Here is a 57213-nt window from a genome sequence, read left to right on the forward strand (position 1 = left end):
GGCCGCGCGGGGAGAGGGTGGCGTGGCCGCGGAAGCCGCTGACGCTGGTCACCATCGACATGAAGCCGCCGTAGGTGTTGAGGACGTTGATCGTCAGTTTGCCGAGGGCGATGACGAAGTAGAGCAGTGAGGTGATCAGGGCCGCGCCGCCGCCGAGGCCGACGACGTACGAGACCTCGTGGCCGACGAAGGCGTCACCGGCCGCGGCGGCCGCGAGGGCGCCGAAGGTCATGGACCACTGGGAGCCGAGGACGGTGCCCGCGAGGGTCCAGGAGAAGGTGGCCCGCGCGGAGGTGGTGCGCGGCAGGTAGCGGGAGTAGTCGGCGACGTACGGGCCGAAGGCGAGCTGCCAGGAGGCGGAGAGCGACACCGCGAGGAGGAAGAGCGGGAAGTCGAAGCTCCGGTCGTGGAGGAGGGCGGCCAGGTCGGCGCGGTCCAGCAGCCGGATGCCCAGGTAGACGAAGGCCAGGGCGCAGACCACGCCCGCGATCCGGCCCAGGGTGTGGATCAGGCGGTAGCCGACGGCGGCGGCCACGGCGGTGAGCAGGGCGAACAGGACGATGCCGGTCGTGTCGCCGAGGTGGGTGAGTTCACCGACGGCCTGGCCCGCCAGCACGCTGCCGCTGGCGAAGAAGCCCACGTACATGACGATGACCAGCAGCAGCGGGACGATCGCGCCACGGACCCCGAACTGGGCCCGGGAAGAGATCATCTGGGGGAGGCCGAGCCGTGGCCCCTGGGCGGAGTGGAGCGCCATGACGGCTCCCCCCAGGACGTTGCCGACCAGCAGGGCGATGACCGACCAGAAGGCGCCCACGCCGAAGACGACGGCCAGGGCGCCGGTCACGACGGCGGTGATCTGGAGGTTCGCGCCGAGCCACAGCGTGAACTGGCTGAAGGCGGTGCCATGGCGTTCCGCGTCGGGGACGACGTCGATCGAGCGCTGCTCGACCAGGGATGTGGGCATACCGCCCTACTTCTTGGTGAGGCCGTGGTCGGCTGCCCAGTCGGCGGCGACCTCGTCGGGGTCCTTCTTCTCCTTGTCGACCAGCTTGTTGAGCTTGGCCAGTTCGTGGGTGGTGAGCGCGACGCCGAGTTTGGCCAGCGCCTTGCGGACCTTGGTGTCGGCCTTGGCGCCGCGGATGACGGGGACGATGTGCTGGGCGGGGATGAGGGCCTTGGGGTCGGCGAGGATGACCCAGTCGTTGGCCTCGATGTCGGGGTCGGTGGAGAAGAGGTTGGCGACGTCGACGTCGCCCTTCTTCAGGGCGCCCTTGACCAGCGGGCCGGAGGCGTCGAGGGCCTTGAACTCCTTGAAGGTGACGCCGTAGCGGTTCTTGAGGCCGACCAGGCCGACGACCCGGTTCTTGTCCTCCGCGGGGCCGCCGAAGACCAGCTTGCCGTTCTGCTTCTTCAGGTCGGAGAAGCTGCGCAGGCCGTGCTTCTCGGCGGTTTCGCGGGTGACGCAGAAGACGTCCTTGTCCTCGGCGGCCGCGTACGAGAGGGCTTCGAGGCCGCTGGGGAGGGCGACGGTGAGGGCGTTCTGGAGGTCGCCCGCCTGGGTCTGGGGGGCCTTGTCGTCGAAGTGGAGGAGCAGGTTGCCCTGGTATTCGGGCAGCAGGTCGATGTCGCCTTGCTGGAGGGCGGGGATGACGATTTCGCGGGAGCCGAGGTTGGGGCGGACGCTCGTCTTGATGCCCGCGCCGCCCAGGGCCTCGGCGTAGAGGTAGCCGAGGAGCTGGTTCTCGGTGAAGTTGGCGGTGCCGATGACGAGTCCGCCCGCGCTGCTGCCGCCGCCCTGGCCGCCTCCGGCGCCGTCGCCCTTCAGGGAGGTGATGCCGCCGCTGCACGCGGCGAGGGTGGGCACGGAGGCGCCGGCGAGCAGGCCGCCGAGCAGTTTCCTGCGGTTCATGGGTTCTCCGTAAACAAGTCGGTCAGTGCGCTTGCGAGGGGGCGGGGCGGTTGCGGAAGAGCAGGCGTTGTACGGCGGCCAGGGCCAGGTCCAGGGCGATCGCCAGGATGGCGACCAGCACCGCTCCGCCCAGGACCTGCACCAGGTCGCGCTGGGCCAGCCCGTCGAAGACGTAGCGGCCGAGGCCGCCGAAGCTGACGTACGCGGCGATGGTGGCGGTGGCCACGACCTGGGTGCAGGCCAGCCGCAGCCCGGTCATGATCAGGGGGAGGGCGAGGGGGAGTTCGACCTGGAAGAGGACCTGGTGCCAGCGCATGCCCTGGCCGCGTGCCGCGTCCCTGACCTCGGGGTCGACGGCGGCCATGCCCGCGTAGGTGTTGGTGACGATGACCGGGACCGCGAGGGCGACCAGCGAGACGTAGACGGGCCACATGCTCAGGCCGCTGGCCAGGAAGACCAGGGTGACCAGGCCGACGGTGGGCAGCGCGCGGCCGAAGCCGGAGAGGTTGATGGCGAGGAACGCGCCGCGCCCGGTGTGGCCGATGAGCAGCCCGACGGGGAGGGCGAGGAGGGCGGCCACGAGGGTGGCGAGGGCCGAGTACTGGAGGTGTTCCAGGAGGCGGGTCGCGATGCCGTCGGGCCCGGACCACTGGGCGCCGCTGGTCAGCCAGCGGCCGAGGTTCTGGAGCAGTTCGATCATGTCAGGCACGCCTCCTCAGCCAGGGGGTGCACAGCCACTGGATGGCGACCAGGACGGCGTCCGCGACCAGTGCGAGCAGCAGGGACAGGACGACTCCGGCGACGACCGGGGTGGGGTAGTTGCGCTGGAAGCCGTCGGTGAACAGCTGGCCGAGGCCGCCGTATCCGATGTAGCTGGCGACGCTGACGAGGGAGATCGCCATCACGGTGGAGACCCGTACGCCCGCCATGATCACCGGGAACGCGAGTGGCAGCTCGACGGTGAGCAGGGTGCGCAGCGGGCGCGCGCCCATGGCGGTGGACGCCTCGCGCGCCTTGGCGGGGACGCTGTCCAGGCCCTCGACGGTGTTCCGGAGCAGCACGGTCAGGGTGTAGATCGTGAGGCCGGTGATCGCGGTGGTGCGGGTGAGGCCGGTGATCGGCAGCAGCAGCACGAAGATCGCGATGGAGGGGATGGTGAAGAGGACGTTCGACAGGCCCAGGAGGACGCCGCGCAGCGGCCGTACGCGATGCGCGATGACCGCCAGCGGCACCGCTATCAGCAGGCCGAAGAGGACGGCTGGAACGGCGGTGGAGAGGTGGTCGAGGGTGAGCGTGGTGAGGTCGTCCCGGTGGTCGGGGAACCAGCCCCAGTCGACGGTCATGCGGTCACGCTCGCGTCGGCATCTGGAGCCTGGGAGGCGTTCGTACGCCCCGCCTCGGCGTGGCGGCGGCCCGCGTGCTCGTGGATCCGGTCGCGCCCGGTGACCCCGGTCAGCACGCCGTCCGCGTCCACCCGGGCGACCAGCCCGGCGGGGGAGGCCAGCGACTCGTCGAGGGCGGAGAGCAGCGAGTCGGTGTCGCGCAGGGGGCGCACCGGCAGCAGTGGGGCCTCGTCGCCGTCCGGGCCCTCGGTGTCGCGCCAGCCCAGCGGCTCGCCGCGGCCGGAGGTGACCAGCCGCCAGCGGCCCTTGTCGTCGGCGGGCTCTTGGGGGAGACCGGCGAGGGTGGACAGCGAGAGCAGCTTCAGCCCGCGCTCGGCGCCGAGGAAGCCCGCCACGAAGTCGTCGGCGGGGGAGGCCAGCAGCTCGGCCGGGGGCGCGCACTGGACCAGGTGGCCGCCGGTGCGGAAGATCGCTATCCGGTCGCCGAGACGGACCGCCTCGTCGATGTCGTGGGTGACGAAGACGACCGTCTTGCGCAGCTCGCTCTGGAGCCGCAGCAGCTCGTTCTGGAGCTGGGTGCGGACGACCGGGTCGACCGCGCCGAACGGCTCGTCCATCAGCAGCACCGGCGGATCGGCGGCCAGCGCCCTGGCCACCCCGACGCGCTGCTGCTGACCGCCGGAGAGCTGGTGCGGATAGCGCTTGCCGGAACCGGCGGGCAGCCCGACCAGCTCCAGCAGCTCGGCGGCGCGCGCCCGCGCCTTGCGACGGCCCCAGCCCAGCAGCAGCGGGACGGTCGCGATGTTGTCGAGGATCGTGCGGTGCGGGAAGAGTCCCGCCTGTTGGATCACATAGCCGATGCCGCGCCGCAGCTCGGCGGCGTCGGCCTCGAGGATGTCACGCCCGCCGACGCTCACCGTGCCGCTGCTCGGCTCGACCATGCGGTTGACCATCCGAAGGGTGGTGGTCTTGCCGCAGCCGGAGGAACCCACCAGGACGGTGATGTCCCCCTCGGGGAGTTCGAGACTGAGATCGTCGACGGCGGTGGTGCCGTTCGGGTAGTGCTTGCTGACGTGCTTGAAGCTGATCATCCGCTTCCCCTTGCCCTGTCTGCATATAGTCATGCACAGTCATAGTCGAGTGAATAGAAGTCAATAGGTGTGCGTTAATCGCCGGTTACTTCTGCTCGCAATATGGGACGAAAGCGCTTGGCGGCTAGCCCGAAAAGGGTGGGTACGGAAGGGGTTGCCCTGGATGGTGTCTCACATGCTGGATTCGACGGCGTTCGGCGCGGCGGCCGCCGCGGCGCGCGCCGCGGCGAGCGGCCCCGGTCCCGCCGCACCGCGCATCACGCTCGACGGCCACAGCCTGCGCGTCGCCGACGTCGTACGTCTGGCCGACCGCAGAAACCTACCCGCCGCCCCCGACCCCGCCGCCCTCGCCCTCACCGAACGCGCCTGGGAGACCGCGGACCGGCTCTCCGCCACCGGGCGGGTCTACGGCCGCTCCACCGGCGTCGGCGCCAACCGCACCGAGGACGTCGGCCCCGACGACGACCACGGCCTGCGGCTGCTGCGCAGCCACGCCGGTGCCATCGGCGCCCCGCTGCCCGGCCGCGAGGTCCGCGCCATGATGGCCGTCCGCGCCAACCAGGTGCTCGCGGGCGGCGCCGGGCTGCGCCCCTCCGTCGTCACCTCCCTCGTCCGGGCACTGGACGCCGGTGTCCACCCCGTGGTCAACGAGTTCGGCGCGGTCGGCACCGGCGACCTCGCCGCGCTCGCCCAGGCCGGGCTCGCCCTCGTCGGCGAACACCCCTGGGACCTCACCGACGCCGCCCCCGGCGGCCGCGCCCCCGACCCCATCACCCTCGACAGCAACGACGCCCTCGCGCTCATCAGCAGCAACGCCCTCACCCTCGGCCAGTCCGCGCTCGCCCTCGCCGACCTGCGGCGCCTGCTGTCCGCCTCGCTCGCCGTCGCCGCGCTCTCGCTGATCGCGGTCGGCGGCTCGTACGAGGCGTACGCCGAACCCGTCCAGCTCGCCCGCCCCCACCCCGGCTCCATCCGCGCCGCCGCCCGCATACGCGCCCTCATCGGCGCCCCGGCCCGGCCCACCCCGCCGCTCGGCCGCATCCAGGACCCGTACGGCTTCCGCTGTCTGCCGCAGATCCACGGCCCGGCGCTGGACGCCGCCGACGCGCTGGAGCGGGTGCTGAACGTCGACATCAACGCCGCCGCCGAGAACCCGCTGATCAGCTCCGAGGACGAGGCCGCGTACCACCACGGCAACTTCTACGCCGCGCACGCCGCCCTCGCCCTCGACCACTTCCGGCTCGCCGCCCTCCAGACCGCCCGGCTGTCCACCGCCCGGCTCGCCGCGCTCAGCGAACCCGACTTCACCCGGCTGCGCCCCTTCCTCGGCGACCCCGCGCCCGCCAGCTCCGGCGTGATGATCCTGGAGTACGCGGCGGGCGCGGCCCTCGGCGAGATGCGGGCCGTCTCCCACCCCGCCTCCCTCGGCCACGCCGTGCTCTCGCGCGGCGTCGAGGAACAGGCCAGCTTCGCCTCGCTCGGCGCCCGCCAGACGCTGCGGGTGGCCGACCACTACCGGCAGGTGCTGGCCTGCGAACTGGTCGCGGCGGTCCGCGCGCTGCGGCAGCGCGGCATGGAACCGGAGCCCGGGGTACCGGCGGCGGCCGCGTATGCGCTGGCGGCGGAAGTTCTCGATCCGCGGATGGAGGACCGGCCGTTGACGGAGGATGTGGCCGACGCGGTGGGTCTGCTGGACCCGCTGGCCGAGGTGTGCGAGGGCGTCGAGCCTGCCGAGTCTGCTGAGGCTCGTCGTGGTGCTGATTGTGCTGATGGAGCTGATGGTGCTGAGGGCCGGGAGGGCTGAGAACTGATGGGTACGGACAACGGGGTGGCGGATGTGGCCGGTGCGTCAGCGGATGTGACGGGTGCGGGGAGCGCGGGGAGCGCCGCGCGCCTCCAGGCCCTGTTCGAGGGCCACCGCCTCACCCCCACCCAGCGCCGCATCGCGCACTGCATGGTGCGGCGGGCGGCCGACGCGCCGTTCCTCTCCAGCGTCGAACTCGCCGAACTCGCCGGGGTCAGCCAGCCCTCCGTGACCCGCTTCGCGGTCGCGCTCGGCTTCGACGGCTACCCCGCGCTGCGCAAGCACCTGCGCGACGTCGCCCCCGCCGCCGACGAACGGGCCGCCGGGGACGGGGCGTACAACGAGTACCAGCAGGCCGTGCAGTCCGAGATCGACAACCTGCGCCACCTCGCCATCCTGCTCGCCGACCCCGAACCGGTGCTGCGGGCCGGGCGGCTGCTCGCCGCGTCCCGCCCGCTGCCGGTCCTCGGCCTGCGCGCCGCCTCCGCGCAGGCCAGGGGCTTCACCTACTTCGCGCGCAAGGTCCACCCCGACGTCCGGCTGCTGGACGAGGGCGGCACGATGCTCGCCGACCGCATCGACGCGGCCCACCGCGCGGGCGCCACCGCCCTGCTGTGCTTCGCGCTGCCGCGCCATCCGCGGGAGGTGGTGGAGGGCCTGGAGTACGCACGGGAAACCGGCCTCACCGTCGTCGCCGTCGCCGACAGCGCCTTCGCCCCGGTCGCCCGCCACAGCGATCTGCTGCTGCCCGCGGCCGTCGGCACCGGGCTGGCCTTCGACACCGCCTGCGCGCCGATGCTGCTGGGGCGGGTGCTGCTGGAGGCCATGTGCGACGCGCTGCCGGATGCGCAGGCGCGGCTGGAGGAGTTCGACGCGCGGGCGGCCGCGCGCGGGCTGTTCGTAGAGTAGCCCCGTCTCGTGGGATGGCCCCGTTCCGTCTCACCGAATTCTCAGCCATCCTCACTACAGTCCGCGTTCGATGGCCTGAGACGTCGAGGAGGTCGGCAGATGGGACGCGGGGCGTATGCGCTGATACGGGTCGCCGTGGTCGTACGGGCGCCCGCCGGATGGCTGTGGTGGTTGGGCATCCTGGCCGCGGGCATCGGGACGCTGCTCCCCGGCCTCACCGGCCGCCGCATCGGCCTGCTGGCCGGGGCGGCGCTCTTCCTGCTCGCGGCCGCGGCGGTCTTCGTCGTACGGCGCGGCCGGTATCTGACCCTCGCCCAGGAGGCCACCCGCGCGGGCACGTCGGTGTTCCTCCAGGACCGCGCGGTGACCCTGCGGACCCGCCGCCGCGCCCTGCGGTGGTGGCTGCTCCTGGCCTTCCTGGCCACCGTCGGCTCGTCCTTCGCCGTCCCCGCGGCGGGCGGCCTGCTGCTCGCGGGCCTCGGCGCGGGGCTGTGGGCGAAGGCGCTGTGGCTGGGCCGCTGGGAGCGGGCGCACGACGCGCTGCTGTGGGTCCGTACGGACTGGGTCCCCCACGGTCGCCCGGCGGGCAGTGATGTCCGCGGCTACCAGACGACGGGCCCCGCGGCGGGCGACGCGGGGCCGGGCGGCGCCAAGCGGTGACCCCTGGCGGGGTGCGGGTGCGGGTGCGGGTGCGGGGTCCGGGTGCGGGGTCCGGGTGCGCGGGCGGTGCGGTGGTGGGTGCCGGGGTGGGGCCTGCGGGGCAGGGCCCTGGACCGTCTCTTTACGGCGCCGCTGACGTGGGGCGTTTCGTGAACGTTGGGCGATCGGCGCCACACATACACGTGGTGTCCAGGACCCCGCCCCTGCGACCCCGCCCCTCCCGTCGTCGGCGGCCACCCGCCGATGGCCGACGCCCACGGCGGGTCTGGGCGGGGGCGGGCTGAGCCCCCGCCCCTCACGCCGGTGGCCCTCACAAGCCCGTCAGGCCCTCCGCTTCGGCGCCTCCGCTTTCCGCCACGATCTCCGCCACCGTCTGGGGCTTTCGCACCTCCGCGAAGCGGATCCCGTCGCCGTCGGGTGCGAAGCCGTATACGCCCGGGCGCGGCAGGCTGTTGTAGGCGAAGTGGTTCGAGAAGTAGTACGCCCCCGTGTCCAGCAGGCCCACCAGATCGCCCGCCGCCAGCTCCGGGAGGGCCCGGTTCTCGGCCACCAGGTCGCCCGCGAAGCAGCACGGGCCCGCGATGTCCTGGGTGACCGGGCCGTCGGGGCCGGTGGGCTTGGGGCGGCCGTCCGCGTCGTACGGGGCGATCCGCAGGGGCCAGGAGGTGGGGGCGAAGACCGTACGGGTGGCCAGCTGCGCGCCCGCGTGCGTCACGGCGATCGGGCGGCCACCGGCCGACTTCGCGTACTCGACGCGCGCCAGCACCACGCCCGACTTGGCGAGGAGCGACCGCCCGAACTCGGTGACCAGGCCGTACCGCCCGTCCAGGAGCCCCGGCACGGTGGTCTTGAGCAGTTGTGTGTACTCCCGGTAGCTGGGCGTGATCTCGTCGGACGTGAAGTTCACCGGGAGGCCGCCGCCGATGTCGAGGGTGTCGATCTGGCGGCGGCCGATGGCCTCGTTGATCTCCTCGGCGAGTTCGTACGCGGCCTGGACGCCCGCCGCCATCAGGTCCAGCGGGCACCCCTGCGAGCCGACGTGGGCATGCAGCCGGGTCAGCCAGGGGCGGTCGGCGAAGGCGCGTACGACCCAGTCGCGCGCCCCTACGTCGCGCAGCGCGAACCCGAACTTGGAGGTCGCCGTGGCGGTGCTGAGCGCGTCGATGCTGCCGCCGCCCACCTGCGGGTTGACCCGCAGGCCCAGCGGGGAACGGGGGGTGGTCCCGGCCACGAGCGCGTCGAGGCGGGCCAGCTCCTGCGGGTTGTCGGCGTTGAGGGCGATGCCCAGGTCGAGGGCCTCGCGCAGTTCGGCGGGGGTCTTGGCGGGCGAGTCGAGGACGATGCGGTCGGCGCCCGCCCCGGCGGCCCGGGCGAGAGCCAGCTCGCCGGGGCTGGCCACCTCGCAGCCCAGCCCCTCGTCGGTCAGCAGCCGCAGGACGGGGACGAGCGAGGCGGCCTTCACCGCGAAGGCGTGGAGAACGGGCGTACCGGGCGCCACCACCTCGTCGAAGGCCGCCCGCAGCTCGGCCGCGGCGGCGCGGACGCCGGTGACGTCGAGCAGCCCGACGACGGGCTGCTCGGGGCTGATCAGCCCCTGCTCGACGGCGGCACGCACGGCCCGCTCACGCCGCTCGGCGGCACTGGCCGGAACCGAAGCCGGATTCGCAGTCATGTCCTCAGCCAACCACCCCAGCCGGGCCCCGGGCCAGGTCGATGGGGGTGGGGTCAGCGGAACCGTCTCGCGGAGTACGACGTACTCGAACACGATGGGCTCGCCATCGATCTGGACGCTGTACCGGACGCCGAGGTCGGGTCATCTGGCGGCTGCCGGTCGTCGTCGATCGCGCCGCCTGCGTCCAGGGCTGAGTCGGCCAGGAAGCCGACCACCTGGAGAGGTCGGGCGGCATGTCGAGCATCGTCTCTGCCGGGATCTCCTCCGTTCAGACCGTCCAGCCGCGGCGTGGTCGGTCGCTCACCGAGCGGTTCCCTTCGAGCCGGTCGGCGAGGTCGTCCACGGAGAGCAGGCGGCGCCCGGCAGCGGCGTTGGCCCTGCTGTCTTCGGCGCCCGGGGCGCGGTCGAGCATCGCCGTCTTCCACCAGCGGCGCATGACGCCCGGGACGTCGTCTTCCTCGGCTGCCAGGACCTCGCTGTAGAAGAGGGCGCGCTGCGCGCCGCTCAGTGCGTCGCCGATGGCGTTGATGGTGTGTGGGATCGCGGCGATCCTGCGCTCATTCCGGCGCGTGGCTTGACGCACGGAGAGCAGCGTACGCGGAAACGTGACCCGGGTTGGATTCCCTGCCGGGAATCGGTGACGGGGCGAACAGGTGTACTGCCCCGCGGCCTCGATCACAGCTCTACCAGCACCGCGCCCAGGTGGCGGCCCTCCAGCAACTCGACCAGGGCGCGCGGGGCTTGGGTGATGCCGGTCAGGCGGGTGTGCGGGTAGGTGATGGCGCCTTCGCGCAGCGCGCGGCCGAATTCGCGCAGGTACGTCGGAGCCGCGTCCGCGTGGTCGTAGGCGCTGATACCGCGGAGGGTGACGCCGCGGGCGATGACGGCGAGGGTGCTGATCGGGGTGGCGGCGAGGGCGTCGTCGGACAGCTGGGCGGCGAGCGCGCCGACGAGGGCGAAGCGGGCCCTGCGGCGGGCCAGGGCGAGGGCGGCGCGCAGTTGGTCGCCGCCGACGGTGTCGAACAGGACGTCGATGCCGTCCGGGGCCGCCGCGCGCAGCTGCTCCTCGATGGGGCCCGCGCCGCGGATCACGGCGGCGTCGTAGCCCAGCTCCTCGACGAGCCGGTCGGCCTTGTCGCGGGAGCCGGTGGAGCCGATGACCCGCGCGGCGCCGTGGAGCCGCGCGAACTGCCCGGCCAGGGTGCCGACGCCGCCCGCCGCGCCGGTGACGAACACCGTGTCGCCGCGCCGCACCCCGGCGCCCCGCACCACGCCCAGCCAGGCGGTGAAGCCCTGGGAGAGGTGCGCGGCGGGGTCGGGCAGGGCGTCGGGGTCGAGCGGCGGCGCCTCGGCCGCGTCGAGGACGGCGTACTCGCGCCAGCCGGAGTGGTGGCGTACGAGGGCGCCGCAGGTCAGGCCGGTGTCCGGCGGGGCGCTGAGCACCTCGCCGATGGCGGGGCCCCGTATGACGTCGCCGACCCGGTGGCGCAGCTGCGGCAGGCCGAGGGCGCCGGGGTCGGCCGAGGCGAGCGGGCGCATGGCGGCGGCGACGCTCATCAGCCGGTTCCGCACCAGCACCTGGCCGCGGCCGGGGGTCGGGAGCGGGGCGTGGACGACCGCGAAGTGGTCGGTGGTGAGCGGCCCTTCGGGCCGGGCGGCGAGACGTACTTCGCGATGGGTACGGGGCAGGGGCACGGCAGGACGCTAAGTCCTGGCGCCCGCGCCCCGCGCACGCCTCTCCGGGGAACCACCCGTGTGTATGCGCCGCCACCCCTATTGACTAGCTATATTCATCAAAGCCATGATGTGAATAACTCGATCCAGACGATGGCAGGGAGGCACGGCCCATGTCAGGACCGCGACCCGTACGGGCCCCGCGAGGTACGGACCTGAGTGCCCGGGGGTGGCAGCAGGAAGCCGCCCTGCGGATGCTCCAGAACAACCTGGACCCGGAGGTCGCCGAGCACCCCGACAAGCTCGTCGTCTACGGCGGCACCGGCAAGGCGGCGCGCGACTGGCGTTCGTTCGACGCCATGGTCCGTACGCTGCGCACGCTGAAGCAGGACGAGACGATGCTCGTCCAGTCGGGTCGTCCGGTCGGCGTCATGCAGACCCACGAGTGGGCGCCCCGCGTCCTGATCGCCAACTCCAACCTGGTCGGCGACTGGGCGAACTGGGAGGAGTTCCGCCGCCTGGAGGCGCTGGGCCTGACCATGTACGGCCAGATGACCGCGGGCTCGTGGATCTACATCGGCACGCAGGGCATCCTCCAGGGCACGTACGAGACGTTCGCGGCCGTCGCCGAGAAGAAGTTCAACGGCACCCTGGCCGGGACGATCACCCTCACCGCCGGTCTCGGCGGCATGGGCGGCGCCCAGCCGCTCGCGGTCACCATGAACGACGGCGTCGCGATCTGCATCGACTGCGACCCGCGCGCCATCGAGCGCCGCATCGAGCACCGCTACCTGGACGTACGAGCCGACAGCCTCGACCACGCCCTCCAGCTCGCGACCGAGGCGCGCGACGCCCGCCGCCCCCTGTCCATCGGCGTGCTGGGGAACGCGGCCGAGCTGGTCCCGCAGCTGCTCGCGATGGACGCGCCGATCGACATCGTCACCGACCAGACCAGCGCCCACGACCCGCTGTCGTACCTGCCGATCGGCGTGGACTTCGACGAGATGGCGTCGTACGCCGCCGAGAAGCCCGCCGACTTCACCCAGCGGGCGCGCGAGGCGATGGCCCGGCACGTGGAGGCCATGGTCGGCTTCATGGACGCGGGCGCCGAGGTCTTCGACTACGGCAACTCGATCCGCGGCGAGGCCAAGCTCGCGGGCTTCGAGCGCGCCTTCGCCTTCCCCGGCTTCGTCCCCGCGTACATCCGGCCGCTGTTCTGCGAGGGCAAGGGCCCGTTCCGCTGGGCGGCGCTGTCCGGCGACCCGAAGGACATCGCGGCCACGGACAAGGCGATCCTCGACCTCTTCCCGGAGAACGAGTCCCTGGCCCGTTGGATCAAGATGGCGGGGGAGCGGGTCCACTTCCAGGGGCTGCCCGCCCGCATCTGCTGGCTCGGCTACGGCGAGCGCGACAAGGCGGGTGAGCGGTTCAACGAGATGGTGGCCGACGGGACGCTCGCCGCGCCGCTGGCCATCGGCCGCGACCACCTGGACTGCGGCTCGGTGGCCTCCCCGTACCGCGAGACCGAGGCCATGCTGGACGGCTCGGACGCGATCGCCGACTGGCCGCTGCTGAACGCCATGGTCAACGTCGCCTCGGGCGCCTCCTGGGTCTCGATCCACCACGGCGGCGGGGTCGGCATGGGCCGCTCGATCCACGCGGGCCAGGTGACGGTGGCCGACGGTACGCCGCTGGCGGCCGAGAAGATCCGCCGCGTCCTGACGAACGACCCGGGCATGGGCGTGATCCGCCACGTAGACGCAGGCTACGACCGCGCGGACGAGGTGGCGGAGACACGAGACGTCCGCGTACCGATGAGGGAATCCGAGTAATGGTTGTGGGCAATCGTTCCTTCCCCGGCTACCGCCGGGAGGTGCCCCCTGGACGGAACGGGTGGGCACAACCCACCCACCGGCCCGCACCCGCGCACGAAACGGAGGCTTAGACCGCAGTGGGCGCACCCCCCGCAACCGGCTCGTCGTTCCACGAGATGTGGCGCGACCTGGCCCCGATCGGCCGCAACAAAACGACCAACGGCTACCGCCGCTACGCCTGGACCGCCGCGGACACCGACTGCCGCGCCTGGTTCCAGGCACAAGCAGAGACCCGCGGCCTCACCTACGAGCTGGACCGCAACGGCAACCAGTGGGCCTGGCTCGGCGACCCGACGGCCGGAGACGCCGTCGTCACCGGCTCCCACCTGGACTCCGTCCCCGACGGCGGCGCCTTCGACGGCCCGCTGGGCGTCGTCTCGTCCTTCGCGGCCCTGGACGAGCTGCGGGCCCGCGGCGCCCACCCCACCAAGCCCCTCGCGATCGTCAACTTCGGCGACGAGGAGGGCGCCCGCTTCGGCCTGGCCTGCGTAGGGTCCCGGCTCGCGGCGGGGCAGCTCGCCCCGGAGCAGGCGCACGCCCTCCGGGACGGGGACGGCGTCACGCTGCCGCAGGCCATGGAGCGCGCCGGGTACGACCCGGAGGCCATCGGCCCGGACCCGGAGCGGCTGGCCCGTATCGGCGCCTTCGTGGAGCTGCACATCGAGCAGGGCCGGGCCCTGGACGGCACGGAAAACCCCGTGGGCGTCGCCTCCGCGATCTGGCCGCACGGCCGCTGGCGGTTCGACTTCCACGGCGAGGCGAACCACGCCGGGACGACCCGGCTGGACGACCGCCGCGACCCGATGCTGACGTACGCCAATACCGTCCTCGCGGCCCGCAAGAAGGCCCGTCTCGCGGGAGCGCTGGCGACCTTCGGCAAGGTCGGCGTCGAGCCGAACGGGGTGAACGCGATCGCCGGCCTGGTGCGCGGCTGGCTGGACTCGCGGGCCCCCGACGAGGAGACCCTGGCCGCCGTCGTCGGCGAGATCGAGCGCGCGGCGGTCGAGCGCGGGCAGCGCGACGGGGTGGACGTCCGGGTCACCCGGGAGTCCTTCACACCCGTCGTGGAATTCGCCCACGACCTGCGTGACCAGCTGTCCGGCCTGCTCGGCGGCGTCCCGGTGCTCCCCACCGGCGCCGGGCACGACGCGGGCATTTTGTCCGCGTCGGTTCCGACCGCCATGCTGTTTGTAAGGAACCCCACCGGCGTCTCGCACTCACCCGCGGAGACGGCGGGCGAGGATGACTGCCTCGCCGGTGTGGCCGCGCTCGCGCAGGTACTGGAGGGGTTGGCGTGTCACTGACGGCACAGACCTACTGGGCGGAGTACGCCTGGCTGGACGGTCAGGTGGTGCCGGACGTGGTCATCGCGGTGGCCAGGGACGGGCGGATCAAGGCCGTGCGGCCCGGGAGTCCCGCACAGCATCCGGCCGGTTCCGTCACCCTGCGCGGGCTGACCGTCCCCGGCCTGGCCAACGCCCACAGCCACGCCTTCCACCGGGCCCTGCGCGGCATCGTCCAGTCCGGCGCCTCGGCGAACCCGTCGGACGGCGGGGCGCCGGACTCCTTCTGGACCTGGCGCACGCTGATGTACGAGGTGGCCGACCGGCTCACCCCGGACAGCTACTTCGACTTGGCCCGCGCGGTGTACGCCGAGATGGCCATGGCGGGCATCACCTGTGTCGGCGAGTTCCACTATCTCCACCACGCGCCCGGCGGCAGCCGCTACGGCAACCCCAACGCCATGGGGGAGGCCCTGATCGCGGCCGCGGCCGAGGCCGGTATCCGCATCACCCTCCTCGACACCTGCTATCTGTCCTCCGGTTTCGGCGCGGAGCCCGATCAGCACCAGCTCCGCTTCTCGGACGGCACCGCGGTCGCCTGGGCCGAGCGGGTCTCCGCGCTCAAGGGCGACGGGAACACCCGCATCGGCGCCGCCGTCCACTCGGTGCGGGCCGTCCCCGTCGATCAGCTCGCGACCGTCTCCGGCTGGGCCGAGGGGCAGGCGGCGCCCCTCCATGTGCACCTGTCCGAGCAGACCGCCGAGAACGACGCCTGCGTGGAGGCGCACGGCTTCACCCCCACCCAGCTGCTCGCCGACCACGGGGTGCTGGGCCCGCGCACGACCGCCGTGCACGCGACCCACCTCACCCCCGGCGACATCCGGCTGCTGGGCCACTCGGCCACCGGCGTGTGCATGTGCCCGACCACCGAGCGGGACCTCGCCGACGGCATCGGCCCGGCCGCCCAGCTGAGCCAGGCGGGCTCACCGCTGTCCCTGGGCAGCGACAGCCACGCCGTGATCGACCTCCTCGAAGAGGCCCGCGCGATGGAGCTGGACGAGCGGCTGCACACCCGCACCCGCGGCCACTGGACCGCCGCCCAGCTGCTGCGCGCCGCCACCGCCGACGGTCACGCGGCGCTCGGCTGGGGGGCGGACACGGGCCGGATCGAGGTGGGCGCGCTCGCCGACCTCACCACGATCGCGCTGGACTCGGTCCGCACGGCGGGGCCGCCACCCCGGCTGGGCGCCGAGACGGCGATATTCGCGGCGACCAACGCGGACGTCCGGCACACCGTGGTCGGCGGCCGCCATGTCGTACGGGACGGGGCCCACCAGCTCGTCCCGCGCGTCCCCGAAGCACTGGCCGCAGCCATCGCGGCCCTGCGCGGCTGACCAGGCCGACGAGGCCGACCACGCCGAGCAGGTTGACCAGGCCGACCAGGCCGAGCCGGCTGATCAAGGAGAACACCCCCACCATGACCACCGCCACGGACACGGTCGCGACGCCCACCACGACCGCCCTCGTCCACATTTCCAGCCTCGTCACCAACGACCCCTCCCTCGGCGAAGGCCCCCTCGGTCTGATCCAGGACGCGGCGGTCGTCATCGACGGTGACCGCATCGCCTGGGTCGGTGAAACAAGCAAAGCACCCACCACTGACAACCGGGTCGACGCGGCGGGCCGGGCCGCCATCCCGGGCTTCGTCGACTCCCACTCCCACCTGGTCTTCGCGGGCGACCGCACCGAGGAGTTCAACGCCCGGATGTCCGGCCGGGCCTACAGCGCGGGCGGCATCCGCACCACCGTGGCCGCCACCCGCGCCGCCTCGAACAACGTGCTCAACGCCAACGTCGCCCGCTACGTGGTGGAGGCCCTGCACCAGGGCACCACCACCCTGGAGATCAAGTCCGGCTACGGCCTCACGTCGGAGGACGAGGCCCGCGCCCTGTCCATCGCCGCCGCCCACACCGACGAGGTGACCTTCCTCGGCGCGCACATCGTCGCCCCCGAGTTCGCCGACGACCCCGCCGCGTACGTCGACCTCGTCACCGGGCCGATGCTCGACATGTGCGCCCCGCACGCCCGCTGGGTCGACGTCTTCTGCGAGCGGGGCGCCTTCGACGGCGACCAGGCCCGTGCCGTCCTCACCGCGGGGAAGGAGCGCGGGCTCATCCCGCGCGTCCACGCCAACCAGCTCTCGTACGGCCCGGGCGTGCAGCTCGCCGTCGAGCTGGACGCGGCCTCCGCGGACCACTGCACGCATCTCACGGATGCCGATGTGGACGCCCTGGCGCAGGGCGACACGGTCGCCACGCTGCTGCCCGGGGCGGAGTTCTCGACCCGCTCGACGTATCCGGACGCGCGCCGGCTGCTGGACGCGGGCGCCACGGTCGCGCTGTCGCCGGACTGCAACCCCGGCTCGTCCTTCACCAGTTCGATGCCGTTCTGCATCGCCCTGGCCGTAAGGGACATGGGGATGACCCCGGACGAGGCGGTCTGGGCGGCCACCGCGGGCGGGGCGCGGGCGCTGCGCCGCGACGACGTGGGACGGATCGCCCCCGGCGCCCGGGCCGACCTCGCGCTGCTGGACGCGCCCTCCCACGTCCACCTCGCCTACCGCCCCGGCGTACCCCTGGTCTCGGCGGTCTGGCGCGCGGGCACCCTCGTCTGAGGCCGGGCGAAGAAAACCGGAGAAGGCACGCACGAGGGCACGAATAAGGACCCGTCCCGGCAAGCGGGGGCGGGCCCTTACCCGTCTGCGGAAGCGTTACTCCTCGACCATCAGTCCCTTGCGGAGCCGACGGAGGGTGCGCGACAGCAGCCTGGAGACGTGCATCTGAGAGATGCCCAGTTCCTCGCCGATCTCCGACTGCGTCATGTTGGCGACGAAGCGCAGGGAGAGGATCTGCTTGTCCCGGGCGGGCAGATCGGCGATGAGCGGCTTCAGGGACTCGACGTACTCGATGCCTTCGAGCCCGTGGTCCTCGTAACCTATGCGGTCCGCCAGGGCGCCCTCGGAGTCGTCCTCCTCCGGCTGGGCGTCCAGCGAGCTGGCGGTGTACGCGTTGCTCGCGGCCATGCCCTCGACGACCTCGGCGGTGGTGATGTCCAGGCGCTCGGCCAGCTCGTGCACGGTCGGCGCGCGGTCGAGCCGCTGGGCCAGTTCGTCACCGGCCTTGGCCAGGTCCAGCCGCAGCTCCTGGAGCCGCCTGGGCACGCGCACGGACCAACTCGTGTCCCGGAAGAAGCGCTTGATCTCGCCGACGATGGTCGGCATCGCGAAGGTGGGGAACTCGACGCCCCGGCCCGGCTCGAACCGGTCGATGGCCTTGATGAGGCCGATGGTGCCGACCTGGACGATGTCCTCCATCGGCTCGCTGCGCGAGCGGAAGCGGGCGGCGGCGAACTTGACCAGTGCCAGGTTCAGCTCGACCAGGGTGTTCCGGACGTAGGCGTACTCGTGGGTGCCTTCTTCGAGTACTTCGATGCGCTCGAAGAGCGTCTTCGAGAGGGCCCTCGCGTCGACCGGACTCACCGTCTCAAACGACGGGATCTCCGGCAGATCGGACAATTCGGTCAGTTCGTCGAAGGAATATCCGGCGAGCGCCTGGGCATCCGCATCAGGGACGAACTGTTCGGGTACGTGAGTCGACGAGACGGTGGCCCTGGTACTCCAAGACGGGTCGGTACGCGAGTCGTCGAGCTGGGGTGACATAGTCTCCTCCGTCGTTCTCGGCATATGGCTGCCGATGCCATGACGTGCTGCTCCGGTGAGCGGCGCCTCCAAAGCCGGGCCGTGTTCGGGTGTGTCCCTACTACGCCTACCCGTATTCGCTGGTGCGTGGCAAGTCCACGTTGTCCATATTTGCCGAACTATGCGAAATGTTCGGCTACCGGAGGACCGGTCAAAGGCGTAAGGTTCATTGCGCGCAATCGAAAGCAACGAGACGCCAGAAGAGGTGCGCACATGGACCGCGGGATGGTCGGCAGCGCCAGCAAGGGCCGACTCCAGGTCGAGGTTCGGCACCACGGGGCGAGCGCGGTCGTGACACCGACGGGGGAGTTGGACCACCACACCGCCGAGGTGCTGCGAGAGCCGCTGGAGCAGTGCGTGGAGGGGGGTCGCGTGCGGCTGGTCGTGGACTGCTCGCATCTGGAGTTCTGTGACTCCACCGGGCTCAACGTGCTGCTCGGCGCCCGCCTGAAGGCCGAGGCCGAAGGCGGGGCGGTCCACCTTGCCGGGATGCAGCCGGTCGTTGCCCGCGTGTTCGAGATCACGGGCGCGGAGGCCGTCTTTACGGTCCACGAATCGCTTGACGCAGCGCTGGTCGAGTGATCTCCGCCACTCCTGTTTCCGGTGTGTCGGCTGTGTGTCATCGAGGCGTTGTCCGCGTCACACGAGCCGTACCGGAGAAGTGGGTGTTCTCACGCTTTGGCCGGGCAGGAGACAGGCTGAAACTGTTGAAGAGATCAGGTATCCCTTGTCCCTGAATCGGTGAATCGGTGAGGTGAAGCGCTGATGAGCACCACCCGGCCGTACCCGCCGGGCGACCGCGGCCCGGATCCGGACGGCCCTGCCGCTTCGGCTGCCCCACCGGCCACTCCACCCCCCGGGCGGATCCGTCAGCTCCGCAGGCTCCATCTGATCGGGGCCAGCGGCGCCGTGCCGCGCGCCCGGGACTTCACGCGCGAGGCGCTGCGTGACTGGGGCTGGCTTCCGGCCGCGACCGCCGACCAGCGGGCCGCCGCGGAGGATGTGCTGCTCGTCGTCTCCGAGCTGGTCACCAACGCCTGCCTGCACGCCGACGGCCCCGAGGAACTGCGGGTCAGCTGCAACGCGAAGGTGCTCCGTCTCGAAGTGGTGGACCTCGGCACCGGTACGCCCGCCCCGCGCACCCCGCACCGCGCCGGTCGGCCGGGTGGCCACGGCATGTTCATCGTGCAGCGGCTGTGCCTCGACTGGGGGGTCGTGCGGAACGCGGAGGGATCCGGCAAGACCGTCTGGGCCGAGCTGGCCGCGCCCGCCTGAAGAGCACGGCCCCGGCCCCACTCCATCCGGGTGCTTAAGCCCTCTTAGGGGTGCCTCGCTGATCATGCCGGGCTCCTCCCGGCCGTGGTGCCGCGCCCCGTTCATCCCTGTCACGCCGATTCGGCGTGCTCTTTGTCTTCCCTCGACAAGGTCCCCGGCGTACTGTCGGCGCCCGATCTGATGTGCCGTCAGTTACATTCGGCTGCGGCGCTTGACGAGAGGGGATCTCAGGTGTCCCAACCACAACGCCGTGCGGCCGGCCGCGGTGGTGCCCTCACGTTGGCCGCGGCCGTGGCCGGTTCTGCGGTACTGCTCACCGCTCCGGCCGCCCACGCGGCCACGGTGGACGTCAACTACCAGTGCAAGACGCCGATCGGCGACAAAAGCGCCGTATCGCCCATCGACATCAAGGGCGTTCCGAGCGGCAGCGCCTACAAGCTGACCATGTCCTTCGAGAAGGGCGTCTCCTCCAGCCCCGTGGAACTGGGCAAGGGGGCCATGCATCCGAGCGCGCTCATCAAGCTGGGCGGCGCGGAGACCGGCACGGTGTCGGTGTCGGGCCCCGCCAACGACAAGGCCATTCCCGCCAATACGCCCATCAAGATCAGCACGCTGACGGGCACGTACACCCCCAAGAAGAGCGGCAAGGTCACCTTCACCGCCTCGACGCTGACCATCAAGGCGCTGGGTACGACCACGACCTGTACGCCGGGCAACAGCCCCAAGCCCTCGCTGACCCTGGACGTCACGGCCGCGGGTGGATCCGGCGGCTCCGATTCCACCGGGGGGACGAGCGGCAACGGCGGTACGGGAAGCACGGGCGGTACGGGGAGCACTGGCGGCACCGGCAGTACCGGTGGGACGGGCAGCACGGGCGGTACGGGCAGCACCGGCGGTGGCCAGCTGCCGCAGACCGGACCCACCGACTCCGCCATCGCGCTCGGCACCCTCGGCGGCACAGTGCTCCTCTCCGGGGCGGCCGGGGCGCTCTGGCTGACCCGCCGCCGGCGGACCACGCGCTAGCGAGGCGGCCATGCCGTCCCGTACCGGCGCCGCGTTACGCGCGGCCGCCGCCCTTTTTAAGGCTCGGTTCGCCTCCGGGGCGCCTCAGCCGGTGTCGACGGTCGACCGTGCTCGGCCCTTCGTTCCTCAGGGCCTCCGCGCGCTCTCCCTTTCGACACCGGCGCGCCCCTTCGGCTCACTCGCCGCGGTAGCCGCTGCGACGGTGCTGCTGGGCGGGTCCCCGGCGCCCGCCGCTGCCGCCGGGCCCGGCTGGTCGGCGGCGCCCGCACCCGGCGCGGGCAGCGCACCGGACGCCGCCGACCGGCCGTACTTCTACCTGGAGGGGCGGCCCGGCACCGTGCTCCAGGACAAGCTCTCGGTCACCAACAAGGACCAGCGCCCCCGCACCCTCCGGCTCCGGAGCGAGGGGGCCCAAGGGGCATGGATCGCGTTCGCCGACCGCACGGTGAAGGTTCCGGCCCGTACCCGCGCCGATGTCCCCTTCACCGTCACCGTGGCGCCCGACGCGGCGCCCGGCGACCGCTCCGGTGCGCTCGTCGTCACCGGCGGCGGCCACCGGACCGGCGTACGGATGCACCTGCGGATCAGCGGGGCCACGCTGTCCGCGCTCTCCGTCGAGGACGTACGGGTCGTACGGACCGGGGGCGGCGGCGGGGCGGCCATCCGCTACGCCGTCGTCAACCGCGGCAACACCGCGCTGACGCCACGGCTCGCCGTACGCGCCGACGGCCTCTTCGGCGCGGTGCTGCGCCGGGACGCCCGCACCCTCCCCGTCCAGGTGCCGCCGGGCAAGCGGGTGCGGCTCACCGAGCGCTGGCGGGACGCCCCCGCCCTCGACGCGGTGGACGTGAGGCTCACCGTCACCGCGGGCGGCGGGGCGCACGCGGCGGCCTCCGCCACGTACACCGCAGCCCCCGGGTGGCTGCCCGCCGCCGCGGCGGCCGCGGCGCTGGGCGTGGCGGGCGGTGGCGGCACGTGGCTGTTCCGCAGACGCAAACGGAGCCGGATGAGCCGCACGGAGTCAGGAGCGAGCCCGTGAACGCCGGTACGCACCACCGTCGGTACGCCGGGCTGCTGGCCGCCCTGCTCACCGCGCTCGCCCTCGTCGTACCGCCCCCGGGGCCCGCCGTCGCGGCCGACGACGGTCCGGCCGTGACGGTGTCCCGGGCGCAGGCGGGCACGGGCGGCACGATCACCGTGAGCGGCAGCGGCTGGCGGCCGCGCGCCCTGCTCACCCTGCTCATCTGCGGTCAGAACATGATCGGCGGCACCAACTCCTGCGCCAACGCCGAGGGCAGGGCGGTCACCACCGGAGCGGACGGAACGTTCCACCGGAAGCTGCCGGTCACCGAACCGCCCAAGCCGTGCCCGTGCGTCGTCCATGTCGCGACGGTCACCGGCGAAGCCGCCGCCGCGGACGTGGCGTTCAAGGTCGCCGGGCATCCCGTCGCGCCCCTGCCCGAGCAGCGCACCGGCGGTGAGCGGCTCAGCGTGCTCTCCGCGCGGCTCGACGGCTCCAGCGGGCTGCTGACCTGGTTCGGCGCGCCGCCGCAGCGACGGCTCGTCGTGACGGTCGGCAATCTCGGCTCGACCGCCGCCCGCGATCCGGTCTTCCAAGTGGGCACCTCGCACGGCGTCTTCGCCCCCGACTGGGAGGAGCAGCAGTGGCGGGGCACCCTTGCGCCGGGGAAGAAGGCGCAGGTCAAGCTGCCCGTCGAGCTGTCGGCGGGCGCGCACGGCGACTATCAGGTGTCGCTCAAGTACGGGCGCAAGGTGCTCGTCGAACAGCCGTGGGGCGTGGGGCGGCCCTGGGGCGTCACCCTCTTCTGGATCCTGCTGTGCGTCGTCGTCCCGGCGACGGTCTTCCGTATCGGCATGGCCGTCGTGGACAAGGTACGGCCGCGCACACCCCCGACCGCCCCCGTCACTACCGTGCGGGGCGGCACCGCGCTGCCCTGGTTCACCCCGGACACCCTGCCGGGGGCACCGACGCACCACCTTTCCGCACCGTCCGAGGAGAACCGACCGAACCCGAAGGGAACGACGTGAGGACGCAACGAAGAGTGAGTGCGGCAGCCGTCGCACTGCTGCTCGGCGGTGCGGGCGTGCTGCTCGGCGCGAGCACCGCATACGGCGCCGAGGTCTCGTACGAGACCGAATGCCTGCCGCCGCCCATCTCCGGACTGCCCCCCGTGCAGGGCACCACGACCGTGGACGTGCAGGCCCCGGCGACGGCCAAGGTCGGCGACGAGGTCGAGGTGGTGTGGAAGACGGTCCAGGCCGCCTCCAAGAACCCGCCGATCCTCGACCTGGAGGAGAACACCGTCAAGCCCACCGGCACGCTCACGGTCGGCGGCGCGCAGACCGGTGAACTGGCCATGGAGGGACCGCGGGAGAACCCGGCGATCCCCAAGGACAGCCCGATGAAGCTGTCCAACATGACGGCCAAGCTGAAGCTGACGAAGGCCGGTGAGGTCACGCTGACCCCCGGTGCGTACAACATCAACGTCAGCAAGCCGCTGGAGACCGACACCAAATGCGCGGCGAAGGAGACCGTGAAGGCCGCCGCCACCATCAAGGTGACGGAGGGCAGCACCTCGGGCGGCACCACCAGCGGGACGACGTCCGGAACCACCTCGGGAACCACGTCCGGCACCACCTCCGGTACGACGTCCGGCACCACGACCGGCACCACATCCGGAACCACATCCGGAACCACCAGCGGCACCACCTCCGGTGGCGGCGACGGCGGCGACGACTCGTTCATGGGCAAGGAGGTGCAGGTCGAGTACGCCTGCAAGACGCCCATCGGCGACAAGACCGCGACCTCCCCGGTCCGCATCGACGCCACCAAGAGCGGCGGCAGCTTCGCCCTGACCGTGAAGTTCGGAAAGTCCGTGATGGACAGCCCGGCCGACATCCCCGCGGACTCGGTCAAGCCGTCCATGGCGGTCAAGGTCGGTGGCGCGGACAAGGGCACGGTCGCCGTGGAGGGCCCGACCAACAAGGAGCCCATCAAGTCCGGTGCCCCGATCGAGATTCCGGATCTGACCGGCACCTACAAGCCGGGCGCGAGCGGCAAGTCGACGCTCACCCCGGGCGTGCTGACGGTCAAGGCGCTCGGCACGACCACCACCTGCACCCCCGCCAAGGACCCCGGCGCCTCGCTGGAGCTGGACACCACGCAGCAGCCCGGCGGCGCCAGCGGCGGAACCTCCACCTCCGGCGGCACCGGCGCCTCCGGATCCACCGGCACCTCGGGCAGCGGCACCAGCGGCGGGCTCGCCGAGACCGGCTCGGACGACCGCGGCGGCCTCACCGCGCTCGGCCTGATCGCCGGTACGGCGATCCTGCTCGGCGGCGCGATCTTCACCCTCACCCCGTGGCGCAAGCTGCGCGGCACCCGCTAACGCAAGCGTGCGGCGCTAGCCCGCTTCGCCCCGCCCCACACCCTGCGGCGGGGCGAACCGCTGTGCCGCACGCTTGCGTTAGCGGGACGTTAGCCGATGCCGTCTAGCCTGTGGCCCGCCCCGCACCGTGGAGCTGGTCAGGGACCCGCCCGGTCGCCCCCCCCACAGAGCCATCAGGAACTCCATATGGACGCCGTTCGCACCGATCCCGAATCCCCCTCCACTCCCCATGCTCCCGGGCGGCACCGGCACCGCAAGCCCAAGGCGATGAGCACGGCCGCCCGCCGCGCCCTCGTGCTCGCCGCGACCGCGCCGGTGGCCGGGGTCGTGTTCGCCGGGCCGTCGTTCGCCGCCGACAAGACCGCCGCGGCCGCCACGGTCGGCTCCCCGGACGCCGCGGGAACGCTCAGCGATGCCGACCGTGCGATGGCCGCGAAGCTTGGCGAGCGCATCAACAACCCGAGCCTGACCAACGACGGCAGCAGCGTCAGCGGTGTGGTGCTGGACTCCGCGTCGGACGAGGTGATGTGGGGCCACAACGCCTCGACCGCCCTGATGCCCGCCTCCAACGCCAAGCTCGCCACCGCCACCGCCGCCCTCGATCGGCTCGGCCCCGAGCACCGGGTCGCCACCAAGGTCGTCTACAGCAACGGCACCCTCATCCTCGTCGGCGGCGGCGACCGGACCCTGAGCAGCGACGAACTCGGCGAGATGGCGCGGACGGCCGTCGACGGGCTCAAAGCCGCGGGCGTGACGAACGTGAAGGTCCGCATCGACGACAGCCTCTTCCCGGAACCCGCCCTGGCCGAGGGCTGGCGGGCCGACTACTACGACGACCAGGTCGCCCCCGTCCGCGCCCTGTCGGTCGACGGGAAGCTCTCCGCGGACACCGCCCTGGACGCCGGGAAGGTCTTCGCGGCCAAGCTCGCCGACCGGGGCGTCACCGTCGACGGCGACGTCACGCGCGGGACGGCGGGCGTCGGCGATGTGCCGGTGGCGCAGAAACTGTCTCCCACGGTGCGCGAGCTGGTCCGTACGATGCTCAAGACCAGCAACAACGACACGGCCGAGACGCTGCTGCGGCTGACCGCCATCGAGGCGGGACAGCCCGCCACGTTCGAAGGTGGTACGGCGGCCGTCCGGCAGGTGCTGGGCGAGCGGTACGGCATCGCGCTCGACAACGTGGTGCTGCACGACGGCAGCGGGCTCTCCCGTGCCACCCGCATCCCGGCCGCCACCATCGCGGCGATCCTGGACAACGCCACCGAGCCGCGCAACCAGTACACCCTCGGGCCGATCCTGGAGGGCCTCCCGGTCGCCGGTGAGGCGGGCAGCACCCTCGGACCGGAGTACGCGCGCTTCGACGATCCGAACTCGAAGTGCGCCGTGAACAAGGTGCGGGCGAAGACCGGCACCCTCACCGGCGCGATCGCGCTCAGCGGGGTGACCCAGGGCAGGGACGGGCGCTGGAAGGTGTTCTCCTTCGTGGAGAACAACTCCACCGCCGAGAACTCCGAGATCACGGACGCCATGGACGGCCTGGCCGCCACGGTCAACGGCTGCTGGGCGTAAGAGGCGTCACGGTCAACGGCTGCTGGGCGGTAAGGGGCGTAAGAGGCGTAACGGCAGGCCAAAGGGCCCGGCCCCGGAACCGACAGCATCGGTTCCGGGGCCGGGCCCTTTTCGGTACGCGTCAGTGCACGTCGGCCATGAGCGCCACGACCTTCTTGCGGTACATGAACACCGCGATGCCCGCGAGCGCCGCCGCGGTCGCCTCCAGCGCGATGACGCCCGGACCGCTCAGGTCGACCCCGGCGATGGACAGCAGCCCCGTGACGCAGTCGCCGGCGGTGACGGCGAGGAACCACACGCCCATCAGCTGGCTCGCGTACTTGGCGGGCGCCATCTTGGTGGTCACCGACAGGCCGACCGGCGAGACGCACAGCTCGCCGATGGTCTGGATCAGGTAGATCGACACCAGCCACAGGGGGCTGACCTTCGTCCCGTCCGAGGCCGCCTGCATCGGCAGCACGAAGACGAAGAACGACATGCCGATCATGACCAGGCCGAAGGCGAACTTCAGCGTGGTGTTCGGCTCCCGGTCGCGCCGGGCGAGCCACAGCCACAGCCAGGCGAAGACCGGGGCCAGCGCCATGATCAGCAGCGGGTTCACCGACTGGAACCACGAGGACGGGAACTCCAGCCCGAAGATCGTGTCGGCGGTCTTGGTCTCGGCGAAGGCGGACATCGTCGAGCCGCCCTGGTCGAAGATCATCCAGAACACTGCGGCGGCCGCGAAGAACCAGATGTAGCCGCTGACCTTGGTCTGCTCGACCGCGGTCAGCTCGGGGTCCCGCTTGATCCGGACCAGCACCCCGATGGGGATGATCAGGCCGAGCAGGGTGATCGGGACCAGCGCCCAGTTGAGCGTCCACTGACCGCTGAGCACCACGCCGGTGTAGAAGACGGCGGTGATGGCCGTCCAGATCAGGCCCTTGCGCACCCAGGACCGGCGCTCCTCGGCCACCAGCGGCGTCGGCACGGTGCTGCTCTCGGGGCTGAGGTGGCGGGTGCCGATCAGGAACTGGACCAGACCCAGCGCCATGCCGAGCGCCGCGAGCGCGAAGCCCAGGTGCCAGTTGTACGACTGGCCGACGGTGCCGATCACCAGCGGGGCGGCGAACGCGCCGAGGTTGATGCCGATGTAGAAGATGGTGAAGCCGCCGTCGCGGCGCGGGTCCTGCGGTCCGTCGTAGAGCTGACCGACCATCGTGGAGATGTTGGCCTTGATCAGACCGGAGCCGAGCGCGACCAGGGCGAGGCCGACGAAGAAGGTCGGCTCGCCGGGGACGGACAGCGCCAGGTGCCCGGCCATCACGATCCCGGACGCGATCACGACCGTCTTCCGCGGTCCCCAGACCCGGTCGCCGAACCAGCCGCCCGGCATGGCCAGCAGATAGACCATGGCCAGGTAGACCGAGTAGATGGCCACCGCGTTGCCCTCGGTCATGCCGAGGCCGCCGCCCTGACCGCCGTCCTTGGCGTCCGGGCCGCCGGAGATCAGATAGACGACGAGGAGCGCTCTCATGCCGTAGAAGCTGAAGCGCTCCCACATTTCGATCATGAAGAGCGTGGCGAGGCCGCGCGGGTGGCCGAAGAAGGTCTTGCCACCGCTGGCAGGGGAATCCTGCGCGGTCGCGCCCTTCGACATGCTGGACGCCATGTGGGGGTTCCTTACAAAGGCTCAGGGGTGCACCGCCGCGCGTCGACACGCGTAGAAGCGCCCGTGGGGGTGGCTGAGCGCCGGGCGGCCCGGCTCCGTCCGTTCCGCTGACTCCCGATGTCCGGACTGGGCATGAGAGAGACCTTCGGCGCGTCGAACCACCAAAGGTCCCGGAGGAGTGCTACAGACGTTGTTTCACCATACGACACGCACTTGACACTCTTGGGTGAGACATAGATCACGGAGGGGCGTGCGGCCCGTCGTGCTCCCTGCATCCCCACCTGCGCGCCCCGTGCGTGAACCCCGGCGGACTACCATCACCTCATGACCCGAGTTTTGCTCGCCGAGGATGACGCATCGATCTCGGAACCCCTCGCCCGCGCCCTGCGCCGTGAGGGGTACGAGGTGGAGGTGCGGGAGGACGGACCCACCGCGCTCGACGCCGGTCTGCAAGGAGGCGTCGATCTGCTCGTCCTCGACCTCGGGCTGCCCGGGATGGACGGACTGGAGGTCTGTCGCCGGCTGCGCACCGAGGGCCACGGCTTCCCGGTGCTGGTGCTCACCGCCCGCGCCGACGAGGTGGACACCGTGGTCGGCCTGGACGCCGGGGCCGACGACTACGTCACCAAGCCCTTCCGCCTCGCCGAGCTGCTCGCCCGCGTCCGGGCCCTGCTGCGCCGCGGCGCCGTCGAGACCCAGGCCCAGGCGCCCGCCACCCACGGGGTCCGCATCGACGTCGAGTCGCACCGCGCGTGGATGGGCGAGGAGGAGCTCCAGCTGACCGCGAAGGAGTTCGACCTGCTGCGGGTCCTGGTGCGCGACGCCGGGCGCGTCGTCACCCGCGACCAGCTGATGCGCGAGGTGTGGGACACCACCTGGTGGTCGTCCACCAAGACGCTCGACATGCACATCTCCTGGCTCCGCAAGAAGCTCGGGGACGACGCCGCCAACCCCCGCTATATCGCCACCGTCCGGGGTGTCGGCTTCAGGTTCGAGAAAAGCTGACGGGGGCTGACACGGTAGGACCATGCGCCGTCGCTTGATCAACTCCACGCTCGCCGTGGTGCTCGTCGTCATCGCCGTCTTCGGCGTCTCGCTGGTCATCGTCGAGACCCGGACCATCGAGAACAGCGCCCAGGAGAGCGTCAGCTCGGACGCGGTGCGGCTGGTCAGCATCGTGGACAGCAGGCTGCTCGGCGGCGAGGGCGTCACCCACAAGGTGCTGCGCGAGCAGATCGAACCCGGGCGCTACGCCCTGATCACCATCCCGAGCCACCCGGACGTCGAGATCGGCAAGCGCCCCGAAGGCAGCGTCGTCTCCTCCGAGGAGCACGGCGAACAGGGCGAGACGGTACGGGTCGAGGCGTCCCGTACGACGGTGAGCCGGGAGATCGGCCGCACCATGCTGATCATCCTGGCGGTGGCGCTGCTCGCGGTCCTCGCCGCGGTCTTCCTCGCCGTACGGCAGGCGCACCGGCTCTCCGCGCCGCTCACCGACCTCGCCGAGACCGCCGAACGGCTGGGCTCCGGCGACCCGCGGCCGCGCCACCGCCGCTACGGGGTGCCCGAACTGGACCGGGTCGCCGACGTCCTGGACGCGAGCGCCGAACGTATCGCCCGGATGCTCACCGCCGAGCGGCGGCTCGCGGCCGACGCCTCGCACCAGCTGCGGACGCCGCTGACCGCGCTGTCCATGCGGCTGGAGGAGATCACGCTCACCGACGACCCGGAGACCGTCAAGGAGGAGGCGTCGATCGCGCTGGGCCAGGTCGAGCGGCTCACCGACGTCGTCCAGCGGCTGCTGACGAACTCGCGCGACCCGCGCAGCGGCTCCGCCGTCGCCTTCGACCTGGACGAGGTCGTCAAGCAGCAGATCGAGGAGTGGCGCCCGGCCTCCCGCAGCGAGGGGCGCGCCATCGTGCGCTCCGGCAAGAAGGGGCTGCGGGCGGTCGGCACCCCGGGCGCCGTCGCCCAGGTGCTCGCGACGCTCATCGAGAACTCGCTGATGCACGGCGACGGTACGGTCGCCCTGCGCACCCGGGTCACCGGCAACCAGGCGGTCGTCGAGGTCACCGACGAGGGCCCGGGCGTACCGCCCGACCTCGGCGCGCGGGTCTTCGAGCGGACCGTCAGCGGACGGAACTCCACCGGGCTCGGCCTCGCCGTCGCCCGCGATCTGGCGGAGGCGGACGGGGGGCGGCTGGAGCTGCTCCAGCCGCATCCGCCGGTGTTCGCGCTGTTCCTGAGCCGCGTGGCGGACGACATCCGCCCCGGCTGAGCGGCTACTTGCGGATGGGCTGCTTGTCGGCGCGGCGGGCGGCCCGGGCGGGCGGCTCCTCGGCGAGTATCGCCTCGGCGCTCACCACCGCCTCCCGCGCGGGCATCGCCCGGAACACCCAGGTCCGGTAGGACCAGAAGCGGAAGAGGGTGCCGATGCCGATGCCGAGGAACTTGAAGACGTTGCTCGCGAGCGAGCTGTCCCAGCCGAAGCCGTACGTCGCCGTGTAGAGCACCCCGTTCTCGATGATCAGGCCGATCGCGCTGAACAGCAGGAACAGGCTGAGCTCCTTGGTGCGCCCCTGCTTGTCCCGGTCCCGGTAGGTGAAGTACCGGTAGCCCAGGTAGTTGAAGCAGGTCGCGACGACCGTCGCCACGATGCTGGCCCGCACCACCGGCAGCTCGGTGAGGCTGCGGACCAGATTGAAGACGGCGAGATTGACGAAGACGCCGGCACCGCCGACCACCCCGAACTTCGCGATCTCCCGGGCGAGCCGCCCCACCTGGGTGCTCAGCCCGCCGAGCATGCGTCGTTCACTCATGGTGATCGTTCAGCCCCGTTTCGTCAGCATCGACAACATCTCCCCATGCTAACCAGCGGCGGGGACACTCGCCCGGAGGCCGCGAACACAAGTCCGGTCTGCCTATCTGGAGGATCATCCAAGTCCAGGTCAGGGGCGGTGGTGGCGAGAAGTTACCCTTGGAGGGTGACATTTCCGGTAGTCGGCATGGTCGGCGGCGGCCAGCTCGCCCGCATGACCCACGAGGCGGGCATCCCCCTCGGCATCAGGTTCAAGCTGCTCAGTGACACCCCTCAGGACTCGGCGGCCCAAGTCGTCAGCGATGTCGTCATCGGCGACTACCGCGACTTGGAGACGCTTCGTGCGTTCGCACAAGGCTGTGATGTGGTCACGTTCGACCACGAGCACGTCCCGGCCGAGCATCTGCGTGCGCTCGAGGCGGACGGCGTCGTCATCCGCCCCGGCATCGAGGCCCTCCTGCACGCGCAGGACAAGGGCGTGATGCGGGAGCGGCTGCGCGAGGCCGGGGTGCCGTGCCCCCGCCACCGCATCGTCGCCGACCCGGAGGACGTGGCGCGCTTCGCGGAAGAGGGCGACGGCTTCCCCGTCGTCCTCAAGACCGTGCGCGGCGGCTACGACGGCAAGGGCGTGTGGGTCGTCCACAGCGCGGAGGACGCCGCCGACCCGTTCCGGGCCGGGGTCCCCGTCCTCGCCGAGGAGCTGGTCGACTTCGCGCGCGAGCTGGCCGCCAACGTCGTGCGCTCCCCGCACGGCCAGGCCGTCGCCTACCCGGTCGTCGAGTCGATACAGGTGAACGGCGTCTGTGACACCGTCATCGCCCCCGCCCCCGGTCTCTCCGAGGCGCTCTCCGCCCAGGCCCAGGAGCTGGCGCTGAAGATCGCGGCGGAGCTGGGCGTGGTCGGCCACCTCGCCGTCGAACTGTTCGAGACCAAGGACGGCCGCATCCTCGTCAACGAGCTGGCGATGCGCCCCCACAACTCCGGCCACTGGACCCAGGACGGCGCCGTCACCTCCCAGTTCGCCAACCATGTGCGCGCGGTCCTCGACCTTCCGCTCGGCGCGCCGAACACCCGGGCGAAGTGGACCGTGATGACCAACGTCCTCGGCGGCGACTACCCGGACATGTACGCGGCGTACCTGCACTGCATGGCCCGCGACCCCGGGCTGAAGATCCACATGTACGGCAAGGGCGTGAAGCCCGGCCGCAAGGTCGGCCACGTCAACACCTACGGCGACGACCTGGCCGACGTCCGCGAGCGCGGCCGTCACGCCGCCGACTACCTCCGAGGGACCATCACCGAATGAGCGCTCCTGTGCCCGCGATCGGCATCGTCATGGGTTCCGACTCCGACTGGCCGGTCATGGAAGAAGCCGCCAAGGCCCTCGACGAGTTCGAGATCCCGTACGAGGTGGACGTCGTCTCGGCGCACCGGATGCCGCGCGAGATGGTCGCGTACGGCGAGAACGCCGCCCCCCGCGGCCTCAAGGCCATCATCGCGGGCGCCGGCGGCGCCGCCCACCTCCCGGGCATGCTCGCCTCGGTCACCCCGCTGCCGGTGATCGGCGTGCCGGTGCCCCTGAAGTACCTGGACGGCATGGACTCGCTCCTGTCGATCGTCCAGATGCCGGCGGGCGTCCCCGTCGCCACGGTCTCCATCGGCGGCGCCCGCAACGCGGGCCTCCTCGCCGCCCGTATCCTCGCCGCCCACGACGCGGAGCTCCAGGGGCGGATGCGGGAGTTCCAGGACGAGCTGAACGAACAGGCCACGGAAAAGGGCAAGCGCCTCCGAGCCAAGGTGGACGGCCCCCCGTCCTTCGGCTTCGCCCACGGCTGACCGCACCGGGTCTTCATTCCCCCACCCCGCAGTACCGACATCCGCCGTGTGGGAGGCTCCGCCCCGGCGGGGGTGCAGGGGGGGCGGAGCCCCCGCGGCGGGGTCCGGGGCGGAGCCCCGGTTTCGGGAAGGGGCGGGGTGGGGAACAGGCCCGCCGCAGGCGTCGCGGCCCCGTGACTTCGGCTGCCGCCCGTATGAAAATGCCCGGATGACCGATCACCTCGCGCACGCCCGTGAACTGCTGTCCGCCCACCCCGTCGTGGACGGCCACAACGACCTCCCCTGGGCCCTGCGCGAGCAGGTCCGCTACGACCTCGACCAACTCGACATCGCCACCGACCAACGGCAGCGCACCCACACCGACATCCCCCGCCTCCGCGAGGGCGGCGTCGGCGCCCAGTTCTGGTCGGTGTTCGTACGCTCGGACTTCAGCGGGGACACGGCCGTCAGCGCCACCCTCGAACAGATCGACGTCGTACGCCGTTTGACCGAGCGCTACCCGGACGACCTCCGGCTGTCGCTCACCGCCGACGACATGGAGGCGGCCCGCGCCGAGGGCCGGATCGCGTCGCTGATGGGCGCCGAGGGCGGCCACAGCATCAACTGTTCCCTGGCGACCCTCCGCGCCCTGTACGACCTCGGGGTGCGCTACATGACGCTCACCCACAACGACAACATCCCCTGGGCGGACTCGGCGACGGACGAGCCGCGGGCGCACGGCCTGACCCGCTTCGGCGAGGAGGTCGTACGCGAGATGAACCGCCTCGGGATGCTGGTCGACCTCTCCCACGTGTCGGCGGACACGATGCGCGACGCGCTCCGGGTGACCGAGGCGCCGGTCGTGTTCTCGCACTCCTCCGCCCGCGCGGTCTGCGACCATCCGCGCAACATCCCGGACGACGTCCTGGCCGCGCTCAAGGAGAACGGTGGGGTGGCGATGGCCACGTTCGTACCGAAGTTCGTGCTGCCGGAGGCGGTCGAGTGGACGAAGGCGGCGGACGACAACATGCGCGCGCACGGGCTGCATCCGCTGGAGCTGACGGAGGCCGCGAAGAAGGTGCAGCGCGCCTTCGAGGAGGCCCATCCGCGGCCGATGGCAACGGCGACCACCGTCGCCGATCACCTCGACCACATGCGCGAGGTGGCGGGCGTGGACCACATCGGCATCGGCGGCGACTTCGACGGCACCGCGTTCACCCCGTCCGGCCTGGACGACGTCGCGGGTTACCCGAACCTCATCGCGGAGCTCCTCGACCGCCGCTGGTCCGAGGCCGAACTCGCCAAGCTGACCTGGCAGAACGCCGTCCGGGTGCTGCGTGACGCCGAGTCCGCGGCGCGCGGGCTCCGCACGGTCCGGGGGCCGTCCATTGCGACCATCGACCAGCTGGACGGCGCCCCCGACGCCTGACCCACCCGCGGCCACCGCCCGCCTCCGCAGGAGCCACCAACGCCCCCTTTACCGGGGCTTGGTGGCTTTGCGATGTGTTGATGCATCGTTCACGTAATTCGCCTCTTCCCCGTCGTCGGCGGAGCGAGAGAGTCATCAGCGGTCTGACGATCTCTCACGCACAGAAACGGGAAAGAGGTGTTATGCCCGACTTCACCCGCCGTAGACTCCTTGGTGTCGCCGCCGGTTCGCTGGGCGCGGGCGCGGCCATGACGCTCCTGCCGCCGAGCGTGCAGCAGGCGATAGCCGCCGGCCCGCCGCAGGGCGGCTCGCTCGACGACATCGAGCACGTCGTCCTCCTGATGCAGGAAAATCGTTCGTTCGACCACTACTTCGGCACCCTCAAGGGAGTGCGCGGGTTCGCCGACCCGGACGCCCTGACCCTCTCCACCGGCAAGTCGGTCTTCCACCAGCCGGATGAGGAGAACCCGGACGGCTACCTCCTCCCGTTCCACCTGGACACCCACTCCACGAGCGCCCAGGCCATCCCCTCCACCAGCCACGCCTGGTCGGTGCAGCACGAGGCGTGGAACAACGGCGCCATGGACAAATGGCTCCCGGCCCACCGCAAGGCCGACGGCGAGAACGGGCCGTACGTCATGGGCTACCACACCCGTGAGGACATCCCGTTCCAGTTCGCCCTGGCCGAGGCGTTCACCATCTGCGACAACTACTACTGCTCGGTCTTCGGCCCCACCTGGCCCAACCGGCTGTACTGGATGACGGGCACCATCGACCCCGCCGGGGTCAAGGGCGGCCCGGTCCTGGAGAACAAGGCGCCCACGCCGTACCGCTGGACGACGTACGCCGAGCGCCTCCAGAAGGCGGGCATCAGCTGGAAGGTCTACCAGGAGGAGGACAACTACGGCTGCAACCTCCTGGAGGAGTTCCAGCAGTTCCAGGACGCCAGGCCGGGCGACCCGCTGTACGACCGCGGCATGGTGCACAGCCCCGCCGGGACGTTCGAGGAGGACGCCCGCAACGACCGGCTGCCGACCGTCTCCTGGATCATCCCGACCGCCGAGGTCTCCGAGCACCCGGACTACCTTCCGGCGGCCGGTGCCGACTACGTGGCCTCCAAGATCGAGGCCATCGCGTCCAACCCGGACGTGTGGCGCAAGACCGTCTTCATCCTCAACTACGACGAGAACGACGGCCTGTTCGACCACGTGCCGCCGCCCACCCCGAAGGCCGGGACCGTGGACGAGTTCGTGGGCGGCCTGCCCATCGGCGGCGGCTTCCGGGTGCCCTGCCTCATCGTCTCGCCGTGGACGGTGGGCGGCTGGGCCGCCGGCGAGGCGTTCGACCACACCTCGGTGCTCCAGTTCCTGGAGCGGCTGACGGGGGTCGAGGAGCCCAACATCAGCGAGTGGCGCCGCCGTACGTTCGGCGACCTCACCTCGGCCTTCGGCTTCGGCGACGCCGCGCCGAAGCCGCCGGAGCTGCCGGATGACACCGCCGAGCAGCTGGAGAAGGCCAAGGAGGACGTCGAGAACCTCCCCAAGCCCACGCTCCCGGGTGCCGACCAGACCCCGCCGGAGCAGGAGAAGGGCCGCCGCCCCCGCCGCTGAACCGGCCTGCGTACGTACGCCGCCCCCGCCGGGTATCACCCGGCGGGGGCGGCGGCACGCTCAGGGGCGGATCAGGCAGAAGGGGTGCCCCGCCGGGTCGGCGAAGACGCGGAAGTCCCGCTTTCCGCCGTCGTCGTCGAGGTCCAGCGCCTTCGCCCCCAGCGCCAGCACCTGCTCCTGCGCCTCTGCCATGTCGGTCACGTCCAGATCGAGGTGCAGCTGCTGCGACTCCTTCGCCGACGGCCAGCTCGGCGCGACGTAGCCGGGCGCCTCCTGGAAGGCCAGCCGCACCCCGCCGGGCACGTGGAGGTCGACCCACCGCTTGCCCTCGTTCTCGATCTCACCGCCCAGGACCTGCTGGTAGAAGCGGGCGAGTGCGGTGGGGTCGGGGCAGTCGACGGCGATGACGCTCAGCGTGGCGATGGCCATGGCTCCTCCTCGGGTCCCGGCCCGGGTTACCGCCCCGGGGCCCGACAAACCGGGCGGGGCTCACGCCATGGGGCGGCCCAGGGCGCGGTAGGTCCAGCCCGCGTCGCGCCAGTAGTCGGGGTCGAGGGCGTTACGGCCGTCCAGGATGCGGCGCTCCGCGACCATCTCGCCCAGGCCCACCGGGTCCAGCTCGCGGAACTCGCGCCACTCGGTCAGGTGCAGCACCGCGTGGGCGCCCCGGGCCGCCTCCAGGGCGCTCGGGGCGTAGGCGAGGGTCGGGAAGAGGGCGCGGGCGTTGTCCATGCCCTTGGGGTCGAACACGGTCACCTGGGCGCCTTGGAGCTGTATCTGCCCGGCCACGTTGAGCGCGGGGGAGTCCCGTACGTCGTCGGAGTCCGGCTTGAACGTGGCGCCCAGCACCGCCACCCGCTTGCCGAGGAAGCTCCCGCCGACCGCCTCGCGGGCCAGCTCGACCATGTGCCCGCGGCGCCGCATGTTGATCGAGTCGATCTCGCGGAGGAAGGTCAGGGCCTGGTCCGCGCCGAGTTCACCGGCGCGGGCCATGAAGGCGCGGAGGTCCTTGGGCAGACAGCCGCCGCCGAAGCCGATCCCGGCCCGCAGGAACTTCTTGCCGATCCGCTCGTCGTAGCCGATGGCCTCGGCGAGCTTGACCACGTCGCCGCCCGCCGCCTCGCAGACCTCGGCCATGGCGTTGATGAACGAGATCTTCGTGGCCAGGAAGGAGTTCGCCGAGCTCTTCACCAGCTCGGCGGTCGGGAAGTCGGTCACCACGAAGGGCGACCCCTCCGCGATCGGCGTCGCGTACACGTCCCGCAGCACCTTCTCGGACCGGTCGCTGGTGACCCCGACCACGATCCGGTCCGGGTGCAGCGTGTCCTCGACGGCGAAGCCCTCGCGCAGGAACTCCGGGTTCCACGCCAGCTCGGCGTCCGCGCCGGCGGGGGCCAGCTCGGCGAGCCGCGCCGCGAGCCGGTCCGCGCTGCCGACCGGGACGGTGGACTTGCCGACGACCAGCGCCGGGCGGTGCAGATGCGGGGCGAGCGATTCCACGGCGTTGTCGACGTAACGCATGTCACACGCGTACTCGCCGTGCTTCTGCGGGGTGTTCACGCAGATGAAGTGGACGTCGCCGAACTGCCCGGCCTCCTCGTAGGAGCTGGTGAAGCGCAGCCGCCCGGTCGCGCCCTCGACGCCCGCCACATGCCGCTTCAGCAGATCTTCCAGGCCTGGTTCGTACATGGGCACCCGGCCCTCCGAGAGCATCGCGATCTTCTCGGGCACGATGTCCAGGCCCAGCACCTCGAAGCCCAGCTCGGCCATGGCCGCGGCGTGCGTCGCGCCCAGGTAGCCGGTGCCGATCACGGTGATCTTGAGGGCCATGTGGTGCTCCAGAAGCGTCGGTCTCAGATGCGCTGCCTGAGCATAGTCGGCGCCCACGACAGGGCTCAGCGGCATCTTGTCGGGAAGCTCACGTACAGGGCACGTATACGGGGAGAGGCCGCGGCCCTAGAATTCAGTTACTTAACGGTAGTTAGCACAGTAGGCAGCACCACAGGGGAGTGAGAAGACCTTGGCGTCCTCGGGAAACGCAGACTTCGACCTGTACCGACCGTCCGAGGAGCACGACATGCTCCGCGACTCGGTCCGCTCGCTCGCCGAGGCGAAAATAGCCCCCTTCGCGGCCGAGGTGGACGAGGAGGCCCGCTTCCCTCAGGAGGCGCTGGACTCCCTGGTGGCCAGTGACCTGCACGCGGTGCACGTGCCCGAGTCGTACGGCGGCGCCGGTGCCGACGCGCTCGCGACCGTGATCGTCATCGAGGAGGTCGCCCGGGTGTGCGCCTCCTCCTCCCTGATCCCCGCGGTCAACAAGCTGGGCTCGCTGCCGGTCATCCTGTCCGGCTCCGAGGAGCTGAAGAAGAAGTACCTGGGCCCGCTCGCCAAGGGCGACGCGATGTTCTCCTACTGTCTCTCCGAGCCCGACGCGGGCTCCGACGCCGCCGGTATGAAGACCAAGGCGGTGCGCGACGGCGACTTCTACGTCCTGAACGGTGTCAAGCGCTGGATCACCAACGCCGGGGTCTCCGACTACTACACCGTGATGGCCGTCACGGACCCCGAGAAGCGCTCCAAGGGCATCTCCGCCTTCGTCGTGGAGAAGGACGACGAGGGCGTGTCCTTCGGCGCCCCCGAGAAGAAGCTCGGCATCAAGGGCTCGCCGACGCGCGAGGTCTACCTCGACAACGTCCGCATCCCCGCCGACCGCATGATCGGCGCCGAGGGCACCGGCTTCGCCACCGCCATGAAGACCCTCGACCACACCCGCATCACCATCGCAGCCCAGGCCCTCGGCATCGCCCAGGGCGCCCTGGACTACGCCAAGGGCTATGTCCAGGAGCGCAAGCAGTTCGGCAAGCCGATCGCCGACTTCCAGGGCATCCAGTTCATGCTCGCCGACATGGCCATGAAGATCTCGGCCGCCCGCGCCCTGACCTACCAGGCCGCCGCCGCCTCCGAGCGCGTCGACGCCGACCTCACCTACCAGGGCGCCGCCGCCAAGTGCTTCGCCTCGGACGTGGCGATGGAGGTCACCACGGACGCCGTCCAGCTCCTCGGCGGCTACGGCTACACCCGTGACTACCCGGTCGAGCGCATGATGCGCGACGCCAAAATTACCCAGATTTATGAAGGAACGAACCAAGTTCAGCGGGTCGTGATGGCGCGCAACCTGCCGTAGGGCTCGTGACGGGGGCGGGAGCGTCGTACGCGGCGCGCTCCCGCCCTCCGTCGTGTCCGCTGGTCAGTGGCGCGGCCGCCAGACCGAGAAGTCCGCAAGCCGGAAGTGGCTTGCCACGGTGCGGAAGCCGAACCAGCCGCTGGTGTACGGCTCCGGGTCCCGGTAGTCGCAGAGCAGCTCGCCGTTGCTCCGGTACTGGACGGTCCGCCCGGCGGACACCAGCCGCACCCGGTACGGGGCGTTCGGGGTGAGCAGCGGTTCGGTGAGGTCGAAGAGCAGCGGGCGGTTGCCCGCCTCGCCGACGTAGCGGCGCATGCGGGTGGTGGTGTTGAGGTTGGCGCCGTAGCCGACGTAGTAGGTCTTCAGCACGTCGTAGTCGGCGAAGGTGCCGCTGCGCGCCGTGGCGAAGAGGTCGCCGGGGGAGCGGACGTCGCGGGCGTTCCAGAAGGCGTTGAGGTCGGTCACATGGTCGTTGGGTCCGCCCGCCGCGACCGGGGTGGCCGTGTACTCGATCACGTACGGGCCGGTCAGCTCGCGGGTGAACCAGACCGTGGCGCCGCCCGGTACGTCGACGTCGAGTACCCCGTGCCGGGCCCGCACCGTCCCGCCGCTCTCCAGCTCGGCGGTCCACTGGCGGGTGCCGTGGCGGAAGTCGTCGTGGGCGATCCGGGTCCAGCCCCGATGGCGGCCCGTGGCGAGGGCCGCCGGGGCCGCGGCGGTCGCGGCGGCCGTCGCGGCGGCGAGGGTGATCAGGCGTCTGCGGGAACGGTGGTACGTCATCGTGGTGCGGTTCCTTCCGGGGGTGGTTGAACCGTTTCAATGCGTAGCGCGGGACGAACCTAACAGAGGACCGCCGCCGGGCGCTCGGCCCGGCGGCGGTCGTCTTTGCGTCTTTGCGTCTCTGCGTCGGCCTCGGTCAGTTGCTGGAGACCGTGACCTTCTCGTCGTTCTTCAGCTCGTTCACCAGCTGCTTGACCTTGGGCATGTCCCACTGGATCGCGCTGCCCTTGGGCGTGGACAGGCCCGGGTTGGAGACGGGCATGTTCATCTGCTTGCCGTCACCGCCGGAGACGCTCTTCATCGCGAAGAACATGTCCTTCAGGTCCCACAGGCTCATGTCCTTGTCGACGATCAGGCTGTCGAGACCGGCGCCCATCATCGGGTAGAGCTTGAAGGGGTTCATGACCGTGCCCGGCGAGGCCGCCTTGTTGGCCAGCGCGGACAGGAACTTCTGCTGGTTCTTGGTGCGGTCCAGGTCGCCGCCCGCGAGGCCGTAGCGCTGCCGGACGAAGCCGAGCGCCTGCTGACCATCGAGGGTCTGCTTGCCCTTCTTGAGGTCGTTGCCGGACTTCTTGTCCTTCATGTCCTGCGGGATGTCGATCTCGACCCCGCCGACCCCGTCGACGATCTTGGCGAAGCCGTCGAAGCCGATCTCCGCGTAGTGGTCGATCTTCAGGCCGGTGTTGTACTCGATGGTCCGCGCGAGCAACTGCGGGCCCTCCGAGGAGTACGACGCGTTCAGCTTGTTCTGGCTCGCGGGGATCCGGTTGCCGGACGACGAGCCGGTGAAGGCCGGAATGGTGACCCAGGAGTCACGCGGGAGGCTGACCATGGTGTTCCCGTTCTCACCGACGTGGAGCAGGATCATGGAGTCGGTCCGGCGGCCCTCGGCGGAGCCGGTGTGCAGCTTCTTCTTGTCCTCCGCGGACATGCCCTCGCGGCTGTCGGAACCGACGATCAGGTAGTTGGTGCCCTTGCCGCCGGTCGGCCGGTCCTCGACCTTGCTGAGGTCGACCTCGCGCTTGAGCTTGCCGTCGGCCCAGAAGTACGTACCGATACCGACCGCGAGCAGCAGCACGACCAGGGTGACCAGGCCGACGGTTATCCGGCGCTTCCAGTTCACGGGTCCTCCCGCCCGGCCCCCACGGCCGCGACGCCCACCACCACCGCCGCCGGGACCGCCGGGGCCACGGCCGCCGCCGTAGACCTGGCCGGTGTTGTACCCGTCGCCGCCATGGCCGCCGTAGTCGTCATAGCCGGGCGAGGGCCGCGGCACGTTCCCCCGCGGCGAGAGCTCCGGCGGCAGCGGCGGCTCGGCGGGCTGCTGCCCGCCGCCCGGTGCCGCCCGCCGTACCTGCGGCATGGAGCGGGCCCCCTCCGGCTGGGGGCTGCCGCTGCCGCGTCCGTACCGGTCGTTGCGGTCACCGGTCCAACCCTGGGGCCATTCGCTCATGCATGGCAGTGTGCCTGGTCGGACCCGCTGTCATACAGGGCGGGTGCCGGATCGGGGCATGGCTGTTGCAGAGCTGATAAGAAGCTGGTCCGCATATGGTGGACGGCATGACCAAACAGGCCCAGGGCTTGGATACGGATCTTCCCGGCAAGCCCACGTCCGCCTCCCGCACCACGCTGTCGCACATCATGACCGGCATTGACACCAACCTCCTCGGCACGGTCCACGGCGGCGTGATCATGAAGCTCGTGGACGACGCCGCCGGAGCGGTCGCCGGACGGCACTCCGAGGGCCCCGCGGTCACCGCCTCGATGGACGAGATGGCCTTCCTGGAGCCGGTACGCGTCGGCGATCTCGTCCATGTGAAGGCCCAGGTCAACTGGACCGGACGGTCCTCCATGGAGGTCGGGGTGCGGGTCCTGGCCGAGCGCTGGAACGAATCCACCCCCGCCACCCAGGTCGGCAGCGCCTATCTGGTCTTCGCCGCGGTCGACGCCGACGGCAAGCCCCGCCCCGTACCCCCGGTCATCCCGGAGACCGAGCGCGACAAGCGGCGCTACCAGGAGGCCGAGATCCGCCGCACCCACCGCCTGGCCCGCCGCCGCGCCATCAAGGAGCTCCGCGCCCGCCGCGCCGCGGAGGGCCCCGAGGAGCCGTAAGCCGCGGTCGGCGCCGGGACGAGTCATACGCGGATGTCCCCGCCGGGGAGATCCCGGCGGGGACGTTGCCCGGTCGTGCTCAGGTCAGCTCGGCAGACCACTTCCCGCGGCCGAGGAAGGTGCGGCCGTCGGGCGTGATGTCCACCCGGGCTCCGCGTACGGGCAGCTCGCCGTTGCTCAGCCAGTAGTCGCGAACGTTGTCGAGGGCGTCCCACAGTCGGCGGGGCCCGCCCTGGTGCACGGTGGGCCGCTCGTTCCCGGTCGCCGTCGCCCGGGCCCACGATCCGTCGGCATGCGCCATGAGTGCGATGCGCCGCTCGCCGTCCTCCCGGTACTCGTGCTCGATGCCGGGCGTCTCGACGTCGAGCATGGACGCGAGGTCCCACGCGTTCGCTACGTCGACGACGGGATACGGACCGCGACTGACGTCGTCCCCCTCCAGCTCTGCGGCCTTCGCGAGGCGAACGGCCGCCCCGGGCGGGTAGTCCTCACCGTGGCGCGCCTGCATGAACCCTGCCCGGCCCCATTCGACGCGCCCGGTCGCGCCTCCGTCGTCGTCCTTCTCGGCCGTGACGAGGAGAGAGGTCCCCGCGATCGTGGTCACCAGCCGACCACCGGGGCGAAGCACCCTGAGCCAGCTTGCGGGAATCGTACGTACGGACACGGTGGCGACGATCCGGTCGAAGCTCGCAGGGTCGTACGGCAGATCCCCGGTTGCGTCGACGGTGTCGAGCCCGGGGGCGACCCCGGCCTCGCTCAGCCGCTTGCGGGCGGCCTCGGTCAGGTAGCGGTCGACATCGACGCTCGTCACCCGCTCGTCGCCCAGTCGGCGAGCGGCGAGGGCCGCCCCGTACCCGCTCCCTGTGCCCACGTCGAGCAGTCGGTCGTCGTCATCGATGCGGGCGTGCTGGAACATGCCCACGACCAGGCTCGGCAGGGTGGCCGAGGACGTCGGCCGACCGTGCGGCCGGTCGGCCGGCGTGGCGTCGTCGGCGTGTAACGGGCCGACACGGGTTACTAGCGACGCGTCGCGGTACGCCGCGTCAAGCCAGCGATCCGGATCGGATGGGCCGTTGCGCAGCTCCCAACCGTCGGAACCGCGCTCCCACCAGCGCGGGATGAACAGATGCCGTGGCGTGGCGGCGAGGGCGGGCGCCCATCGGGAGTGCCGGTGCGTTGCGGCGTCGGCAAGAGCGGCTGCGCGAGTTGACCAGTTCACGCGTGAACTCCAAGAGAGGGAGCGGGGGCGGGCGCGAAGTGCTTCGGGAGGCAAGCTGGCGTACGAGCGGGGTCGCAGTCGTTCGAGTCGGCCGGGGTGCAGGCGCCGCCGCGCGGCTCGGGCACGGCGGCCATCATCTCGCCCCATCGGTCGCTGCACAGGATCTCGGCGAGACGCTGCTCGCGAACGTTCCCGGCGACCATGAAGCGGCTGAGGATGCAACCGGACACGGCTCCGTCAGGGGAGACGGAAACCCGGTGCCGGAAGCAGTGCCCACACAACTCGGCGGCGGTCGGCGGGCTCGTGTCCTGCTCGGACGCTCGTCCGACCCTGCGCATGCGGTCGACCTGGATTTCCTTGATCCCGAGCCGATGAGCAGGGCGAGCGTCTGTGGACGCAACGGCCTTGCCGGACCTTACCGATCTGTGTCACAGGTTGATGCGAGCCGTCGCGCGGCCGATGCTGCGCAACTGCTTGCGGGGGGAGGCCGAGGCCAGGGTGCAGGCGCGCGGCCCCCCGTCGTCGGCGATGCAAACCCGGGACTTCGGCCCCATGTCGTTGACCCGTCACACGGCTGAACAGCGCTTCGCGCACAGAGCACCACTACGGGCAGCTGACCTCGTCGCCGGTGACGGCGGCGATGCCGGGGCGGTCTCGGCGCGGGTCCTCGGTGCGCACCGGGTGCACGTCCTTGTAGTCCGCGCCGACCGTGACCTGCATCACCCCGCCCTGCCCCGGCACCGGCTTCAGCTGCGCACCGGGCAGCGCGGCGGCCAGGGTGCGCACCGAGCGGTTCCAGACCGGGTCGTACGTGATGACCGTGCGCGCCAGGTCCTTGGTGGCCGCGTCGGCGGGGGAGCCGGTGGTGGCGAAGCCGGTGGCGTGCAGCGCCCGGTCCGCGCGCCGGGCGAGCCCGGCCGTCCCGGTGCCGTTCAGGACGTGCACCCGCACCTGCCGCGGGGCCACGTCGACCACGGTGGCCCTGGGCCGCGCGTGGCGGCTGGTCAGCGGCCGGTCCTGGCGGATGGCGTCGAAGAGCCGGTCGGCCTTGGGCCGGTCCCAGTGCAGCGTGGACCCGACGCCCTTGAGCGGCTTCCCCGGCAGGATCACCGGGACCGAGGCGAACTCGGACGACGCCGGGGTGAGGCCGTTCATGGCCCGGCCGAGCGCCATCAGGTCCTCCGCGCCGAAGCCGTGGTCGGCGCGGACCGAGCCCAGCAGGGTGGTGGCGACGGCGTTGAACCGCACCGGGTTCAGCAGGATGCCGCCCGCCGTCGTCTGGTGGAGCACCGAGGCCAGGAAGCGCTGCTGGCGCTGGATCCGGCCGAGGTCGGAGGTGCCGTCGGTGTGGCGGGAGCGCACGTATTGGAGGGCCTGGCCGCCGTTCAGCACATGGCTGCCGGCCGGCAGGTCGAGGCCGGTGTGGTCGTCCTTGAGCCGCCTCGCCGTGCACACCTTCACCCCGCCGACCACGTCGACGGTCTTCATGAAGCTGGTGAAGTCGACCTCCAGATAGTGGTCGATGTGCACCCCGGTGGCGTGCTCGACCGTGCGCACGGTCAGGCTGGGCCCGCCCTCGGCGTAGGCCGCGTTGAGCCGCTGCGGATGGGCGCGGCGCGGCTTCCCGGTGCGGTCGGTGTACGCGGGGATCATGGCGTACGAGTCGCGCGGCAGGCTGACCACGGAGGCCCGGCGGCGGTCCGCCGACAGATGGACCAGGATGATCGTGTCGGTGCAGTGGCAGGGCGCCCCGCCGAGCCGGTACAGCGCCTTCTCCTGCGGGGTGATCCGGTCCCGGCCGTCGGTGCCGACCACCAGGAAGTTCAGGCCGCCGCCCGCGCTCTTCGGCCGGTTGTCCAGGCCGCCGAAGGCGTCCACCCGGTGGATGCCGGATTCCAGCTCCCGGACCAGCAGGTGCCCGATCGCGCTGACCGCCAGCACCAGGCACGCGACGAACAGGGCGATCCGCAACCCCCAGCGGCGGCGGCCGGGGCGGGACCGGGGGCGGGGCGGGCGCGTCGATCGGGCCGGTGCACTCACCGAAGGAGACCTCCGTGAACGGGCCCCGGCGGGGCGCTGGCGGGTCGGAACCGCTGTCACGGTAGGGCCATACGATGAGCGCCCCGGCGCCCCACGCCGCCGGTGGCGCCCGCTGCCACCCGGGCGGCGCGTTCCGGTGCCGCCATTCGCGGTACCGTGGGCCCGCTACTGAAGTCTCCCGGGGGCCCCGCCCCCGAAACCCCGAGGTGCCATGCCCCCGCATCAGCTCCCGGCCGTCTCCGTGATCATGCCGGTGCTCAATGAGGAACGCCATCTGCGCAATGCCGTGCGGCACATCCTGGAGCAGGAGTACGACGGTGAGATGGAGGTGGTGATCGCGGTCGGCCCGTCCGCGGACCGCACCGAAGAGATCGCCGCCCAGCTGGCCGCCGAGGACCCGCGGGTGAACACCGTGCCCAACCCCACGGGCCGCACCCCGGCCGCGCTGAACGCCGCGATCAAGGCGTCCCGCCACCCCGTGGTGGTGCGGGTCGACGGGCACGGCATGCTCTCGCCCGACTACATCGCGACCGCCGTGCGGCTGCTGGAGGAGACCGGCGCGCAGAACGTCGGCGGCATCATGCACGCCGAGGGCGAGAACGACTGGGAGCGGGCCGTGGCCGCCGCCATGACCTCGAAGATCGGCGTCGGCAACGCCGCCTTCCACACCGGCGGTGAGGCGGCCCCCGCCGACACCGTCTACCTGGGCGTCTTCCGCCGCGAGGCGCTGGAGCAGCAGGGCGGCTACAACGAGGAGTTCATCCGCGCCCAGGACTGGGAGCTGAACTTCCGGATCCGTGAGGCGGGCGGGCTGGTCTGGTTCTCGCCGGACCTGAAGGTCTCGTACCGGCCCCGGCCGAACGTGCGGGAGCTGGCGAAGCAGTACAAGAACTACGGGCGCTGGCGGCACGTCGTCGCCCGCTTCCACCAGGGCTCGATCAACGCGCGCTACCTCGCCCCGCCGGCCGCCGTGGTGGCCATCGCGGTGGGCACCGTGGTGGGCGCGGCCGTCAGCCCGTGGGGCTTCGTGATCCCGGGCGGCTATCTGGCGGCCATCGTCGCGGGCTCGCTCCCGGCCGGGAAGGGGCTCCCGGTGGGGGCCCGGGTGCGGATTCCGCTGGCGCTCGCGACCATGCACATGTCGTGGGGCTGGGGCTTTTTGACCAGCCCCCGGGCGCTCGCCAAGAAGGTCATCGCCAGCCGCCGTCCGGCGGTCATGGCACAGGGCTAGACACCGCATCAACGACGAAGGGGCCGGACCAGGTGGTCCGGCCCCTCTTGCCGTGCTCTCAGAACGTGTAGTCCGGGTTGACCGTCATGCACGCCTTCTTGTCCTCGCCGTTGAGGGCGTCGGCGCTCTCCGGCGTCTTGTCGCCGTCGGACGCCCCGGCCTTCGGGTAGGCCGTGCCCGCGCGCCAGTCGTTGCCGACCACCACGGTCACGTCCTGCACCGACTTCGAGGACTTCACCGCGCTCTTGGGCAGCCCCAGGGCCTTGGCCACGGCGAGCGCGTCGCCCTGCTCGGCCTCGCTCGGGTAGGAGACGGTGGTGTCGGCCTGCGAGATGAGCACCGTGTTCGCGGCGGCCTTGGTGTAGCCGAGCCGGACCAGCTCGTTGGTGATCACGCGGGCCCGGCCGGAGACGGGCCCGTACACCATGGAGGCGGTGCCGTTCTGCACGACGACCGGGACCTCGCCCTTGGGCGCGGTGGGCGCCGGGGTCCTGTCGGGCTTCTTCTTGTCCTTGCCGTCCAGCGCCGTGTCGTTGCGCAGCAGCGAGAAGGTCTGCTCGGCGTCGCCGGGCTTGGGCTCCACGAACTGCTCGTCCGCGCTGTACTGCCAGGGCATGGTGACCATGGTGGTGCGCTCGGTCGGCACCCGCTTCAGGTCGTTGCCCAGGTTGTAGAGCTTCTTGACGTCCCCGAGGCCGTGGTCGACGGTCAGCGCGTCGGTGGCCGCCTCCGCCAGGCCCATCAGCTTGCCCGGGTCGCTGAGCTTGGTGCCCTTCTTCAGCTGGCGGATCATCGAGCTCATGTACATGTGCTGGGCCTTGGCCCGGCCGATGTCGGTGTTGTCCTCGAAGCCGTAGCGGGTCCGCAGCCACTGGAGGGCCTGGACGCCCTTCACGGAGTGGGTGCCCTTGGTCAGCCGCAGCCCCGAGCCATGGCCCTTGCTGTCGTGCGAGTAGACGTTGGCCTTCACGCACACCGGAACGCCGCCGACGGCGTCCGCCATGGAGACCACCCCGCTGAAGTCGATCATCATGAAGTGGTCGATGTATATGCCGGTGAGTTCCTTCCAGGTGGCCACCGTGCAGCCCGGACCGCCGTGCTGGAGCGACTGGTTGATCGCCGCCTCGGTCTTCGGATAGACGCGCCCGTCGTCCGGGTCGGTGCACCGGGGGATGGTCACCCGGGTGTCGCGCGGAATGCTGACCACCGACATGTTGCTGCGGTCGGCCGACACGTGCACCAGCATCTGCACATCGGCCAGCGGCTTGCGGTCGGCGTCCTGCTTGGCGCCGCCGAGGTCCACGTTCTCCTTGGTGTTACGGCTGTCCGAGCCGATCAGCAGGATGTTCAGCGGCGTCTGGCCCGCCGCGTTCGGCTCGGGCTTGCCCAGCTTGCTGTCGCCCAGGTCGAGGGCTTCCTTCTTCAGGTTGCCGTTCAGGTGGTTGTAGTAGATGTAGCCACCGGCTGCCGCGCCCAGCACCAGTACGGCGAGCGCCAGCGCACTCCACCGCACCACCCGTAACCCCCGGCCGCCACGCCGGGCCGCCGTGCGTCGGCCGCCACCGCGGCGCCCCGCGTCATCCGACGCGGGGCCTTCCGCTCCGGGCGGGCCGTCATCCTCACCGGTGCTGCGGGGTTCGGGCACGGCTTGTCGCCGACCCTCCCCCCGCACACTGCTCTGCCGCATCGGGCCCCTCCCCGTACTTCCGTGCTCGTCCGGACCGATGGGCGAGGGTGCTCCGACGGCCGGGAGTGGTCACTTGGCGCAGACGTTCTTGTCGTCGGCCTCGACCTTCTGAATGTTCTTCGGTGCCTGGGCCGGAGCGGAGATGGGAGTGCCCGCGCCCTTGAAGTCCGCGCCGAGCGTCAGCGTCATCTCCGCCCTGGGGGCGGCGTCCTTCGTACCTTCCTTCATCGCGGACGCGGGCAAGCCCATGCTGTCGGCCAGCCGGCGAGCCTGGTCCGCCTGGTTGGGAGCGTACTCCAGAGTGGTCTTCTCCAGATCTGCCGGAGCGTTTCCGCCATTGCTGGTGAGCGGCATCCCCTCGGTGTTCTGCATCCAGTCGAGGGTCTCCTGGGCGGCCCCCGTCTGCCCGCTGCCGTTCAGCACCGTGGCCCGGACCTCCGCGGCATCGGCCTTCGGCCCCTTGAGCCGGGCCGCCTGCTTGTCCTTGGCCGCCTTCTCCTTCTTCTTCACCTCGGTCAGCGACACATCCTGCTGGACCATCTCGAACAGCGGCTCGGCCTTGGTCTGGTCGAGCAGCACCGTCGCGCCGTCGGTGTTGTCGACGACCGGAACCGTCGTGAAGGTCATGTTCTTCAGGTCGACCTTGCCGAGTGCCTTTCCCAGCTCGACCAGCTTGTCGACGGTGCCGATGCCGGTGTCCACGGTGAGCGCCTTGGTGGCGGTGTTGGCCAGGCCCCACATCTTGCTCGGGCTGCTGAGCGTCCCGTTCCCCTTCATCTTGCGCATCATGGAGCTGAGGAACTGCTGCTGGAGTTTGATCCGGTCCAGGTCGCCGCCGAAGCCCACGGAGTGCCGGGTCCGGACGAACGCCAGCGCCTGCTCGCCCTTGATGTTGTGCTTGCCCGCCTTCAGGTTCAGATGGGACTTGGGGTCGTTGATGTCCTTGGCGAGACAGACGTCGACCCCGCCGACCGCCGTGGACATCGACTTGACGGCGTTGAAGTCCGCCATCATGAAGTGGGTGATGTCCAGCCCGGTGATCTTCTCGGCCGTCTTCATGGTGCAGCCGGGGTCGCGCCCCTCCTGCCCGAGGCTGGTGTTGAAGCGCGCTTCCCGCTGGCCCCGGATGAACTTCTTCTTCCCGTCCTCCTGCTTGCTCTCGCAGTCCGGGATGTCGGTGATCATGTCGCGCGGAATGGACAGGACCGTCGCGTTGGTCCGGTCCCCGGATACATGCATGACAAGCGTGGTGTCGGCGTGGCCGACGCTCCCCGCGTCACCGTAGCCCTCGTTCCCCTTGCCATCGCGCCGGTCGGTGCCGATCAGCAGGATGTTCATGGGGCCGTCGCTGACCGCGGGGTTGTTCTCGCCGATGTCGACCTTGCTGATGTTCCCGTTGAGGTGCTGGTAGACGAAGTACGCCGCGGCGGAGCCGCCCACCAGCACGAAGGCCAGGGTGCCACTGCCCCAGAACAGCGCCTTCTTCGTCTTCGACTTCTTCGGCTTCGGCTTGCGCCTGCTCGCGGGAGTCGCCGCCTTCTCCGGCTCCCGCTTGCCCGCCGCCCGCCTGCGCCCTCGCGCCTCGGGTTCGGGGGCGCGGCGACGGCCCGTGGTTCTGGGGGCCGCGTGGGGCTCGGCGGCCGCGGCCGTCTCCCCCGCAGGGTTCAGCCGAAGCTCGTAGTTGCCGGTGTTCGGGTCGAACACCCACTGATCGGCGGGGTCGATGTCACCGTCCCGCCCATGGCCTTGCGCGTCCACGGTCGCCTGTGTCCTCCGTCGGTGCCACGCGGGCGCCTCCCCCTCAAGGCGCTCGGTCCGTCTTCATATACAGTGCGCGGTCACATCTCGGAGCGCACCGGATCGCTCACACTATCCGCCCGGATCCGCGTCAAGCGACGCCGGTGACAAATTCCACTTCCCTACAACTGGGCAATCTGCCCAATCCTTTCGAGATTCTTCACGAGTCCTGGCCCCGCCTTTACCGGCTTTTAGCCGCAGACGTCGCGAGCCGCCGTGGTCCCTTGGTACGGAGCGCGGTTCACGCCCTTGGGATCCTCGCCGTCGGTGGCCGTGACGGCGTGAGTCCGCACCGACACCGGCCGGTCCAGGCGGAGTTGCCGGAACAGCCGGTCGGCATCGGGCTGGACGAGTTCATCACGGTTCTTGTTGTACGTATACGGCTGTCGCGGAATCGTAAGGAAACGGATCTTTTCCCGTGGGATGTCCCGCACGCCGCGCACCAGGGCGTACAGGTCCTTGAGGGTGTCCAGACCCGGATCCGTGGTCAGCGCGGAGGTCGCCGCGCTGAGCACCGGATACAGCTTCGCCGGATTGAGCAGCACACCATTGCTCTGCACTTTCTTCACAAGGGAGCTGAGGAACTCCTGCTGCCGGGCGATGCGCTCGGTGTCGCTGCCGTTACCGATGGAGTAGCGGGCGCGGACATAGCCGAGCGCCTTCTCCCCGTGCAGGGTCTGATGCCCCGAGGGCAGTTGCAGATGCGCGTCGTCGTCGTCGACCGGCTCGGTCAGGCACACCTCCACGCCGCCGACCGCGTTCACCAGTTTCTTGAAGCCGCTGAAGTCCACGATGACGTGGTGGTCCACTCGGATCCCGGTGAGCTTTTCGACGGTGCGGATCGTGCAGGCCGCGCCGCCGAACTCGAAAGCCCAGTTGAACTGGGCGAACCGGGCCGCCAGCCGGCCGCCGTCCTTCGGCCGGTCGCAACCCGGGACGTCCACCATCAGGTCGCGCGGGATGGAGACGGCGGTGGCGCTCTTCCCCCCGGCCTGGAGGTGCAGCAGGATCGTGGTGTCCGAGCGCTGGGTGCCGGTGTCCCGGCCGTATTTGCCGTTCTCCTTGCCGCCCCGGTTGTCGGAGCCGATCACCAGGATGTTCTGCGCGTCGCGCACCACCGGCACCGGCCGCTCGGCCTCGTACTTCCGCAGCTCGTCCGCGGTCCGGGTGTCGGTGCGGATGTTGCGGTCGAGGCGCTCGTAGAACCACCACCCCGTCGCGGCGACCGACAGCACCAGCAGGGTCGCGCCCAGCGCGACCACGCGCAGCCAGCGGCGCCCTGGTCTCGGCGCCGGCTCTTGGCCGTCAGTCGTCACGTCCGCGTCCTCCCACCCCGCCTCTCGCCCGGCTGCGGACGGGAGCGGTCTCGCGTGCTGGGCCGATCATTGGGACAGACATACGAACCCCGCACATGGTTGTACGTATCCGTCGATCATCGCGCGGGGTGCACGCCGGGGCGCGCGGGCTCGGCCCGGCAGTCCGCCGGACGGGGGTCGGGCGGACTGCCGGGCCGTGGGCTTCCTCGGGGGCGTCCTGGGCGAAGGGCCCCTACACCGTGACGCGCTCGCTCTCCCGGCGCTCCGCGAGCCCCTTCTCGTCCAACTGGTCCAGATGGCGGCACAGCACCACCGAGCCGCCCGCAGCCAGCGGCGCGTACAGCCCGTACGACAGCCCCTCCCAGCCGTCGTACGGCAGCCCCGACAGCACCCGGGAGCCCGCGGCCAGCCCGTGCGCGGCCGCGTCCGCGCGCGCCCGCTCCACCAGCTCCGCGCCGGTCAGCTCGAGCCCGCCGACGGCCAGCGCGGGCGCGTCCGGGTCCACCGGGGCGTACGGCGCGAAGCGGTCGCCCTGGCTGGGCACCTCCACCGCGTAGTCGGCGAACCCCTGCGGCGGCTGCGGGAACCGGCCGCCCAGGGGGCGCAGGGCGAGCGCCACCCGCTCCCCGGAGCACGCGCGCGCCTCCTCCAGGGTGTCCGGCCCGCTCACCACCACATCCGCCGCGGCCGGATCGCCGCCGACGTCCGCGACGACCCCGACCGACGAGCAGGCCAGCAGCCACACCGCGGTCTGCCAGTGGGCGGGCAGCAGCAGCGCGACCCGGTCGCCGGGGGCCGCGGCCAGGTCGTCCTGGAGCAGGTTGGCGGTCTTCGCCACCCAATTGGCGAACGTGGCCACGGAGAGTTCGACGCGCTCGCCCGTCGCGTCGTCGTAGAAGGTCACGAGGGGGCGCGCGGGATCCGCGGCGAGCGCGGATCGCAGCAGGTCGGCGGGGGTGCGATCGGTGGCGTTCATCCGCGCAAGGGTACGCGCCCGACACGCCCCGCCGAGGGGTCGGCCGACTGTTCCGGTCGGCCGCTCACCGCGCGTCCGAATAGACACTTGTGTCACGATATGCACAGGATTTTCATCATGCGTGGATTCCTTGCGTCCTCGGTCGGCGTCGTATGCACCGCCGCCCTCACCCTCCCGTCCGCCCTGGGTACCGCACATGCCCGGGCCGACCGCGCCAACCTCATGGGCGGCACCCAGTCGCTGCCCCTGCTCCCGCTCGGCCTCCCGCTCGACCGGGGCATGGCCGCGCCCGGCGGCGACCGGGCGCCCGCCGCCCGCGACCGGGGGCTCCCTGCCCGCGACGTGCCCCCCTTCTCCCTCGTCGGCGTCGTCTGGAACGACGCCTCCGACGACCTCCCCGGCCGCGTCCAGGTGCGCACCCGCGCCGCCCGCACCGGGGTGTGGTCCGCCTGGCGCGACCTCCGGGCGTACCACGACGACGCCCCCGACCCCGCCCTCAGCGCCTCCGACGGCGGCGCGGGCCATCCGCGCGGCGGGACCGCCCCGCTGTGGGTCGGTGACTCCGACGGCGTCCAGGCCCGCGTCCGCGCCGCCCGGCCCGCCGGCGCCGCACCGGCCGCCCTCCCCGCCGGGCTGCGCCTCGAACTCGTCAACCCCGGAGCCGCCCCCGCGCCGCCCCCGGCCCACCCCGACCCCCCTCACCCGGACCCGCACTCCGTTCACCCGGGCCCGCACCCCGCTCACGCGGACCCGCACTTCACTCATCCCGGCCCGCAGCGCACTCACCCGGGCCCGCGCCCCACGCACCCGGGATCGCGCCCCGGCGCGATCCCGCACCCCACCGCCATCCCGCATGCCACCGGCGGTCCGCGCCCCACCGGCGGTGTCACCACCCCCACCGCGCGGCCCGCCACCCCGACCCCGCGCCCGCGTCCGTCCACGACCGCCCAACTCCCCACCGGCCAGGCCGGAACGAGCGCCGCCCGCCACACCGCGCCCCGGCCGCGCATCATCACCCGCGCCGGATGGGGCGCCAACGAGAAGATCCGCGAGAGTGGTTACGCCTACAGCAAGTCCGTCAAAGTCGCCTTCGTCCACCACACCGTGACGGGCAACAGCTACACCTGCGCCCAAGTTCCCTCCGTTTTGCGCAGTATCTACCGCTACCACGTCCAGAGCATGGGCTGGCGCGACTACGGCTACAACTTCACCATCGACAAGTGCGGAAACATCTACGAAGGCCGCGCAGGGGGCGTGGCCAAAGCCGTACTCGGGGCGCACACCCTCGGCTTCAACCAGAACAGCATGGGCGTCGCTGTTCTCGGTACGTACACCGCCAAGAAGCCCTCCGCCAAGGCCGTCAGAGCCCTCGCCAAGCTCACCGCGTGGAAACTCGGCCTCTTCGACCGGAATCCACGCGGCACCACCCATCTGGTGTCCGGCGGCGGCAACAACTACAAAAAGGGCGTCAGGGTGAAGCTGCGCGTCATCTCCGGACACCGTGACGGTTTCGCCACCGAGTGCCCCGGACAGCGCCTGTACCGCAAGCTCAGCTCCGTACGCAGCACAGCCGCCCGGCTCCAGGGGCGCTGACGAGGCGCGGTCCGGGCTTCTGCATACACTGGCCGCCGACCACGGGGAGCCAGAGCAGGAAGCAGAGACTACGTGACCAACGCGCCAGCAACGCCAGAAGCGATCCTCCTGGTCGGCGGCAAGGGAACGCGGCTGCGCCCGATGACGGTGCACACTCCCAAGCCGATGGTCCCGGCGGCCGGCGTTCCCTTCCTGACCCACCAACTCGCCCGCGCCCGCGCCGCCGGGGTCGAGCACATCGTGCTCGCCACCTCCTACCTGGCCGAGGTCTTCGAACCGTACTTCGGCGACGGCTCCTCCCTCGGACTGCACCTGGAGTACGTGACGGAGGAGGAGCCGCTCGGCACCGGCGGCGCCATCCGCAACGTCGCCTCCCGGCTGCGCTCGGGCCCCGACGAGCCGGTGCTCATCTTCAACGGCGACATCCTCACCGGCCTCGACATCCGCGCCCTCGTCGACACCCACTGCCGGTCCGGCGCCGACGTCTCCCTCCACCTCACCCGGGTCACCGACCCCCGCGCGTACGGGCTCGTGCCCACCGACGAGCAGGGCCGGGTCACCGCCTTCCTGGAGAAGCCGCAGACCCCCGAGGAGATCGTCACCGACCAGATCAACGCGGGCGCGTACGTCTTCAACCGCTCCGTGATCGACGCCATACCGGCCGACCGGCCCGTCTCCGTCGAACGCGAGACCTTCCCCGGGCTCCTCGCCGCGGGCGCCCACCTCCAGGGCATGGTCGACTCCACGTACTGGCTCGACCTCGGCACCCCGCAGGCCTTCGTCCGCGGCTCCGCCGACCTCGTCCTCGGCCGCGCCCCCTCCCCGGCCGTCCCGGGCCGCTGCGGCGACCGCCTCGTCCTGGACACCGCCACCGTCGCGGGCGACGCCAAGCTCACCGGCGGCACGGTCATCGGGCCGCAGGCCCGGGTGGGCGCGGGCGCGCGCATCGACGGCAGCACGGTGCTGGAGGGCGCCGTCGTCGAGGAGGGCGCCGAGGTCCGCGACTCACTGATCGGCGCGGGCGCCCGGGTCGGCGCCCGTACGGTGCTGCACGGGGCCGTGGTCGGCGACGGCGCGCTGGTGGGCCCGGACAACGAACTGCGCGACGGGGTGCGGGTGTGGTGCGGGGTGGACATCCCGCCGGGCGCGGTGCGGTTCTCCTCCGACCAGTAGCGGGTTCCGGCTACATCGCCCTGAAGTCCCGTACCGCGAAGCGCGGTGCGCGGCGGGGCATCGCCGCCCGGCCCGACAGCAGGATCAGCCGGGCCGCCCGGTGCCGCTGCCCGGCGTAGGGCGCGAGGAGTTCCAGCATCGCCGCGTCGTCCGTGCCGCGTTCACCGGTGAGCGCGTAGCCGACCATGCGCGGCAGATGCAGATCCCCGACCGTGATCGCGTCCGGGGTGCCGTTGCTGCGCTGGAGGGTCTCCGCCGCCGTCCAGGGGCCGATGCCCGGGACGAGCTGGAGACGCTGTGACGCGGCGTCGAGATCCATGGCAGCGGCCTCCTCCAGCCGCCGGGCGACCCGCACGGCTCGCAGGATCGTCGCCGACCGCTTGCCGTCCACGCCCGCCCGGTGCCACTCCCACGACGGAATCAGCGCCCAGGTCCGCGGATCGGGCATGACCCGCAGGCGCTCCATCGGCCCCGGCGCGGGCTCTCCGTGCCGCTGGAGCAGCAACCGCCAGGCCCGGTAGGCCTCGTCGCTGGTGACCTTCTGCTCCAGGATCGAGGGGATCAGCGACTCCAGCACCAGCCCGGTCCGGATCAGCCGCAGCCCGGGGTTCCGGCGGTGCGCCTCGTGGACGAGCCGGTGGCGCGGGGTGAACGCGGACGGATCGTCCTCGTCGCCGAGGAGCGCGGGCAGATGGTCCAGCAGCCACTCGGCCCCCGGCCCCCAGGCCTGGGCCTCGACCCCCTTGCCGTCCCGCGCGATCCGAACGGTCCCGGGCCCGGCCGGGGTCCGGCTGGCCCGCCAGAACGCCCCCTCCGCGTCGACGCGAAACGCCGGATCCCCCGGCCCCCGCTGGAGCACACCGAGGTTCCGCGCGAGGTCGTACGCGCAGGAAGGCACCCACACACGACGTCCCACCACGCCGCCACCCTACGCCGCGTGCCCGGTCGGGTTTCGCTGCCGGGCGCGGCCCGGTGGCGGGTTGTGCCCACCCGTCCCTCCCCGCGGAACGATTGCCCACAACCGGGTGGGTCGGGCGGAGGTCGCTGGTCACCGGCGGGAGGGGGCGGGGTCGTTCCCACCCCCGCCCGGCGCCCGCCCCGCTGGGCGAGCCGGGACGGGGCCGGACCCCGGGGCCACCGGCTGGTGGCTGCCTACGCTGCGGGAGGGGCGGGGTCGGAGGGGTGGGGTCCTGGACGCCACGTGTATGTGTGGCGCCGATTGGTCGACGTTCACGACACGTTCTACGGCGGCGGCGCCGTAAATAGACGGTCCAGGGCCCTGCCCCGGAGGCCCCGCACCACCCACCGAACCCCGGCACACCACCCACACACCCCGCACTCCGAAAACGCACCCGCACAACCCCCACACCGGCGCGCACCCCCACCCCGCGCACCCCAAGCTGTCTACCGCACCACCACGAACCCCTCCACGTCCCGCTCCGGCCGCGCCGGTGGCGCGGCGGCGGGGTGGCCCACGGCGACCGCGCCCATCGGGTCCCACTCCTCCGGCAGGCCCAGCACCTCGCGCACCACCGGACGGCAGAACATCGTCGACGACACCCAGGCCGACCCCAGCCGCTCGCCCGCCAGCGCGACCAGCAGGTTCTGCACCCCGGCTCCGGCCGCCACCACGAACATCTCCCGCTCCGCCGCGTTCCGCCGCGGGTCCGGATACGTGTGGGCGCCGTCCGCGACCAGGCACGGCACCACCAGATACGGCGCCTTGCGCAGCACGTCACCGCGCCGCACCCGCTTGGCGATGGACTCCTCCGAGAAGCCGTCACCCCGCAGGTCCGCGATCCACGCGTCCCGCATCGCGTCGAGCAGCCGCACCCGCGACTCCTCCGACTCCAGCAGCACGAACCGCCACGGCGTCGTGTGGTGCGGCGCGGGCGCGGTGACGGCGGCGGCCACGGCGCGCCGCACCGCCGCGCCGTCCACCGGCTCGTCGGTGAACTCGCGGACCGTACGGCGCAGCGTCACCGCTTCCCGTACGGCCTCCGAGGTGCCCAGCCGGAACATGTCGTCGGCGGCGCCGCGCACCAGCGGCCGCGCCCCCGCGTCGGGCCCGTGCGCGCCGGGCCCATCGGCGGCGGGCCCATCGGCGGCGGGCCCATCGGCGTCGGCGTCCGTATCCATGGCCACCACATGCGGCAGCCCCCGCAGCACCGCCACCGGCAGGCCGTCCGCCTTGCCCTTGACCAGCTCCCCGGCGGCGGCCAGCTCGTCGGCGGTGGCGACGACGGTGACGCTCAGCGCGTTCCCGTGCGTATCGGTGCCGCCCCGCAGGTCGTCCAGGACGTGCACCCCGGCCGCGCCGATGGCGACGTCGGTGACCCCGGTGCGCCAGGGCCGCCCGAAGGTGTCGGTGACGATGACGCCGACGTCCACGCCGAGCGCGTCCCGCAGTCCGGCCCGGATGGCGCGGGCGGAGGCGTCCGGGTCCTCGGGGAGCAACAGGATGGTGCCGGCCGGGGTGTTGGAGGCGTCGACCCCGGCGGCGGCCATGACCAGGCCGTGCCGGGTTTCGACGATGCGGGTGCGCCCGCGCCGGGCGACGACCCGTACGGTCTCGGCGTCTATGGCGGCCTCGCGGTCGTCGCCCGCGACGACGCGCCCCTCGGCCTTGCTGACGATCTTCGAGGTGACGAGCAGGACGTCGCCGTGGGCGAGCCCCGGCAGGCCCTCGGCGGTCGCGGCGTCGGCGATGAGCTTGGCGAGGTCGTCGCCGGACCGCACCTCGGGCAGGCCGGGGAGGGCCCAGACCTGGTACGAGGGCGTCTCCCGGGAGGGCGATCCGCTCATGCCCGGACCTCCTCGGCCAGCGCCAGCGCCGCGGTGGCCATGCGCGCGGTGGCCTCGGTGTCGGTCATCATGAGCGGAAGGGCCCGGCAGCGGATCCCGGCGGCCTCGACCTCGTCGACCGCCCCGGCGTCGACCTCGTCGACGAGCCAGCCGTCGAGCAGCCCGGAGCCGTAGTGCTTGGCGACCGCGGCGGCCGTGGACTCGACGCCGACGGCGGCGAGCACCTTGTCGGCCATGCCGCGCACGGGCGCGTCCCCGACGATGGGGGAGAGGCCCACGACGGGCACCCCGGCCTCGGCGATGGCCTCGCGCACCCCGGGCACGGCCAGGATGGTGCCGACGCTGACGACGGGGTTGGACGGCGGGAAGAGGACGACGTCGGCGTCGGCGATGGCCTCCAGGACGCCGGGCGCGGGCTTGGCCTGGTCGGCGCCGACGGGGACCACGGCGTGGGCGGGCACCGAGGCGCGCAGCCGCACCCAGTACTCCTGGAAGTGCACGGCCTTGCGGCCCTCACCATCCGGGTCGTCGATGAGGACGTGCGTCTCGACGCGGTCGTCCGTCATCGGCAGCAGCCGCACCCCCGGCTGCCACCGCGCGCACAGCGCCTCGGTGACGGCGCTGAGCGGGTAACCGGCGCCCATCATCTGCGTACGGACGATGTGCGTGGCGAAGTCCCGGTCGCCGAGGCCGAACCACTCGGGCCCCACGCCGTACG

Annotated in this window: 50 protein-coding genes (2 of these 50 cut by a window edge); 25 read left to right on the forward strand and 25 right to left on the reverse strand. The window is 71.8% G+C overall.

Going from position 1 to position 57213, the window contains the following annotated elements; genetic code table 11:
- The 5 genes in view from LCH29_RS15985 to LCH29_RS16005 are tightly spaced (at most 22 nt apart) and all read right to left on the reverse strand, a layout consistent with a single transcriptional unit that may run on beyond the window.
- Positions 1-967, reverse strand: partial view of a purine-cytosine permease family protein gene (locus LCH29_RS15985; protein WP_446462403.1) — the 5' portion only. It extends 464 nt beyond the left edge of the window; 967 of the gene's 1431 nt are visible here — the first part of the coding sequence; it begins with the start codon at positions 965-967; the stop codon falls past the left edge of the window.
- A 6-nt stretch (positions 968-973) separates the two neighbouring features.
- A complete protein-coding gene (locus LCH29_RS15990) occupies positions 974-1912 on the reverse strand; it encodes an ABC transporter substrate-binding protein (RefSeq protein ID WP_446462404.1) in 939 nt (312 codons plus the stop codon).
- Positions 1913-1934: 22 nt separating this feature from the next.
- Positions 1935-2612, reverse strand: a complete 678-nt coding sequence (locus tag LCH29_RS15995; protein ID WP_123100584.1) for an ABC transporter permease — start codon at positions 2610-2612, stop codon at positions 1935-1937.
- Position 2613: 1 nt separating this feature from the next.
- Entirely contained in the window at positions 2614-3255 is a 642-nt protein-coding gene (locus tag LCH29_RS16000) for an ABC transporter permease (RefSeq protein WP_446462405.1), read from the reverse strand.
- Positions 3252-4346: an ABC transporter ATP-binding protein gene (locus tag LCH29_RS16005; RefSeq protein WP_446462406.1), complete on the reverse strand. Its 1095-nt coding sequence runs from the start codon at positions 4344-4346 to the stop codon at positions 3252-3254. Before LCH29_RS16005 ends, LCH29_RS16000 begins: the two co-directional genes overlap by 4 nt.
- A 175-nt stretch (positions 4347-4521) precedes the next feature.
- Between LCH29_RS16005 and LCH29_RS16010 the strand changes: the two genes are divergently transcribed.
- The 3 genes from LCH29_RS16010 (at position 4522) to LCH29_RS16020 (ending at position 7719) form a co-directional block, all read left to right on the forward strand.
- Positions 4522-6150: an aromatic amino acid lyase gene (locus LCH29_RS16010; protein ID WP_446462407.1), complete on the forward strand. Its 1629-nt coding sequence runs from the start codon at positions 4522-4524 to the stop codon at positions 6148-6150.
- Positions 6151-6156: 6 nt separating this feature from the next.
- Positions 6157-7059 (forward strand): MurR/RpiR family transcriptional regulator, encoded by a 903-nt coding sequence (locus LCH29_RS16015; RefSeq protein ID WP_446462408.1) that lies wholly within the window; start codon positions 6157-6159, stop codon positions 7057-7059.
- Positions 7060-7158: 99 nt separating this feature from the next.
- On the forward strand, positions 7159-7719 hold the full coding sequence (locus LCH29_RS16020) for a hypothetical protein (protein WP_446462409.1): 561 nt from the start codon (positions 7159-7161) through the stop codon (positions 7717-7719).
- Between the two features lie 310 nt (positions 7720-8029).
- Here the strand turns inward: LCH29_RS16020 and LCH29_RS16025 are convergent, their stop codons facing one another.
- From LCH29_RS16025 to LCH29_RS16035, 3 genes are all read right to left on the reverse strand, one after another.
- Positions 8030-9391: a diaminopimelate decarboxylase gene (locus tag LCH29_RS16025; protein ID WP_446462410.1), complete on the reverse strand. Its 1362-nt coding sequence runs from the start codon at positions 9389-9391 to the stop codon at positions 8030-8032.
- Positions 9392-9659: 268 nt separating this feature from the next.
- Positions 9660-9974: a hypothetical protein gene (locus tag LCH29_RS16030; RefSeq protein WP_446462411.1), complete on the reverse strand. Its 315-nt coding sequence runs from the start codon at positions 9972-9974 to the stop codon at positions 9660-9662.
- A 92-nt stretch (positions 9975-10066) separates the two neighbouring features.
- Positions 10067-11086, reverse strand: coding sequence for a zinc-binding dehydrogenase (locus LCH29_RS16035; protein WP_446462412.1), 1020 nt, complete (start codon positions 11084-11086; stop codon positions 10067-10069).
- 152 nt (positions 11087-11238) lie between these two features.
- Here LCH29_RS16035 and hutU point away from each other — a divergent pair, with 152 nt between their 5' ends.
- The 4 genes from hutU to hutI all read left to right on the forward strand — a co-directional run bounded on the left by hutU (position 11239) and on the right by hutI (position 16896).
- On the forward strand, positions 11239-12897 hold the full coding sequence (gene hutU / locus LCH29_RS16040; protein WP_446462413.1) for a urocanate hydratase: 1659 nt from the start codon (positions 11239-11241) through the stop codon (positions 12895-12897).
- Positions 12898-13055: 158 nt separating this feature from the next.
- Entirely contained in the window at positions 13056-14243 is a 1188-nt protein-coding gene (locus LCH29_RS16045; RefSeq protein WP_446462459.1) for an allantoate amidohydrolase, read from the forward strand.
- On the forward strand, positions 14234-15616 hold the full coding sequence (locus LCH29_RS16050) for a formimidoylglutamate deiminase (RefSeq protein ID WP_446462414.1): 1383 nt from the start codon (positions 14234-14236) through the stop codon (positions 15614-15616). Before LCH29_RS16045 ends, LCH29_RS16050 begins: the two co-directional genes overlap by 10 nt.
- A gap of 83 nt (positions 15617-15699) precedes the next feature.
- Positions 15700-16896 carry an imidazolonepropionase gene (gene hutI, locus LCH29_RS16055; RefSeq protein ID WP_446462415.1) on the forward strand — a complete coding sequence of 399 codons (1197 nt, stop codon included), beginning with the start codon at positions 15700-15702 and terminating at the stop codon, positions 16894-16896.
- A 96-nt stretch (positions 16897-16992) separates the two neighbouring features.
- Here the strand turns inward: hutI and LCH29_RS16060 are convergent, their stop codons facing one another.
- The gene (locus tag LCH29_RS16060; RefSeq protein WP_123100595.1) at positions 16993-17940 is read right to left on the reverse strand and encodes an RNA polymerase sigma factor SigF; all 948 of its coding nucleotides are present in this window, start codon (positions 17938-17940) and stop codon (positions 16993-16995) included.
- A gap of 252 nt (positions 17941-18192) precedes the next feature.
- On the opposite strand from LCH29_RS16060, the gene LCH29_RS16065 reads away from it, so the two are divergent.
- The 7 genes from LCH29_RS16065 to dacB all read left to right on the forward strand — a co-directional run bounded on the left by LCH29_RS16065 (position 18193) and on the right by dacB (position 25259).
- On the forward strand, positions 18193-18561 hold the full coding sequence (locus tag LCH29_RS16065) for an STAS domain-containing protein (protein ID WP_009717368.1): 369 nt from the start codon (positions 18193-18195) through the stop codon (positions 18559-18561).
- A 183-nt stretch (positions 18562-18744) separates the two neighbouring features.
- Entirely contained in the window at positions 18745-19254 is a 510-nt protein-coding gene (locus LCH29_RS16070) for an ATP-binding protein (protein ID WP_009717369.1), read from the forward strand.
- Positions 19255-19434: 180 nt separating this feature from the next.
- Positions 19435-20277, forward strand: coding sequence for an LPXTG cell wall anchor domain-containing protein (locus LCH29_RS16075; RefSeq protein WP_446462460.1), 843 nt, complete (start codon positions 19435-19437; stop codon positions 20275-20277).
- A gap of 10 nt (positions 20278-20287) precedes the next feature.
- Positions 20288-21316: a hypothetical protein gene (locus LCH29_RS16080; protein WP_446462416.1), complete on the forward strand. Its 1029-nt coding sequence runs from the start codon at positions 20288-20290 to the stop codon at positions 21314-21316.
- A complete protein-coding gene (locus tag LCH29_RS16085; protein ID WP_446462417.1) occupies positions 21313-22326 on the forward strand; it encodes a neocarzinostatin apoprotein domain-containing protein in 1014 nt (337 codons plus the stop codon). Before LCH29_RS16080 ends, LCH29_RS16085 begins: the two co-directional genes overlap by 4 nt.
- Positions 22327-22340: 14 nt before the next feature.
- The gene (locus LCH29_RS16090; protein WP_446462418.1) at positions 22341-23687 is read left to right on the forward strand and encodes a hypothetical protein; all 1347 of its coding nucleotides are present in this window, start codon (positions 22341-22343) and stop codon (positions 23685-23687) included.
- Positions 23688-23873: 186 nt separating this feature from the next.
- Positions 23874-25259, forward strand: coding sequence for a D-alanyl-D-alanine carboxypeptidase/D-alanyl-D-alanine endopeptidase (gene dacB, locus LCH29_RS16095; protein ID WP_446462419.1), 1386 nt, complete (start codon positions 23874-23876; stop codon positions 25257-25259).
- Positions 25260-25380: 121 nt separating this feature from the next.
- Here the strand turns inward: dacB and LCH29_RS16100 are convergent, their stop codons facing one another.
- Positions 25381-26910, reverse strand: coding sequence for a peptide MFS transporter (locus tag LCH29_RS16100; protein WP_446462420.1), 1530 nt, complete (start codon positions 26908-26910; stop codon positions 25381-25383).
- 324 nt (positions 26911-27234) lie between these two features.
- On the opposite strand from LCH29_RS16100, the gene LCH29_RS16105 reads away from it, so the two are divergent.
- Together LCH29_RS16105 and LCH29_RS16110 are read left to right on the forward strand one after the other, a co-directional pair.
- Positions 27235-27915: a response regulator transcription factor gene (locus LCH29_RS16105; RefSeq protein WP_055557617.1), complete on the forward strand. Its 681-nt coding sequence runs from the start codon at positions 27235-27237 to the stop codon at positions 27913-27915.
- A gap of 22 nt (positions 27916-27937) precedes the next feature.
- A complete protein-coding gene (locus LCH29_RS16110; protein ID WP_446462421.1) occupies positions 27938-29188 on the forward strand; it encodes an ATP-binding protein in 1251 nt (416 codons plus the stop codon).
- 4 nt (positions 29189-29192) lie between these two features.
- On the opposite strand, the gene LCH29_RS16115 is transcribed toward LCH29_RS16110, so the two are convergent.
- Positions 29193-29729 carry a GtrA family protein gene (locus tag LCH29_RS16115; RefSeq protein ID WP_446462422.1) on the reverse strand — a complete coding sequence of 179 codons (537 nt, stop codon included), beginning with the start codon at positions 29727-29729 and terminating at the stop codon, positions 29193-29195.
- Between the two features lie 165 nt (positions 29730-29894).
- Here LCH29_RS16115 and LCH29_RS16120 point away from each other — a divergent pair, with 165 nt between their 5' ends.
- The 4 genes from LCH29_RS16120 to LCH29_RS16135 all read left to right on the forward strand — a co-directional run bounded on the left by LCH29_RS16120 (position 29895) and on the right by LCH29_RS16135 (position 34582).
- Positions 29895-31034, forward strand: coding sequence for a 5-(carboxyamino)imidazole ribonucleotide synthase (locus LCH29_RS16120; protein WP_446462423.1), 1140 nt, complete (start codon positions 29895-29897; stop codon positions 31032-31034).
- Positions 31031-31564, forward strand: coding sequence for a 5-(carboxyamino)imidazole ribonucleotide mutase (gene purE / locus LCH29_RS16125; RefSeq protein WP_009717382.1), 534 nt, complete (start codon positions 31031-31033; stop codon positions 31562-31564). The genes LCH29_RS16120 and purE overlap by 4 nt, the downstream gene beginning before the upstream one ends.
- Positions 31565-31772: 208 nt before the next feature.
- Positions 31773-32972, forward strand: coding sequence for a dipeptidase (locus LCH29_RS16130; protein ID WP_446462424.1), 1200 nt, complete (start codon positions 31773-31775; stop codon positions 32970-32972).
- 182 nt (positions 32973-33154) lie between these two features.
- Positions 33155-34582 (forward strand): alkaline phosphatase family protein, encoded by a 1428-nt coding sequence (locus tag LCH29_RS16135; RefSeq protein ID WP_446462425.1) that lies wholly within the window; start codon positions 33155-33157, stop codon positions 34580-34582.
- 60 nt (positions 34583-34642) lie between these two features.
- On the opposite strand, the gene LCH29_RS16140 is transcribed toward LCH29_RS16135, so the two are convergent.
- Positions 34643-35011: a VOC family protein gene (locus LCH29_RS16140; RefSeq protein ID WP_446462426.1), complete on the reverse strand. Its 369-nt coding sequence runs from the start codon at positions 35009-35011 to the stop codon at positions 34643-34645.
- A gap of 60 nt (positions 35012-35071) precedes the next feature.
- The gene (locus LCH29_RS16145) at positions 35072-36412 is read right to left on the reverse strand and encodes a UDP-glucose dehydrogenase family protein (protein ID WP_446462427.1); all 1341 of its coding nucleotides are present in this window, start codon (positions 36410-36412) and stop codon (positions 35072-35074) included.
- A 190-nt stretch (positions 36413-36602) separates the two neighbouring features.
- Between LCH29_RS16145 and LCH29_RS16150 the strand changes: the two genes are divergently transcribed.
- Entirely contained in the window at positions 36603-37766 is a 1164-nt protein-coding gene (locus LCH29_RS16150) for an acyl-CoA dehydrogenase (protein ID WP_446462428.1), read from the forward strand.
- Positions 37767-37829: 63 nt separating this feature from the next.
- Here the strand turns inward: LCH29_RS16150 and LCH29_RS16155 are convergent, their stop codons facing one another.
- The gene (locus tag LCH29_RS16155) at positions 37830-38546 is read right to left on the reverse strand and encodes a DUF6250 domain-containing protein (protein WP_446462429.1); all 717 of its coding nucleotides are present in this window, start codon (positions 38544-38546) and stop codon (positions 37830-37832) included.
- Positions 38547-38682: 136 nt separating this feature from the next.
- Complete coding sequence (locus LCH29_RS16160; RefSeq protein ID WP_446462430.1) at positions 38683-39999, reverse strand: LCP family protein; 1317 nt, start codon at positions 39997-39999, stop codon at positions 38683-38685.
- A 107-nt stretch (positions 40000-40106) separates the two neighbouring features.
- Here LCH29_RS16160 and LCH29_RS16165 point away from each other — a divergent pair, with 107 nt between their 5' ends.
- Complete coding sequence (locus LCH29_RS16165; RefSeq protein ID WP_446462431.1) at positions 40107-40658, forward strand: acyl-CoA thioesterase; 552 nt, start codon at positions 40107-40109, stop codon at positions 40656-40658.
- Between the two features lie 79 nt (positions 40659-40737).
- On the opposite strand, the gene LCH29_RS16170 is transcribed toward LCH29_RS16165, so the two are convergent.
- The 3 genes from LCH29_RS16170 to LCH29_RS16180 all read right to left on the reverse strand — a co-directional run bounded on the left by LCH29_RS16170 (position 40738) and on the right by LCH29_RS16180 (position 43917).
- Complete coding sequence (locus LCH29_RS16170; protein WP_446462432.1) at positions 40738-41877, reverse strand: methyltransferase domain-containing protein; 1140 nt, start codon at positions 41875-41877, stop codon at positions 40738-40740.
- Positions 41874-42215 carry an SPASM domain-containing protein gene (locus LCH29_RS16175; RefSeq protein WP_446462433.1) on the reverse strand — a complete coding sequence of 114 codons (342 nt, stop codon included), beginning with the start codon at positions 42213-42215 and terminating at the stop codon, positions 41874-41876. Before LCH29_RS16175 ends, LCH29_RS16170 begins: the two co-directional genes overlap by 4 nt.
- A gap of 265 nt (positions 42216-42480) precedes the next feature.
- The gene (locus tag LCH29_RS16180; protein WP_446462434.1) at positions 42481-43917 is read right to left on the reverse strand and encodes an LCP family protein; all 1437 of its coding nucleotides are present in this window, start codon (positions 43915-43917) and stop codon (positions 42481-42483) included.
- A 211-nt stretch (positions 43918-44128) separates the two neighbouring features.
- Here LCH29_RS16180 and LCH29_RS16185 point away from each other — a divergent pair, with 211 nt between their 5' ends.
- Positions 44129-45148, forward strand: a complete 1020-nt coding sequence (locus LCH29_RS16185) for a glycosyltransferase family 2 protein (protein ID WP_446462435.1) — start codon at positions 44129-44131, stop codon at positions 45146-45148.
- Positions 45149-45206: 58 nt separating this feature from the next.
- On the opposite strand, the gene LCH29_RS16190 is transcribed toward LCH29_RS16185, so the two are convergent.
- The 4 genes from LCH29_RS16190 to LCH29_RS16205 all read right to left on the reverse strand — a co-directional run bounded on the left by LCH29_RS16190 (position 45207) and on the right by LCH29_RS16205 (position 50924).
- On the reverse strand, positions 45207-46835 hold the full coding sequence (locus tag LCH29_RS16190) for an LCP family protein (protein ID WP_446462436.1): 1629 nt from the start codon (positions 46833-46835) through the stop codon (positions 45207-45209).
- 69 nt (positions 46836-46904) lie between these two features.
- A complete protein-coding gene (locus LCH29_RS16195) occupies positions 46905-48593 on the reverse strand; it encodes an LCP family protein (RefSeq protein ID WP_446462437.1) in 1689 nt (562 codons plus the stop codon).
- A gap of 230 nt (positions 48594-48823) precedes the next feature.
- Entirely contained in the window at positions 48824-49948 is a 1125-nt protein-coding gene (locus LCH29_RS16200) for an LCP family protein (RefSeq protein ID WP_446462438.1), read from the reverse strand.
- A 232-nt stretch (positions 49949-50180) separates the two neighbouring features.
- The gene (locus LCH29_RS16205) at positions 50181-50924 is read right to left on the reverse strand and encodes a TIGR03089 family protein (RefSeq protein ID WP_446462439.1); all 744 of its coding nucleotides are present in this window, start codon (positions 50922-50924) and stop codon (positions 50181-50183) included.
- Positions 50925-51041: 117 nt separating this feature from the next.
- Here LCH29_RS16205 and LCH29_RS16210 point away from each other — a divergent pair, with 117 nt between their 5' ends.
- Positions 51042-52517, forward strand: coding sequence for a peptidoglycan recognition protein family protein (locus LCH29_RS16210; RefSeq protein ID WP_446462440.1), 1476 nt, complete (start codon positions 51042-51044; stop codon positions 52515-52517).
- A gap of 72 nt (positions 52518-52589) precedes the next feature.
- Positions 52590-53690, forward strand: a complete 1101-nt coding sequence (locus LCH29_RS16215; protein WP_446462441.1) for a sugar phosphate nucleotidyltransferase — start codon at positions 52590-52592, stop codon at positions 53688-53690.
- A gap of 10 nt (positions 53691-53700) precedes the next feature.
- On the opposite strand, the gene LCH29_RS16220 is transcribed toward LCH29_RS16215, so the two are convergent.
- The 3 genes from LCH29_RS16220 to cofD form a co-directional block, all read right to left on the reverse strand.
- Entirely contained in the window at positions 53701-54609 is a 909-nt protein-coding gene (locus tag LCH29_RS16220; RefSeq protein WP_446462442.1) for a DNA-3-methyladenine glycosylase family protein, read from the reverse strand.
- Between the two features lie 485 nt (positions 54610-55094).
- On the reverse strand, positions 55095-56495 hold the full coding sequence (locus tag LCH29_RS16225) for a coenzyme F420-0:L-glutamate ligase (RefSeq protein WP_446462443.1): 1401 nt from the start codon (positions 56493-56495) through the stop codon (positions 55095-55097).
- On the reverse strand, positions 56492-57213 hold the 3' portion of the coding sequence (cofD, locus tag LCH29_RS16230; RefSeq protein ID WP_123106861.1) for a 2-phospho-L-lactate transferase. 241 nt of this gene lie beyond the right edge of the window; 722 of the gene's 963 nt are visible here — the last part of the coding sequence; its start codon lies off the right edge, out of view — the gene reads right to left on this strand; its stop codon occupies positions 56492-56494. The genes LCH29_RS16225 and cofD overlap by 4 nt, the downstream gene beginning before the upstream one ends.

This window comes from Streptomyces sp. BRA346 (genome assembly GCF_052851135.1).

Coding starts and splice junctions, on each gene's coding strand:
- LCH29_RS15990 (WP_446462404.1), bottom strand. CDS start 1,912: ATGAACCGCAGGAAACTGCTCGGCGGCCTGCTCGCCGGCGCCTCCGTG.
- LCH29_RS15995 (WP_123100584.1), bottom strand. CDS start 2,612: ATGATCGAACTGCTCCAGAACCTCGGCCGCTGGCTGACCAGCGGCGCC.
- LCH29_RS16000 (WP_446462405.1), bottom strand. CDS start 3,255: ATGACCGTCGACTGGGGCTGGTTCCCCGACCACCGGGACGACCTCACC.
- LCH29_RS16005 (WP_446462406.1), bottom strand. CDS start 4,346: ATGATCAGCTTCAAGCACGTCAGCAAGCACTACCCGAACGGCACCACC.
- LCH29_RS16010 (WP_446462407.1), top strand. CDS start 4,522: ATGCTGGATTCGACGGCGTTCGGCGCGGCGGCCGCCGCGGCGCGCGCC.
- LCH29_RS16015 (WP_446462408.1), top strand. CDS start 6,157: ATGGGTACGGACAACGGGGTGGCGGATGTGGCCGGTGCGTCAGCGGAT.
- LCH29_RS16020 (WP_446462409.1), top strand. CDS start 7,159: ATGGGACGCGGGGCGTATGCGCTGATACGGGTCGCCGTGGTCGTACGG.
- LCH29_RS16025 (WP_446462410.1), bottom strand. CDS start 9,391: ATGACTGCGAATCCGGCTTCGGTTCCGGCCAGTGCCGCCGAGCGGCGT.
- hutU (WP_446462413.1), top strand. CDS start 11,239: ATGTCAGGACCGCGACCCGTACGGGCCCCGCGAGGTACGGACCTGAGT.
- LCH29_RS16045 (WP_446462459.1), top strand. CDS start 13,056: ATGTGGCGCGACCTGGCCCCGATCGGCCGCAACAAAACGACCAACGGC.
- hutI (WP_446462415.1), top strand. CDS start 15,700: ATGACCACCGCCACGGACACGGTCGCGACGCCCACCACGACCGCCCTC.
- LCH29_RS16060 (WP_123100595.1), bottom strand. CDS start 17,940: ATGTCACCCCAGCTCGACGACTCGCGTACCGACCCGTCTTGGAGTACC.
- LCH29_RS16065 (WP_009717368.1), top strand. CDS start 18,193: ATGGACCGCGGGATGGTCGGCAGCGCCAGCAAGGGCCGACTCCAGGTC.
- LCH29_RS16070 (WP_009717369.1), top strand. CDS start 18,745: ATGAGCACCACCCGGCCGTACCCGCCGGGCGACCGCGGCCCGGATCCG.
- LCH29_RS16075 (WP_446462460.1), top strand. CDS start 19,435: ATGTGCCGTCAGTTACATTCGGCTGCGGCGCTTGACGAGAGGGGATCT.
- LCH29_RS16080 (WP_446462416.1), top strand. CDS start 20,288: ATGCCGTCCCGTACCGGCGCCGCGTTACGCGCGGCCGCCGCCCTTTTT.
- dacB (WP_446462419.1), top strand. CDS start 23,874: ATGGACGCCGTTCGCACCGATCCCGAATCCCCCTCCACTCCCCATGCT.
- LCH29_RS16100 (WP_446462420.1), bottom strand. CDS start 26,910: ATGGCGTCCAGCATGTCGAAGGGCGCGACCGCGCAGGATTCCCCTGCC.
- LCH29_RS16105 (WP_055557617.1), top strand. CDS start 27,235: ATGACCCGAGTTTTGCTCGCCGAGGATGACGCATCGATCTCGGAACCC.
- LCH29_RS16110 (WP_446462421.1), top strand. CDS start 27,938: ATGCGCCGTCGCTTGATCAACTCCACGCTCGCCGTGGTGCTCGTCGTC.
- LCH29_RS16115 (WP_446462422.1), bottom strand. CDS start 29,729: ATGAGTGAACGACGCATGCTCGGCGGGCTGAGCACCCAGGTGGGGCGG.
- purE (WP_009717382.1), top strand. CDS start 31,031: ATGAGCGCTCCTGTGCCCGCGATCGGCATCGTCATGGGTTCCGACTCC.
- LCH29_RS16130 (WP_446462424.1), top strand. CDS start 31,773: ATGACCGATCACCTCGCGCACGCCCGTGAACTGCTGTCCGCCCACCCC.
- LCH29_RS16135 (WP_446462425.1), top strand. CDS start 33,155: ATGCCCGACTTCACCCGCCGTAGACTCCTTGGTGTCGCCGCCGGTTCG.
- LCH29_RS16140 (WP_446462426.1), bottom strand. CDS start 35,011: ATGGCCATCGCCACGCTGAGCGTCATCGCCGTCGACTGCCCCGACCCC.
- LCH29_RS16145 (WP_446462427.1), bottom strand. CDS start 36,412: ATGGCCCTCAAGATCACCGTGATCGGCACCGGCTACCTGGGCGCGACG.
- LCH29_RS16155 (WP_446462429.1), bottom strand. CDS start 38,546: ATGACGTACCACCGTTCCCGCAGACGCCTGATCACCCTCGCCGCCGCG.
- LCH29_RS16160 (WP_446462430.1), bottom strand. CDS start 39,999: ATGAGCGAATGGCCCCAGGGTTGGACCGGTGACCGCAACGACCGGTAC.
- LCH29_RS16165 (WP_446462431.1), top strand. CDS start 40,107: ATGACCAAACAGGCCCAGGGCTTGGATACGGATCTTCCCGGCAAGCCC.
- LCH29_RS16175 (WP_446462433.1), bottom strand. CDS start 42,215: ATGCGCAGGGTCGGACGAGCGTCCGAGCAGGACACGAGCCCGCCGACC.
- LCH29_RS16185 (WP_446462435.1), top strand. CDS start 44,129: ATGCCCCCGCATCAGCTCCCGGCCGTCTCCGTGATCATGCCGGTGCTC.
- LCH29_RS16190 (WP_446462436.1), bottom strand. CDS start 46,835: ATGCGGCAGAGCAGTGTGCGGGGGGAGGGTCGGCGACAAGCCGTGCCC.
- LCH29_RS16205 (WP_446462439.1), bottom strand. CDS start 50,924: ATGAACGCCACCGATCGCACCCCCGCCGACCTGCTGCGATCCGCGCTC.
- LCH29_RS16210 (WP_446462440.1), top strand. CDS start 51,042: ATGCGTGGATTCCTTGCGTCCTCGGTCGGCGTCGTATGCACCGCCGCC.
- LCH29_RS16225 (WP_446462443.1), bottom strand. CDS start 56,495: ATGAGCGGATCGCCCTCCCGGGAGACGCCCTCGTACCAGGTCTGGGCC.